Below are 57,671 nucleotides of genomic sequence, written 5' to 3'. Positions count from 1 at the left end.
TACTACAGTTTCTAGAGAAGCATTTTTAAAGAGTATTTTTTTTAGTATCCGTCCTCGTACATCTGTTAGAATTGCTTCGCTTAGTGCTACCTCATTACGATTTTCTATGGTAAATGTATCTGTTGTTGGGTTTGGATATATAGATATTCCCGTGTTAAGTATATTATCTCCTACACTCAGGAATTCTTCAATTGTCAATATAAATGAACGTACATTTACATTACCAGAAGTATCTGTTGCACTTACCACAACCTCAACAGTATCTCCTATATTAAATATTGCACCAGGTTGAGGGTCTTGCGTAATCATATTATCAATAGTACAATTATCAGAAACTGTAATTAAGTCTGTAAAATCTTCTAATATATAGGTCGTTTCCCCTTCTTCCGCATATACAACACTATTGCTTGGTAAGTCAGAAATAACCGGAGCCATAGTATCAACAACAGTAACCGTAGCTTCACAATTCGCTGTTTCACCGTCTTGATTTAGTGTAACTGTAATAATAACTTCTCCTATATCTGAACAGCTAAATTCAGAAATGTCTAAGGATGTCCCTTCTATAGGCTCTCCAAGAAGATCTTCTGGTAATATAGACGCCATACCATTTTCATCAAGTGCAACGGTAATATCTGTACATTGAGCCTCAAAAGGAGCTTCTCGTGTAAATTTGAGAAGAACAACTTCTGGTTCAGCACCACATGCATTTGAATGGTTGTCTAATATGCTTACTATAAACTCAGAATCATCAGTAGGGTCAAACTCACCTCCTATTACGGGTTCAAGAGTGATTTCACCCCCACAGCCAGAAAAACCCAAAGTTATCCCTCTATCTAAAGTAACATTTCCTGTATCTTCATTAAAATCAATGATAAATGTTATTGGATCAATACCAAATAATATTGGCGTATAACTAGCATCAAAAGATCGTTCATTAATACTCAAAGGATTAAAAGGGCTTTCTTGTGAGATATCAGTAATTGTTTCAAAGAATATAAATGGAGAGTTATCAAAATCTACTGCAAAAGTAAAAGTTCCATAGACTCCATCTGTCAACTGTTCCACATAATACTGACCTGTAAACAATCCAGGCTCTATATCATCCTCATCAATAGGGTCATCTACGGTTAGAAAAAAGGAACATTCTTGGCCTATATTACCTGAAACATCTACAGCAGTAATATCTATATAACTCCCTTCATTTGCCTCAAAAACAGTACCCACTGGAGGGTCTTGTAGTAAATAATCAATATCGCAATTATCTGAAAAGATAGCAGATGTAGTAAAATCTTCTAAAGTATACGTATTGTCTTCTGGATCTGCAGTTACTATAATACTATAATAAAAGCATTCTTCAATGACTGGATCTGTATTATCAATAACAGTAACAGTGGCTTGACAACTAATTGTTTCTCCACCTTGCTCTACAGAGGCAGTCACGATAACTTGTCCCAAATCTGAACAACTAAACTCAGAAATATCTAATGATGCACCTTCTATAGGCTCTGTTAGAACATCTTCTATCGATATAGATGCAACTCCTGTTTCATCAAGTAAAACTGTAATATCTGTGCATTGAATTCCTAAAAAGGGTACTATTGTAACTGTAGGTGTACAAATACTCATATTTCCAAAACTATCTGTAGCTGTTATAGTTACCACATTTTCGCCAACGTCATCACAAGTTAATATAGGAGGATCTATTTCATAGGTCAATGGTTCTCCATTACAATTATCTATAGGGAGTCCTTTAATAAAATAAAGCTCTTTTATCCCTGAATAAGTACTCGTTGGATTTAATAGCACTTCTATTTCTTGAGTATTCAAATCAAGTGTATAAATAGTATTACAATTATTTCTATTTGAGGAAACAATTATTTTATTATTTCCTAAGTACTCAAGGGTTTTGGCTCCAATACACTGATGATGTTCTTCAAGAGTATATTCAAATAATTCATTAAATACGTGAGTCCCTATTTGAAATTCAAAAACACGAAGATCAGATGATTGTGTTGTTATAAATAAGAATCTATCATCATCATCATCATACGTAATGTTACCAATATCACTTACAGGTACCTCTACCTCTAATAGAGATAGCGTCATATCATTTAAATCGAGAATATTTATTTCTCCTCCCGAATAAAGGATATATAAATTTCCTTGGCCGTCAAATTCCATACTAAAAGGAAATTCATTTCCAGCAACAGAAACCATATTTGACACAAAAGTTAGTTCGCTATTTTCATTATTAATATCAAAGGTGTATAAATCTATCCCTGATTCATCTCCTCCTAATAAAAATGTTTCGTTAGTAATAGGGTTTTGAGTTAATGCATAATTTCTTTCTAATTCTGATAGATATGAGTATGGACTATCTAAAGATATTTCATCTGTAAAACTATTATAATCATAACGTCTTATGTTATGTGACGGGTCATAAAGAGTAGAAGAATACATTGCATATAATTTCCCATTAACGCCTCCAGAGACCAATAATTCTGGAGTTAAAAGCAATTCACAACTAGAGTCTAATTCTATAGTGATATCTGGACATTCATCAAGCTCAGGAATTTCAGGTAAAACTTCAAAAGTAGCTATTGCCACATCTTCATTATCACAAATTCCTATATATGCATAAGAAATAGCGTGATTCCCAACTCCTGCACTAACAGGGTCGAATGTACATGTAAGACCATTTCCATCATCTGTCACTCCTAAACCACTATAAATACCTCCTTCAGGAATTCCTCCTCCTAACCCAGTTATAACACCACTATCTGTACAAAAAACTGTTTCTGATGGTGTAAATGCTACACCTTCATCAAAAGGTAATACTGTAATAATGAAAGAACATGTTTCTATATTTCCATGTACATCTGTTGCTACAAAGGTCACTTCATTATCTCCTATATCATCACACATAAATAAATTAGGTGTTACTACATAATCTATGGGTTGTCCACTACAATTATCTGTTGGAAGGGGATCTGAACTTGTTAAATGCAAATCCTTAACACTAAAATATGAACTTGAAGATTCTAGTATTACCTCCGCCATTTCTGTAAGAAGATCTACTCTATAAATACTTCTATCACAAGAACTACTCGTTACTACCAATTGATTATCGCCTACATATTCAATATCTTCAACTCCACAAGCAACAGGAACAGGAGAATTAAGACTAAATAAAGTTGTTGTTCCTCCAGTATTAGGATTGACTTCTAATAGATGTACAGGGTTATTCCCATACGCTACAATAAGTCTATCCGTATCTGTGTTTAACGTTAACCCTATAGCAGTATCTCCAGATGTAGGTACCATCATAAAAGGTGTCATTTCTAAAGTACTTAAATTTAAAGTCTCTATTACTCCATTTTCAAAAAGAAAATATAAATTTCCTTCACTATCAAAAATCATATCCTCAGGAGACCGATCGCCTGATGATGATACAATTGTTTTAATTAATATAGGATCTGAAGATGTATCATCTAAATTTATCATGTATAAGTCTCTATCTAGTGAGTCATTACTAGATAATATATAAGTTACTCCTGTCTGTATATTTTGATCTAAAGCTAATTGATTATGAATACCAATAGAGTTTACATAATAAACATCTCGCGAAATAGCTCCAGTAGTAAGATTATAAAAATATCTAAATATATTAGCTGTCGGTCGACATTCAGCGCTAAGTCCATATAAAAACACAGTATCAGGTGTAACGCCTTCAAAATCCAACCCATAAAATAATTGTTCTGGACTTATCGTAGTCTCTCCATTCTCATCTAAGGTAATTTCAACATCTTGACATTGTAAATCAGGAATAGATGATACTATTTCTATAGTGGCAGACACCTCCCTTTCTATCCCACAAGAATCAAATCTTGTGTATGTAATATCCTGCATTCCTTCTCCTGAAACATTAGGATCAAATGAAAATGTTTCGCCATTACCATCATCTGTAACACCTTCTCCACTATACACACCTCCTACCGGAAGTCCACCGGTTAATCCAATCATAATACCTTGACCTGCACAAAAAGTATTATCAATTTCTAAAGTAATAGGATTAGCTATGACTGTTACTATCGCAGTACAAGTACTCATTGTACCTTCACTATTTGTAGCAGTAATTATCACTGTATTTTCTCCTAAATCATCACACGTAAACGTATCTACATCTACACTTACTAAAACTTCATTTCCTTGTTCATCAGGAAACCCTCCTGTATTAGGAATAAAAGCAACATAATCATTATAAGCACTCCAATAACCAGCACTGCGACCGGGTGCGGCATATCCTTCTGTCCCATCCGCATTTTCAATTCCTTGACTATAAGCATCACCTGGAGAACTTATATGTAAACTATGAAATTCTATAAGACTAGAACCTTCATAAAGGTGTATTTGAGTAGTTGCACTACCAGCCATATAACCAAGATCTAGTAGTCCTTTAAACTCTACCACTACGATTCTGTTAGGAGCCATTCCTACAGTATGATATTTAACCCTGCTTTGTGAGCCTAGTGTCCAATTCCACCAAACTGGGGTTATAAAATTATTGATTCTCCCATATGTAGGAATTGGCGGAGTACTAAACGAACTATAACAAACTCCAGGATTCGGATTATCATCAAAGGTTATAAAACCTTTGGAAGATATTCTAAACTCATTTTGTACTTCTCCAAAAAATGTAAAATCAAAACCGATAGGTATAAACTCTGACACTTCATCATTAGATATATCAACCATCGTACCCTGTGCGTTCAAACTTACAGGATTAAATTCTCCTGTCTGATCTATGGTATATCCAGTATCAGGAAGAAAATTAGTGACCACATCTGGAGGTGTGATACTTGCTGTACCATTTTCATCTAGGAATATTGTAATATCTTGACAGTTAACAGTAAGCTCCATAGCTTCACAATCATCTGCAGCAATATTTTTATTTTCTTCTTTAGAAGATTTATTCTCAAAAATTTTATCTTCAGTTTTAAGAATAGAAGGAGAGTCTCTATTTAATCTTAAATAGCTATTTAATGATGTAGCCTGAGATAGCACAGAGATAAGACAACATAAAATCAATAAGTATAGTTTCTTCATATTCTTAAATAGTATATATCATTATATATTTTAATATTCTTGAAGATATTTAATGCCTATGATTCTAAAGTTAGATAGAACCAGATTCTATAAATGCATCCCCTTGCAAAAATTATAAATCTTAAATTAATCATGTAAAAATAGGGCTATTTAAAATAATACATTATTCCCTAAATAATTTAGAAACAACACTAGTTTAAGGTATTTTCACTCCCCTATACGCTTTCTCTTCTTTTTCACTTTAGGCACTTCCTCACTTGGAGTCGGAGTTGATGTTGACGTCAACATTTCATACTTCTCTACCACCCGATCCACACAATTAATTCCGTCTATAGCCGCCGAAATAATACCTCCTGCATACCCAGCTCCTTCTCCACAAGGATATAATCCTTGTATCTCCACATGTTCTAAAGTAATAGGATCACGAGGGATAGACACAGGAGAAGAAGTTCTACTTTCTGGAGCGTGTAATACAGCATCATTTGTTAAATACCCTTTCATCTTTCTACCAAAGGCAAGAAACGCTTTCTTTAAACGCTTTGCGAGTAACGGAGGTAATACTTTATTTAAATCTACAGAGACAATTCCTGGTTGGTAGGATGTCTTTGGAAAGTCTTTTGAAACACGCCCATCTACAAAATCACGCATGCGTTGTGCAGGAACAGCCTGTGTTTTTCCGGCCGCTTCCCAGCAAGCTCGCTCTACCGATTTTTGAAAATCTAAGCATACAAACGGATCCCCTTCTTTATAATTAGGTAAATCTTCTGGAGTCACACTCACTACGATTCCAGAATTAGAATACGGATTATCTCGTTTAGAAGGACTCCAACCATTGGTTACCACTTCCTCCTGTGCCGTAGCACAAGGTGCTATAATCCCCCCTGGACACATACAGAAGGAGTATACACCCATCCCATCGACCTGTTGTACTAAACTATACGAAGCAGGAGGCAAATAGGGATTATCACTATCCCCATGATATTGAATATCATCAATCAACTCCTGTTGATGCTCTATACGTACCCCTATGGCAAAAGGTTTTGCTTCTATTTTTACGTTTCTTTTATGCAATAAGTAAAAGATATCACGGGCACTATGACCTGTTGCTAATATGACATTATCAAATGATAACCAGTCGATATCATTGATCTGGATTTCTTTAATCTGATTGTCTATTATTTTTAGATCGGTAAGCTTACTCTCAAAACGAACTTCGCCACCGGCTTCTAGAATAGCCTCTCGCATGGTTGTAATGATCTTGGGTAATTTATTAGTCCCAATATGCGGATGCGCATCTACCAAAATATCTTCTACAGCGCCAAAATGTACAAACCACTCAATCGCTTTTAATACATTTCCTCGTTTTTTTGATCGGGTATATAATTTCCCATCAGAATAGGTTCCTGCACCACCTTCGCCAAAACAATAATTAGAATCTTCGTTTACAATATGATCTTTATTGATCGCTGCAAGGTCACGACGACGTGCTCTCACATCTTTTCCGCGTTCAAAAATGATAGGTTTTAATCCTCCTTCTACAGCGCGTAAAGCGGCATATAAACCAGCAGGACCAGCACCTATAATGGCTACCTCTGGCGCATTGTGTACTTTTTGAGGTACAAATGCAGGTAGTGATTCTCGTACTTCGTCTTGCTTCCAGAACTCAATCTGTAATGAGATACGTACTGGAGATTTACGGGCATCAATGCTTCGTTTACGGATATCCCATTCTCGCACATCATCTGCTCTTAATCTCGCTTTCGAAAAAGCTTTCTCAGCGATATAGTCATCGTCTTCGGCTTGATGTGGTAATACGTTTATTTGAACGAGCGTACTCATAGATTGGTTTTCAGTCTTTAATAATCTTCTACTATTTCTTAGTACGCTCCTGCCTGCCGTCAAGCAGGTTCGCGAAAGCGATCACAACAGCATTATCTATCAATACAATAATGCTAGTTCATTATATACTATTTCAATCTTTCGATCAATGCATCTAGTGTCACTGTTTCTTGTTCTCCAGCCACCATATCTTTTAATGTAAATGTACCCTGCTCTATTTCTTGCTCTCCCGCAAGAATCACAAACGGAATCTCACGACGATTAGCATAGGTCATTTGTTTTTTCATCTTAGCAGCATCTGGATACAATACCGCTGTGATTCCTTGCCTACGAAGATTTTTTATCGCTTTCATAGCATATAATGCCTCTTTATCTCCAAAATTGATAAAAATGACTTTAACACCTTCAGTAGCTTCTTCTGGAAACAAGTTAAGCTCTTCTATTACATTATAAATACGATCGAGTCCAAAAGAAATTCCTACGCCACTTACATCTTTCAATCCAAAGATTCCAGTAAGATCTGCATAACGGCCACCACCACCTATACTTCCCATAGCAACTCCTTCTGGTGCTGCTACTTCAAAAATGGCGCCTGTATAATAATTAAGACCACGAGCTAGTGTTACATCTAATTGTAATTTTGCAGTTTCTAGTTCTAATGACTCTATAGCTTCATTAATAAACACCAACTCTTCTATTCCTTGTGTTCCTATTTCTGAGGTAGCTAATAAATTTTTTAACGTTCCTAATTGATCTCCAAAACTTCCAGAAATCGTAAATATAGGATCTATTGCTTGTATCGCTTCTTGAGTAATTCCTTTAGAAATCATCTCTTCAACTACCTTTTCCTTCCCTATTTTGTCTAGCTTGTCTAAGGCTACGGTAAAATCAATCAGTTTATCACTCGCTCCAATCACTTCTGCAATACCAGAAAGGATTTTACGATTGTTCATTTTGATGGTAATTCCTTCTAATTTTAAGGCAGTAAATACAGCATCATATAGTTGTACAAACTCTACTTCTTGCCATAAAGAATCACTTCCTACAACATCGGCATCACACTGACAAAATTCTCTATAACGTCCTTTTTGTGGACGATCTGCACGCCATACCAATTGCATTTGAGAACGCTTAAAGGGCAATACAATATCATTTCTGTTTTGTACTACGTATCTCGCAAAAGGGACTGTTAAGTCATAACGTAACGCTTTTTCTGAGATTTGTGACGTAAGTGCGTTTGAGTCTGCTTTCGCGAAAGCGTCATCCTTTACCTTATTTAAATAATCGCCACTATTTAAGATTTTAAAAATCAATCGATCTCCTTCTTCCCCATATTTCCCCATCAAGGTACTACTGTTTTCAAAACTAGGTGTCTCAATAGGTTGAAACCCGTAGTGCTGAAATTGCGTACGAATCGTGTTCATAATATATGAACGTTTTGCTACCTCTATAGGCGAAAAATCACGAGTTCCTTTTGGTATGGATGGTTTTTGAGCCATTATTATGTGCCTTATATTAATTAGTAAGCGCTTATTCCTAAATCATCATGACATATAACCTACTCCTTTTACTAGTAGCTACGTGCAAAGCGCTTGCAAATATCTTAAAATTTGAGGGTTTGAAATGAGTATAAACAAAATTATTTTTTTGAATAACAACCAAATAATTATTTTTTTATGCGAAAGCGAAGCGGTTGATTTAATCAGAAATTTTTTATTTCATTTCTAAAAAATTAAAAATTTCAAGTAAATGAAATAATTAATTCAAAAGTTTGGTAACTTTTTTACAACTCAATAGTCTTATCACAAACAACTACTAAAACCTTTATACATGAATCGATTATTATTTGTTGTTTTTTTAAGCCTAACGAGCCTAGTTTCTTATGGTCAAAACGCTACTGGCGATTGGTATGGAAATCTAGAAGTACGTCCTGGTATGGCATTATCTCTTGTAGTACATATTACAGAGGCAGATGGCACATATAGCGGCACCTTAGATAGTCCAGATCAAAAAGCATTTGGAATTCCTATCACAACAGTAAACTATGCAGATGCAACCTTAAGTTTAGAAATCACAAATATGGGAATCACCTATACAGGTACTGTAAAAAGTGATGCTCTTATTGAAGGAACGTTTAAGCAAGGAGGGCAAACATTCCCACTAGAACTTACGCACGAAGCAAGTAGTATAGAGAAACCCAATAAACCTCAAGAGCCTAAAGTGCCTTTTCCTTATAATACAGAAGAAATTACTTTTGAAAATAAAGCGGCTAATGCCACATTTGCAGGAACGATCACTTTACCCAAAGTAACTTTTAAAGGAAAAAAGAAATTACCCGCTGTTATTTTAATTTCTGGTTCTGGTCCTCAAGATCGTAATGAAGAATTACTAGGACATAAACCTTTCCTTGTCATAGCAGATTACCTAACCCGCCATGGGATTGCTGTATTACGTTATGATGATAGAGGAACCGCAGCGTCTACTGGAACATTTTCTGGTGCTACTAGCGCCGACTTTGCTACCGATGCTCAAGCAGCTTTTGATTTTCTTAAAAATCATCCAGATATAGATGCTTCAAAAATTGGATTTGCTGGACATAGTGAAGGCGGTCTTATCGCTCCTATGGTTGCCTCTCAAAACAAAGAGGTTGCATTTATTGCACTTCTTGCTGGTGTAGGACAACCTGGAGATGAACTTCTTATGGAACAAGGATATCTCATAGGAAAAGCACAAGGTTTTGACGATGAGATGCTACGTAAAAATCGTATTGCACAAGAAGTGATGTTTGGTATTGTAAAGGAATACTACGGTAATACTCCAAAAATAAAAGAGGAACTCACCACATATTTAGAAAATGCATTAGATCAAAATCCAGAAATGATTCCAGAAGGTAACACCAAGGAGGGTCTTATGAAGCAAGAAGTAAATACACTTTCTTCAGATTGGTTTCAATATTTGGTAGTAACAGATCCGCGACCAACACTAGAGAAAGTAATCTGTCCTGTACTTGCTATTAATGGTTCTTTAGATCTTCAAGTGCCGCCTAAGCAAAATCTTGAAAATATAGAAACAGCTGTTAAAAAAGGTGGAAATACAGATGTCACTATCGTAGAATTCCCTAATTTGAACCATCTCTTCCAAACAACGACTACAGGAAATCCTGCTGAGTATGCTCAATTGGAAGAAACATTTTCTCCAGATGCTCTAAAAGTATTGAGTGACTGGATTATACAAAAGACTAAATAAAATAAACAACCATGTTTACACTCTTTAGAGAAAATCTCCGTATTGCATTTGATAGTATTAAAAGTCAGTTACTAAGAACCATATTAACGGTACTTATCATTTCTATAGGTATTTTTGCATTAGTTGGAATACTTACTTTTATAAAAGCATTTGAAAATACACTTAACAGTGATTTTGCTTCTATAGGAAGTAATACGCTTACGATACAACGGTACGAGTTTACAAACCAACGAAGAGGAGATCGTAAAATTATAAATCCAGTCATAGGATATAGAGATGTAAAAGAGTTTGTAGATGCCTATAACTATCCTACAGCACAAACGGCTATTTCATTTACAGGTACAGCAAGAGCCGAAGTAAAATATGATAATGAAAAAACAGACCCAGAAGTACGTGTGGTTGGTGTAAACGAGAACTTCTTGCAAAACTCTGGTCTCAAACTAGACAAAGGACGTAACTTCACTCCTTTTGATATTAGTAATAATACACGTGTTTGTGTACTAGGTAGTGATTTTTATAAAAATTTATTTAAGGATGATAATCCTATTGGTAAAACCATAAGCATCCGTGGGACAAAATTTAATGTCATCGCTATTCTTGAAGAAAAAGGATCCACTTTTGGAAACAATCAAGATTTACGTGTACTCATTCCTATACAAGTAGCTCGTACGATGTTTACACAACCCAACATTAATTATAATGTGAGTGTGATGGTAGATGATCCAGAATTTTTGGATAATGCTGAAGAAGAAGCGATACTTACTTTTAGAAACATCCGTAAGTTATCTCCTATAGAAGAGAATAACTTTGGAATAGGTCGTAGTGATGATCTTGTAAATCAGATTGCAACTATCACAGGCGCTTTAGGAGCAGCAGCTTGGGTGATTAGTTTGATCACCATTTTTGGTTCCTGTATTGCCCTTGTAAATATTATGCTTGTTTCTGTAACCGAACGTACTCGAGAAATAGGAGTACGAAAAGCACTTGGTGCCAAAAAATCTACAATTGCAAGTCAATTTTTATTTGAAGCTATTCTTATAGGTCAGTTTGGAGGATTATTTGGCATTTTTCTAGGAATTAGTATTGGTTATATTATTGCCATCTCTTTTGACTTAGTATTTACAGTCCCTTGGAACGCTATTATTGCAGCTACCTCTATTACTTTTATTATTGCTATACTCTCAGGGCTATTTCCTGCTATTAAAGCAGCAAAACTAGATCCTATTGAGTCATTAAGGTATGAGTAGTTTGTATAAGAATGTACTATTCTTAATTACTACATTATGTTAAGTTATACTTCTCCTAAAGAGGAAATGGGACTTATAGGAATCTTGTGAAGATCATGCAAAAGTAGTAATTACTTTTTATGAAGAATCTGTAATTTCAGAAGCTTTTGATAGAGGTTTTCGGACACATTCAAACTGGACGATAGACAGTTCAATAGTATATTTTAGTAATATTAATTTATCAGACATTATACTACCTGATATTAGCTATGAATATGCCATAAACGAAACAAGAGATAACCTAGTTTAAACTATTTACAAAAAAGCAAGAGTGTCTCTTTAAATACTTAGGAAGGCAACTAAAAATGTATACCAAGACAAGTACTATAAGAGCTTATTCTTTTACATCTACAAAACGAGCAAACCAGTTGTATAAACTTCCTTTTGTAACAACAGCACCCTGTTGGATTAATTTAAATTTATCAAGATTAGGTTTTTCACCATACTCTTTGCTTGCACTCATAAAGACCACATCATCATTCCCTAAATTATCTTGTAACCATTGATATCCTTCTTTTGTAGTAATATCAATCCCTTCTTTATTAATTTTTACAGCAATCAATGCCATTTTATCTTCTTTAAGCTCAAAAAGATGCATTTGATTAGGAGAGATATGTTCTAAGAATTGTGCTTTTGTCAATACATTTTCCCAAACTAGGTCAGAAAAAATATCAATCTCTTCTTCTGCTACTTCTGGTTTATTGGTTTTAATATCTTCCCATTCATCAGCGGTAATAGATTGTGTCGCTAAGAAATTAATAAATTCTGGATGTAATTCTTCCAGTTGTTCTTTGGTTAATCGAGCATAAGTCATAAATAACATGTACTAACTTTGAGAGGGTTTAAGTACGCTTTCGCGAAAGCGTATAAAAGATATTTTATTTTTTCGGTGCAAATATACCTATAAAAAAACCGCCTTCAATAAATGAAAGCGGTTTTTAAAAAATATGTTTTTTCCGTATTATGCTTCTGCAATTACATCAAAAGCAAATGGTACTACAACATCTCTATGAAAACGGATAGAAGCTTCATAGCTACCTAAACGTTTAATGTTGTTACCAGGAATTGTAATAAATTTTTTCTCAATAGAAACACCAGCTTTTTCTAAAGCTCCAGCTAAGTCTGCATTATTTACAGAACCAAAAAGCTTATCTCCATCTCCAGTTTTAGAAGTAATTTTCACTTCTAAATCTTTCAATTTATTTGCTTCTTTCTGAGCATCACCGATGATTTTCTTCTCTTTGTACTCTCTTTGCTTTAAGTTTTCTGCTAATACTTTTCTAGCCGATGGCGTAGCAAGTACAGCTGCTCCTTGAGGAATTAAGAAATTTCTTCCGTATCCATTTTTTACTGATACGATATCGTCTGCAAATCCTAGATTCTCAACGTCTCTCTTTAATATAAGTTCCATGAATGTCTAGTTTTTATTTGTATAAGTCAGTCACATAAGGCATAAGAGCCAAGTGGCGAGCGCGCTTTACAGCAACACTAACTTTACGTTGATATTTTAATGAAGTTCCTGTAAGACGACGTGGTAACAATTTACCTTGTTCGTTTACAAAAGACAATAACCAATCTGCATCTTTATAATCAACGTATTTAATACCTGATTTTTTGAAACGACAGTATTTTTTTGCCTTATTAGTCTCAATGTTTAAAGGCGTAAGATATCTGATATCTCCGTCTTTTTTACCTTTTGCTTGTTGCTCGATAGATGATGCCATAATTACGCTTGTTTTTTGTTTCTAGCTACTCTTTTTTCAGCCCAAGCAATTGCATGCTTGTCTAACTTCACAGTAAGGTAACGCATAATGCGCTCATCACGACGGAACGTAAGCTCATACTCAGAGATTGCCTCTCCTGGTACAGTAAATTCAAATAAGTGATAAAAACCACTCTTTTTGTGTTGGATAGGATATGCAAGCTTCTTAAGCCCCCAATCCTCTTTATTAACCATCTTAGCACCCTTGCCTTTAAGAAAATCTTCGTACTTCTTAACTGTTTCCTTTATCTGTTCATCAGATAAAACGGGATTCAAGATGAAAACAGTTTCATAATGATTCATATAGAATATGTTTAATTTAAAATGAGTGCAAAAATAAGCATAGTTATTGACCTAACAATATTTTTTTAAAACTTTTTACTCTCCTCATTATCCTTATTCTATCTCTCTAATAATTAAACAAATGCCCTTTACAGATCCTTATACAATCTATAATACCATATCAAACTACTACTTGTTAGTTTGTATATGCATTTCTTTTAAGAATACACACAAATAGCATGTATACACATGAAACAGCATTAAACAACTAATTAACAAGCACTAAACCTTGTTACAACATAATTTTCTTACAATTCAAGAATCGACAAAAAACACAAATATCCGACGAAATTCACTTTTTAATTGGTGTTTCCTTTTTTTTTAAGTATTATTGTATCACTTAACCTATATAAAATTAATACTGTGGAAGGAGTAATTCTAGATTGCGCTGTTGTTGACGACTCAAGTCTGCAACGCCTTGCGATTGTAAAAATGATCAGTGATCATCCTAATTTACGACTCGTAGCCGAATACAATAATGCCATAGAGACAAAAAATGGTTTACTTGAAACTAAGGTAGATTTGATCTTCCTCGATATCGAGATGCCTATATTATCTGGCTTTGATCTATTAGACGATCTTATTCATAAGCCTCAAATTATTTTTGTCACAGGTAAAACAAAGTATGCGTACAAAGCATTTAACTATAATGCTATTGATTACTTACGCAAACCTATTACAAAAGATAGATTTACCAATGCAGTATATAAAGCTATAAGCTTATATAAACTTAAAACTGAAGGCGCTGTAGATGATGATGATTATATCTTTGTAAAAAGTAACCTTAAGAAAAAGAAAGTGATCCTTAATGAGTTAAAATATATCACCGCTCTAGGCGATTATGTAAAACTTGTTACTGTACACGATCCTATTGTAGTACTCGCCACGATGAAATCTTTTGTTGCTCAATTGCCTCCAGAACGTTTTATGCGCATCCATAAATCGTATATTATTAATATAGATAAGGTAGACAAGTACAATAGTAGAAATATAGAAATTGATGGAGAAAAAATTCCATTAAGTAGACATAAGAAAACAGAATTAATCGAAGCTTTATCTGCTTAAATTAATTCACCAAATTACAACATATAAGAAATCCGCTACTGAGTAGCGGATTTTTTTATGCATCAAAAATCTTCATAACGCTTTCGCGAAAGCGTATACAACCATCACCACAGTAATCAATAACAATCTACATCAACAATGAGACGTACACCTCGATATTGAGGTACTGCCATAAAACTAGTTCTTACACGAGCAATTGCTCCCTTTACTTGTTTTAAATTTTGTTTTCGATTAATTTTTATCATCACATTACGTCTATATTGATTACGTATACGAGCAATTGCTGGTGTTTCTGGTCCTAAAACAGCATCGGCTCCTAACACTTGTCGCAATGCTTTTGCTAGCCAGATACTAGACTCTTCTATTTTTTGATAATCACGATGACGTAATGTAATACGAACCAATCTATAAAAAGGAGGATATTTAAAATCACGCCGTTCTTGCAATTGTTCTTCATACATCGCATCAAATTTATTGACCGACACTTGCTGTAATATCTGATGATACGGGTTATAAGTTTGCACCAGTACTTTCCCTTGTTTCTCAGTACGTCCTGCCCTACCCGATACCTGAGCAATTAATTGATAGCTACGCTCATGCGCTCTAAAATCAGGAAAATTAAGCATACTGTCTGCATTTAGGATTCCTACGAGAGTTACATTTCTAAAGTCTAATCCTTTAGTAAGCATTTGCGTTCCCACAAGAATATCAATTTCTTCTTGCTCAAAAGCAGTGATGATTTTTTCAAAACCATATTTTCCTCGTGTCGTATCTGAATCCATACGAGCAATTTTATGATCTGGATATAGTTCTTTAAGCTCAACTTCTATTTGTTCCGTTCCAAATCCTTTTGTAGTAAGCTCTGCACTCCCACAAGCCATACACTTTAATTGCATAGCAATATAATGACCACAATAATGACATCGTAATTGATTACGGTATTTATGATAGGTAAGACTCACATCGCAATTAGGACATTGAGGTGCATGTCCACAGGTAGTACACTCTAATACGGGAGAAAATCCTCTTCTATTTTGAAACAAAATGACTTGTTCTCCGAGTTCTAATGCATCCGTAATCGCACGTAAAAGCGTGTCACTAAAATGCCCTGTCATTTCTCTTTTACGTTGTTTCTCCTTAATATCTACAAGATTGATTTCTGGCATCAAAATATCTCCATGTCTTTGCATTAAAGATACATATCCATACTTCCCTTGCCTTGCATTATAAACACTCTCTATACTAGGCGTTGCTGAGCCTAACAATACTTTTGCTTGAAACATATATCCTAGGACAATCGCTGTATCTCTTGCGTGATATCTAGGTGCTGGATCATATTGTTTAAAACTGCTCTCGTGCTCTTCATCTATAATAACATATCCCAAATCCCTAAACGGAAGAAGCATTGCACTACGAGCACCTATGATAATTTGTGCTTTAGGTTCTTTATGAAGCACATTATTCCATACCTCAACACGTTCATGTACAGAATATTTAGAATGAAAAACAGCTACTTTCTCTCCAAAATAAACCTGTAATCGAGAAATCAACTGCGTGGTCAATGCTATTTCGGGTAATAAGTATAAGATCTGTTTTCCCGTACTAAGGAGTTCGTGTATTAAAGAAACATAGATTTCTGTTTTACCAGAAGCAGTTACCCCATGAAGTAAACATACATTTTGGGTTTCAAAACTTTCTTTTATCTGGGTAAGCGCAATTTCTTGATGTGTGTTTAATTGTTTTGTAGTATGCGTTTCTCCTTCAAAGTTAATTCTATCTTTTCGTTTTTGGTAGATTTCAAAAACCCCTTTACTCACAAGAGATTTAAGTTGAGTAGCTGTTGCATTTGCAGCTTTCTGAAGTGCTATTGTTGTAATGGGTTTATTAGTTTTCGCTTTAAGCGAAAAAAAAGTGAGTAACATCTCACGTTGTTTAGGAGCTTTTGATAATTTTTCTAGAAGTTCATTAAAAGCCTCCTCATCTTTATAATCAGGGTGTAATTGTACAAAAGAGACAATTTTGGGTTTATATTGTTCATAAATTTCTTCTTGTACAGAGATCGCTCCTTTATCTAATAACTTTTTGATCGTAGGCAAAACTTTACGTTTCCCAAGAATATCCATGACTTCTTGAATCTTAATCACAGACTGATGTTGTAAAGCCTCATAGATTAAAAACTCGTCATCTGGCAAATCTGTGTCTTGTAAGATTACGTCTGGACGTAAACTAATAATGGTCTCACTTTCTAATAAGAAAGCACTTGGAAGTGATGCCCTCATCACTTCGCCTTCTGTACACATATAGTAATCTGCCATCCAAGCCCACAACTCAAATTGTTTTTGAGTTACTATAGGATGTTCATCAAGGATATGCTCTATTTCTTTGGCTTCATAGATTGTCGGTGCTTGCTCATGAATATGTTTAACCAGTGCTGCATAGACTTTTGATTTCCCAAAAGGAACAGCTACACGCATACCAGGTTTTAAAAAAGCAGCTTCTGCTTGAGTCACACTATATGTGAATGCTTTTTCTACAGGAATAGGAAGTATGACATCTATGTAATAGGACATGGATATATAAAGGCTCGTTTTGCATTACAAAGGTATTACGTTATACCGATGTAAAATAATAAAAACGAAAATACGAAGTATGTAAGATCATACTACAGTGAGAAGCCTACTTTTATAAACATTAATCTATAAAGTAGTATGTATATGTGTAACTAAAAATTAATTAGTATACAATAAAGAAAGGGAAGCTCCCCGAAGGTCACTTCCCCTTAAAATATTCAATTCCCTAAATTGAATTAAAATATTCTTAGTTTCTACTTGGAAATACTCCTTGTAGTGCAATGATATAATTTACAGTATTAAATGGCTGAAGAATACTAAAAGCCTGATTTGACCCTGTATTTAGAGATGCTGCTCCTGCAAGTGTATTGTTACCTGTTTTAGCCGTATTGTATATTGTTGTTCCTGCTCCAAGAAAAGCTCCTTCAGGATCATCTGTATTTGCATCATCTGCAACACTTATTGAAACACCATGATTATGAGATGGTAAATTTGCAACAGTAAGTATTTCTGCTTCTTTTCCTCCTCTTTCTCCTAAACTATAATTAGATAATCCTGGTCCATGACCTGGATGAATTGCAACTCTACCTCTTAAATCTGGTAAAGCAAATGTTGTTCTTCCATCTCCTCCGTAGGTTGTTCCTAAAAGAGAGAATAATGCTGAGTTCTGGTTTATTGGTAATAATTGTCCGTTACAAAATGCCCAACCTCTTGGTGCAAAATTTCCTCCGAACATTGTTATTTCTGCTAAAAATGGATCCATTTTCTATATTTTTTAAAAAAAGTTAATTAATGTTTTGAATAATTGTTTAAATCAGTATGCGTAATTATGCATTAGTTTCTAGATGGATATGTTCCAAATAAAGCAATGATATAATTTACAGCAATATATGGTTGCATCATTTGAAATGGCAATCCGCTTCCTGTATTGGTAGATGCACCTCCAGCTAGTACATTATTCCCTGTTGAACTTGTATTGTATACAGTTGTTCCTGCTCCAAGAAAAGCTCCTTCCGGATCATCAGTATTTGCATCGTCTGCTACACTTAGCATCACTGGGTGATTATGAGCAGGGATATTAGAAGTTCTCAGTGTTTCTGTCTCGGAGCCTCCTTTTTCTCCAAGTCTATAAGGACTTAGTCCAGGCCCTTGACTATTACCAAAGTGCTTAGGTCCTCTACCTCTTAGATCAGGTAGGCCAAAAGTAGTCCTTCCGTCTCCGCCATAGGTAGTCCCTAGTATAGAGAATAAAGCCGTATTTGAAGAGATAGCTAATAGCTGTCCTTCACAAAACGCCCAACCCCTAGGAGCAAAATTTCCGCCAAACAATATTGTTTGTCCAATCATTGGGTTCACCATAATTATTGTGTTTTAGTGTTAGTTAATAATTTCTTCATCAAATAATCTTTTATAATTATATTGACGTTCTTCCAAAACTAAAACTTATGACCAAGAAAAAACCCCGTAGAAATACGGGGTTTTATAATCAAGTGATTATTTTACTAGTATTTATTCAACTCGTATCCATTGTTGTGTTCTATAAAAGAAAAGTATATATCCTCTAAGATTCAGTCTATTTGGGTTATCTGGATCGAGCCATATTTTAGACCGATATACCTTTCCATTTCCTGGATCTGTTATAGTTCCTCCTTGGTATTTTCCATTTTTAAAGGATAGTCCTTTTATAAATTCAAAACCAATTACGGGCTTATCCTTATCTTCACCTTCACAAAGGTCACACACATTGTTACGACTAGATTCTCTGGTAATTTGTATTACTTTTCCATAAACCTTACCGTTACGTTCATAGATCTCTACTGTTGCTTTACGCTCACCTGTTTCATCATCTACCGTAGTCCACGTACCATAAACATCTTGTGTTTGTGCGTAGGTTTGAAACACAAAAAATAAAATACAACTACATACTAAAAAAGAGTTTTTTCTTATCATAATCATAACACTATATAAATACAGCGGACAAATGCCCGCTGTATCTGTACTATTAATAGTGTGATTTTTTTTAGCTTCCTAACATTCCTTCTTTAAGATCATCATCTGCTGGGTCTTCACCAAGCCAGATTCCAAAAAGTGCTTTCTTAAAGTCCATTCCTTCTATAACACCTACTTTCGTTCCGTTTTTGTAAACGACAGATCCTTCTCCTTTGATATATGCTATATCAAATACATTGGTCTTTACAATCTTCTCACTAAAGAAGCTTTTAAATTTTTCTATTCGATCTGCAAGAGGTCCAATATTATCATTTGTAGCTGCTTCAAAACCATCATCTACAGCATTTGCCATTTTTTTACTAGATACTAATCCAGAAACGATATCTAATTTAATCACCATCGTCTCATCTGCATTTATAATACTAGAAGCATCACTACTTTTAGATTGAAGGTATAGTCCTCCTGCATACAGGTCAAATACGACTTTCTCTCTCATTCCTGCTCCATTAAGAACTAGGTCAGTTCCTTCTATTGTCATTTGATTAGGAAGTGTTGCGTCTCCCACTTGTGTTTGTGCATTTGCAAAAGCAATACTAAAAACAGCCATTACGGCTAACATAAAATTTCTCATTGTTTGTTTGTATTAGGGTTTTGGTTCATTCGTAATTTTTGTAAGGCGGCATTTAACTCAAAACCAAGTAATAATAGGTTAGAGTTAAGCCAAATATATAACATCATAATTAAAAGAGCTCCTATCGATCCATACAACTCATTATAATTTGAAAAATTATCTATATAAATTCCAAAAAGATAAGTCGTAAGCATAAATAATATGGTCGTCATTAATGCTCCTGGAGAAAAAAAACGCGTGTTTCGCCCTTCTTTTGTTCCAAAATAATAAAGTGTCGCTATAGATATGTATATCATAATAACAAAAAACATATAACTTCCTATAGATACCAAAGCAACATCTGTACTATTACTCATCATATCTCGATCTCTTAAAGTACGCAATAAGTATTCAAAATATATCAGTACTGATATAGTAGTAACCAACAACAATGCCAAAACAATAGCAACTCCTAAAGCTACAAGATACTGTTTTAAAAAATTCCTGTTAATTGTGACATTAAATGACCCTTCAAAACCGCTAAAAATAGCATTCACTCCGTTTGCCATAAGTAACAATCCTAAGATGGCTACAAAGGAAAGAAGTCCCGTTCTTGGATTTCTCGAGATATCCTGTATCACAGGCTCAAAAAAGACTAAGGACTGTTCTGGTATAAGGTCATATATAAATCCCATAAACTTATTCTGAAAATCAGGGATTGGAATAATAGGAATGAGATTTAATAAAAAAAGTAACGCAGGAAATATCGCCATAAAAAAACTATAAGCTATAGAGCCCGCTCTAGAAGACAATGTCCCTCGTACAATCCCTATCAGGTAGGTTTTTATAAGATGATATAAAGTCATCCCTCCAAAACCTGGAAGTACCACTTTTTTAAGACAGCGCACACAGAATCTAAAACTCGCAAAACGTTCTAGCTTATTTTCTAATGGTGCGCTCATTTATACTGCTTTCAAACTTAAATCAAGATTGTATACTGAATGTGTCAAAGCACCGCTAGAAATATAGTCTACCCCACACAGCGCATACTCACGTATAGTTTTTTCATTAATCCCACCAGAAGATTCTGTTAAACACAAATCACCTATACGACGTACAGCCTCTTTTGTATCTTCATAATTAAAATTATCTATAAGGATACGATATACCTCGGTATGGCTTTTAAGAATCTCATCGATCTCCTCTAGATCGCGTGCCTCTACGATAATCTTAAGATCACGCTTAGTTTCTTTAAGATAGTTTGCTGTTTTCTGTATTGCTTGGGTAATCCCCCCTGCAAAATCAATATGATTGTCTTTAAGCATAATCATATCATACAATGCAAAACGATGATTTTCTCCGCCTCCTATTTTTACAGCCCATTTTTCGAGAGCACGTATTCCTGGTGTTGTTTTACGCGTATCTAGGATTTTTGTCCCTGTATCATCTAGTAGGTTGACAAAAAAGGCAGTTTTTGTTGCAATAGCACTCATACGTTGCATAGCATTAAGCACAAGTCGTTCTGCTTTAAGAATAGATTGTGAAGGTCCAGATACATAAAAAGCAATATCTCCATATTGCACGCGACTCCCATCTGGGATACGCTCTTCTATTTGAAGCAATGGATCTACGTAGGCAAATACCGCTTTCGCGAAAGCTACCCCAGCAAGAATCCCCTCATCTTTCACAAGTAGTTTTGCTTTCCCCGTAGCCGAAGCCGGAATACAAGCTAACGAACTATGATCTCCATCGCCCACATCTTCGCGGATGGCATTTTCTATAATTCCCTCTATCTCTTTCTCAAATTGCACTTCTGTAATCATATATGACTAGTTTATGTAAAAATAAGCAAAGCCTACGAATGATACATATAAAATGATAAGGAGGATTTGTATTTTTACCCCCATGAACATCAAACTACTTTGTATCGGAAAAACAGATGACAAGCATTTACTGGCTCTTATTGAAGAATATAGCAAACGTTTGAATCATTATATCAAGTTTTCTATAGAAATCATTCCAGATATTAAGAATGTAAAAAACCTCAGCGAGGCACAACAAAAAGAAAAAGAAGGAACGCTTATTCTTTCTAAAGTAGGTTCTCAAGATCATTTAATTCTCTTGGACGAAAACGGAAAAGAAATGAATAGCGTAGGATTTTCTCAGTTTTTACAAAAGAAAATGAACGGAGGCTATAAAACATTGGTCCTTGTGATAGGCGGACCTTATGGATTTTCTGACACAGTATATAAAGCCTCTCAAGGTAAAATTGCGTTATCTCAAATGACGTTTAGCCACCAGATGGTACGTCTATTTATCACAGAACAACTCTATCGTGGATACACCATCCTAAAAGGAGAACCCTATCATCATCGATAATTATTGATGCACCTAAAGTCATTCCGAATTCATTTCGGAATCTCATTATATAAATAACAAATTCCTTTTGATGAGAACCTGAAACAAAGCAAACTCTAACGTGAGTTTCATGTGCGATCTCTCCTATCGTCGAGATGACTGTGTTTGTTATTTTGGTAGAACGAGAAACAAATGTTGAGAAATCGCATCGTCTAGACATTTTCATGACAAACACAAAATAGAGCCACTCTCTAAAATAGAGTAGTACTCTAATTCTATGATGTCAATAAATTTCTAAACAAAAGTGATGGAGTGATTTTCTAAAGACAAATTGCACCCAAATTATCTTATTGATCGCAATACACTACTGTCTTATATTTTCCGCGTACATAGATATTCACATGCCTGCGTATCACAAACTCGGACAATCCAATATGTGACGGATTCTCGGGACTCCAATCATAGGTATAGCCTAATTGTGTCCAAGGATATCCATACTCATGAAACTTCGTATCTGTACAATCATTGTATTGCACCGCTCTGGTATGATTAAACCATGTACGATATCCCTCAGTGATATCATCAGGAACATTGAGTTCGCAAACCGTATCAGTAGTTTCATTATCAGGACATGGACGGTATAAATCACTTGGTTTTACCCATACCTCTAAAAAGAAAGTTTCCTGTGTAAAGGGTTGCAACCCTAATAATTGTCGTAGTCGCATAATAGGATCCTTCTGTGTTTTAAAAAAACTACGACAGCTATCTTTTATAATAGGAGCTGCCGTTACCCAGATATCATACCCTTGTGTACTATCAATTCCTTTTTTAGAATAATAACTAGGATGAGATTTCCAAGACACCATTTGCACATAGCGTTCTCCTTGGATGAGGGTATCTATCAAGTTGCTATTTCCTTCTATTGGAAGAAGGTGATCATATATCTTTTGAGGGGATGGGTTCTGAGACTGTTTCATAGCTCGTGTATACAACGAGTCTAGACGCGCCATCTCCACACTATCATATTGACTAGAGACAATTGGTGTTCTCATTTTTGTGGTATCTATAGGAGATGATGGTGGTGCTTTAACTTCTTGTTTACACGTCGCAAAACTGAGTATAAATAAGAATAAAAAAACAGTAATCGCAAATAACTTTAGGGAAGATAGTTGGTTAGTTTTCATGATCGTATATGGTGTGATACCGCAAACGTACAACATGAGATTCATACGCATATAGGTATTTTTACGGGAAAACCACATTCAACATACTGCTTTACTGTGCTTTATTTTGATAGTGTTTATACCAATATCTTAGTAAAAACAGTAGCTTACATCATATCAAAAAAAGAAACCCCGTAAAAGTACCTGTTTTTTAAGAAAATATTTTTTTATCAGTTAATTTTAGCGAAATTAGGAACTTATTAACCAAAATAAACCTCTAAACTTATGAGTAACATTATTAAATTATCAGAAGCAGAAGCCTGGACCCTAAAATGGCAATCTGAAACCAAAGGACAGGATCACTGTAATGCATTTTTAGTACCGGTACAAGATCTTTTAGGAACATTATCAGAAATGGGCGTTATTTCTATGGATGGAGCTGGGAATATTACAGGTCATTATTCTGATACCCAAGAAGAAAAAATTCGTGCTTATATGGCAATAGACGAAACTATCATTACGGATATAGATAACAGATACCCTCCTGGTGCTGGCAGAGATCAAGCGATTAAAAATGCTGGATATGGAGAAAAAATACTAGTTGTAGGTACAGAAAAAACAACAACTGTAAACAGACAAGGAGAGATTATTTACAGAGATATTGTAAAAGATGAAAAAAATAGTGATGGTGGTACGTATAGATACCCAAGTGGTATCACATTAAATGGAAGTGGGGTGTATGATTTTACTGCTCCTTGCCCTAGTAATTGTGACGATGATAGTCCGTTAAATCATTAAAATAAATTGTAAATGACTGAACTAGTAGATGACATTATTAAATATTTAGGTATTCTACTATTATTTATAAATTTTATTTTATTTACTAAAAGCCATAAATATTTTAAAATGTTTATGGCTTTTAGAATCTTTCACCTTTATTTAATTGTTAGCTTAATATTATTAATTATTACAAATATCATGAATGAATATAAGGAGAATAATCTATATTTATCTCACTTCTATTTTATAACTCAATTCATTTTAATTTCATTATTTTATTTCAATCTATTTAAGTTAAAACAAAGAAAATTCATAGTTTCTATATTTATTGCTGTATTATTAATGATTGGCATCCAATACATTATACATCCAAAAATTTTATTTGAATTTAACTTACTTGAGGTATTTATAACATCATTTCCTCTCGTAATTTATTCAGTGATTCATTTATACAATTCATTAACCACCAAAGGAAAATATCTATATATAAACGCGGCCATATTAACATACATTTCAGCAAGTACATTAATATTTTTCTTAGGAAATTATTTGGCCAATTTTGACAATACTGTCGCGGTAAATATTTGGTTTATCCACAAAATATTATACTTAGTCTTTTTAATTTTAATTCTCCTAGAATGGAAGAACACTTTCTCGAAACGCAAGACCAAGACTTAGTCATAGCAGCACTAGCTTATGGAATTATATTCCTGGTCTTATTGACCACGGGACTGCTCTTGTTTTTCCATTACTCAAGACGTAAGATCATTCAAAAAGAATTAGAAAAAGCAGCGCTTAGATTAGAACATCAAAAAACGATTTTACAAGCTACCATCTCTACACAAGAAGAAGAACGCAAACGTATTGCCCAAGATCTACACGATGCCATAAGTGCACGACTTAATGTAGTGAGTCTTACAGCAAACTTATTACTAGACGACGATGATCTAAATGAAGCTCAAAAATTATCTGTAGAACATATACTGGGCATCACCTCTACAACCCTTGAGAGTTCCCGTAAAATAGCCCACGACCTCTTACCTCCTATCCTAGATAAATTTGGACTTAAAGTAGCCTTAGAAGAGCTCTTTGACGATTTTACAAAAAGCAAACAACTACAAATCAAACACAGTATAGACGATCTTGGTTTCTTAAGTAAAACCAATGAACTTCATGTATTTAGAATCGTACAAGAATTAATTAATAATGCGACAAGACATGGAGATGCAAGTCGTATGAAAATAAAATTACAAAAAGAAGAAGGAAACCGTTTTACGCTCACATGTAAAGATAATGGCAACGGTTTTGATGTATCAAAAATCAAGAAAAAATCAGGTATTGGCTTACAGAATATTAAAAGTAGAACATCTATTTTAGAATGTGATCTACACGTAGAAAGTGAAATAGATAAAGGAAGCTTATTTACCATACAATCAAAAAATAATGAGTAATCAAATAAAAATAGTTCTTGCAGATGATGAGTTACTCTTCAGACAAGGATTACGCGCAATATTAAGTAGAGAAAAAGATTTTGACATCCTTTTTGACGCGACAGACGGACAAGACTTAATGGATCAATTACGAGAAAGCGAGGTCTTACCCGATGTGATTCTTACCGATCTTAAAATGCCAGAACTCAATGGTGTCGAAGCCACAAAGCTGATACATAAAGAGTTTCCAGATATCAAGACGATTGCATTAACGAGTTATTTTAGTAAGCCGTTTATTGTCAATATGATTTCTATAGGTGCGGTAGCATATCTTGCCAAAAACAGTACCCCAAAGCTGATGGTTACCACCATTAAAGAAGTGTATGAAAAAGGATTTTACTACGATACGCAAGTATTAAAATTCATTCAAGAAGGCTTATTAAACCCTTCTGAGAAGAAACTCAAATCCAATTTTGACACGACCTATTTTACAAAAAGAGAAAAGGAAGTCTTAGAGCTTATTTGTAAACAACACACCACTAACGAGATTGCAGATGCCTTATTTATAAGCCCTCGTACGGTAGAAGGGCATCGTAATAACTTATTACTTAAAACAGAATCTAAGAACATTGCTGGACTTGTCGTATATGCTATACAACACAAAATAGTCGACCTAGATAGTAAGTTTTAAACCTAGAATAGATCACGCTACTCATAGAGAGAAAAATACATAGCATACCAAAAAGTCTTCTATACCATTACTATAGAAGACTTTTTGATGTAACATCCAGACCCTAAACCCGTCTTACTAAAAAATAGGGTTGTATTTTAGTAATTAATTAATATAAAATACGTCTACTATATAGTATTTTTACATTTTATTAAGAAGTCCTTTTACGCATACTATGAATCCTACAAAGACAAAAAAAAAGAGTCGGTTGCAATTATTGCATCAATACTATAGCTATACAGGTTTTTATAGCTTTATAAAAGACGCCTTAAAAAAAGCGGTTCCTGCAATTGCTATTGTTGTAGGGATTCTATTACTCATTAACTATTTTGTGATAGATGTCAATACGGCACTTACCTACGTTATAGATAATTACTCTGATTTTACGATTATAGGTACTTTTTTCATCTCAGAATCTATTCTTGGGATTATTCCTCCAGAACTATTTATTGCTTGGAGTGGCAAAACAGATACCCCTCTTATAAGTCTTACGTTACTTGCTACAATGTCATACCTAGGTGGGATTCTGTCTTTTTTTATGGGGAAAGGCATCACAAAAATACCTGCTGTACATAACTACCTAGAGGTAAAGATGAAAAAGCATATCAAGAATACCAGAAAATGGGGTGGACTTATTATTGCTGTAGGCGCATTACTTCCTATTCCATTTGCAATGACAAGTATTGCTGCGGGGATGATTAAATATAAATTTACAAATTACTTACTCTTTGGAGCACTACGCTACATACGTTTTTATGCCTATGCAGCGGTGATCTTCAAGTTGGTGTAATTATTCCTAATACATATATCTTTAAGAAATACGCTTTCGCGAACCTGCCTGTCGGTAGGTAGACAGGAGCGTACAAAACAACTTTATCTTTCTTGTTTAAATACTGGTTCTGGGAATAATTGAGAGAATGTATTTAATACCTCAAAAGCAGTTGTACAAATCCCCATCGTTGGATGTCCATTAGGAGCACCTCCCTTACTACGATAACACACAATTTGTTTATAGATTTCTTCAAACGTAACTGTATTCCCTTCTTGAGTAGCATAAAACCTATAGTATATATACAATGCTGTTATAGTCACAGATCGACTACCACCACTATGACAATGAATTAACAAGTTTCCTTTAGGGTAAATATTAGTCATCCCATACTCATATATCTGCTCCTCTTCTGATGGAAAAAATAATAATTGTTCTGCCATATATACTGCAGCAACCAAAGTCATCATAGTATTCCCTGGACCATCTATGAGTCCTACTTTAGCTAATTGTCTAGTATAAATTAAAACTGATTCATTTTTTATCTTACCGTCTTTTTCTGTAATCTCTACAGTTTTTTTTGTTGCATTTAATTCAGGAAGTAATTGTAACAATTCAGAATCATTAACATCATAAGCAACATTTAATATACTCGTAATATTTGCTGTTGTTAACGCTGCAATCTTTATAGGATTTGAAGGGTTTATAGGATTTGTAGGATTTGTGAAACCGTACCCTATACCAACATATATGACTTGTTGTTTATTAGATGTTGTATCATTAGGTACTTCAAAGACTGCTGTTAAAGTCTCCGTAACCATAGGACCACTATCTATTGGCTCTTTAGGAGAAGGCCATAACGGTGTTCCACAGTATTGATTTGCCGTTTGATATGTTATAGCTTGTAGTTTATCACAAAAAGATAATTCTGAGGCAGTTATCTCATTACTCATAGCTGTTTTTTTTTGAAGATTCCTTTATTTTATATAGTATTCTTATATACTACTTATTCTATATTGTACAATCTTTTATATTCATCTAGGAAGTGTTGTCTGTGTTCTAGACCATTAAATCCTCCATTGATTCTTTTGGTGACCATATGAATATCATCTGCATCTGCAAACTGATTGATCTTCCTTTTTTTCCAAAACCAACAAGCAGAAGATAATGCCCATTCTGGTTGTGTTACCAAGTCTGGATTTGCCACAAAATCCTGTCCCGTATCTGCAGAGAAAGCCTTGTAATTATCTTTTCCAGTTAATTGGATTAAACCCCGTCCTCTATATTTCCATCCTTCTCCACTAGCCTCATCACCATTGCCCATACGACTTGAATACACTTTGTTAGCAATTTTTTCTGGCTGTCTAGCACAAAGCTCTGCGGCAGCAAGTGTTGGAAAATATTTTCTAAACACCGCAAATAAGGCTTTTGCTGAGTAATTTAAATTCTCTATTACAAATCGAAAACTTCCGCTTTCATGAGATATCTGAGCTAGAAAATGAGCTTTACGCAAAGGCGTATTAATTTCATATTTTTCTAACACCTCTTCATAAATACCTAAATATGGTTCTATAAACTTCCAACTTACATCGGGTACTATGGTTTGAAATTGTTCTTTTGTGATCATAACGTTATGAATTTGAAGGAGCAAAAATGGACTTAAGACGATCGATTAAGCTCTGTAGTACTGTAAATATAGCATCTGAAGAAAAACCACCTACGAGTGCAAGGACACTTTTGTTGAAAAGATTGATACTATCTGCATCTTTTGTATACAGATTTAAAATTTCAGACATAATAAGCCCTGCGATCACCCCTAATACAATAAGGGCTATATAATAAATGGTATCTTCAGGAACTAGGGTTCCGCTCTTAACAGCACTACTTACATTCTTAAGCAAGTAAAAAACAACACCTAGTCCTGATACAGAAGCCAAATAAGCAAGGTTAAGTAATAAACTTGTTCCCGAATTATTCATAACCCCTAAATCCAGAGATGTATTATTTACGCCCTCAGTAGACCCTGTAAGTACAAAGGTTATTAAGAAGATAATTGCTAGTATAATAAGATTACGTATGATTGGAAGCTTTCTGAAAAGTGATTTATCGACATCTCTATTTCGTAATTTACGTGTAAATTCTATAGATTTTGGCGTTGCCGGTGCTATGTTCTTACACAACATATTATGTGCATTAATCAGATTCTCTACATTGCTATCTTCTATTAAAGAAATCACATCTGTATTAATAATAGTCCCATTATATACTGCAAAAGAAAGCATCTGATTAATTTCTCTACTTAACTCTCCTTTTACTCCTTCCGAAATCCCAAGTGATTCAGGTGTCTCTGCTACAGTTGTGTTATGTGCCACTGTAGCTTTAGCAGTTGTTGTCGTAGTAGTAGTTTTTGCTATTGTACTCTTCTTTGGAGTAGTTTTAGAAGTAGTTTTAGGTTTTGTTTTTGGAATTGCTCCTGACGTATCATCAGAAGGCGCACCTGTGTCTTTTGTCGTATCCATAGGGTTAGTCTTTGGTATTGTTGCTCAAACTTAACGCAATAGTGCCTGAGATTTAAAGGGGTAGTCATCTGTTTTAAAAACCAAGTAATTTTACGTGGTTTTATTTATAAAAAATTGCGTATTGAGTTATTTAAAAATAAATTGATTTTTAGTTTATTTTAAATATTTCTACGATTTTAAAGTAGAATCTTAGGAAGGGTTTATCATTGTGCTGTATCTTAGAAACCTATTTTAATTAGATTCTATAATGACACTTGTTTTTGCTACAAATAACCCAAATAAATTAAAAGAAGTTCAAGGATTACTCCCTTCGTATATTCAACTCAAAAGCCTAGAGGATATAGGCTGTACAGAAGATATTATAGAAGATGCTCCTACGATAGAAGGAAATGCAATTTTAAAAGCGAAATACATTAAAGACACCTATGGATATGATTGTTTTGCAGATGATACAGGACTTGAAGTGATTGCTTTAAATAATGAGCCCGGCGTTTATTCTGCTCGATATGCAGGTCCTCAAAAAAATGCTTCGGATAATATGAACAAACTGTTGATCAATCTTGCAACTCAAACGGATAGAAGTGCGCAGTTTAAAACGGTAATCGCTTTCGCGAAAGCGAACTCCATGTACACATTTGAGGGCATTTGTAAAGGTGAGATTACAAAAGAGCGACAAGGTGATGGAGGTTTTGGGTATGATCCTATCTTTAAACCAGAAGGGTATGAAGCTACATTTGCTCAGATGGCACTTGCCTTAAAAGGGAAAATAGGACATAGAGGAAAAGCAGTTGCAAAGTTTATAGAATATACGGCCACACTACAATAATATATTATTTATATAGCTAGTAATTCTAATTCATTAATTAGTTGTACTTTTGCACCTTCAAAACCCCAGGGTGGGGTTTGTATCAATTATAATTGGTACATCCGTGTTGATCGAAGCAAGTGGTTTTTATACGTCGTTGCGCTTCTTAACAGCACGATAACATATAAAATACATCAAATGACATTTGATCAATTAGGCTTAAACGAGCCTTTACTTCAGGCTATCGCCGATATGGGGTTTGTAACTCCATCAGAAATTCAACAAAAAGCAATTCCTATGCTACTCGATGAAGATCGAGATATGGTAGCACTTGCACAAACCGGAACTGGAAAAACAGCTGCTTTTGGTTTCCCTTTATTACAACAAATAGATGCAACTAGTCGTACAACACAAGGACTTATCATTGCACCTACTCGCGAACTTTGTTTACAAATCACTAACGAAATGAAATTATATGCAAAGCATGTAAAAGGATTACGTGTAGTAGCTGTATATGGAGGCGCAAATATTCAAGAACAAGCACGCGAGATCTCAAAAGGAGCTCAAATAGTTGTAGCGACTCCTGGTCGTATGCAAGATATGATGCGTAGACGCATGGTAGATATTACAAAATTGAGCTACTGTGTACTTGATGAAGCAGATGAAATGCTTAATATGGGATTCTATGAAGATATCACAACGATCCTAGCAGATACTCCAGAAGATAAGCTTACGTGGCTCTTTAGTGCGACCATGCCTAGAGAGGTTGCTCGTATTGCAAAAGAATTTATGATTAATCCATTAGAGATTACTGTAGGTTCAAAAAACGAAGGGGCAAAAAATGTATCTCACGAATTTTACGTAGTTCATACTCGTGATCGTTATCAAGCACTTAAACGCCTTGCTGATGCAAATCCGGCTATCTTTTCTGTCATATTTTGTCGTACCAAACGTGATACTCAAAAAGTAGCAGAACAATTAATAGAAGATGGATATAATGCAGCAGCACTGCACGGAGATTTAAGTCAGAATCAACGTGATCTTGTGATGAAAAGTTTCCGTGGGAGACAAATCCAAATGCTTGTCGCTACAGATGTAGCCGCACGTGGTATTGATGTAGATGATATTACTCACGTTATAAATTACCAACTTCCTGACGAGATAGAAACATACACACACCGTTCTGGTCGTACTGGTCGTGCTGGAAAAAGCGGTACATCTATGGTTGTTGTGACCAAAAGTGAAATGCGCAAAATCAAACAACTAGAAAAAATTCTAGGAAAGAAGTTTGAACAAAAAACCATTCCTGACGGAAAAGAGATTACCCAAGTACAACTTTTCCATCTTGCAAATAAAATACACGGCACTGAAGTTAATCCTGAAATTGAGGCATACCTTCCTGCTATAGAAGAAGTGTTAGAAAGTAATACAAAGGAAGAATTGATCAAGAAAGTATTTTCTGTAGAGTTTACTCGATTCTTTAACTATTATAAAAAAGCAAAAGATCTTAACCAAAATGCAGTTGCTGCTTTTAAAGAAGAATCTGGAGATACGACACGTTACTTCATTAATGTAGGTCGTAAAGATGATTTTGACTGGATGAAGTTAAAAGACTTCTTAAAAGAGATGACAGGATTAGGTCAAGACGGTATATACCGTGTAGACTGCAAAGACAGTTTTTCTTTCTTTAATACAGATACTGAGCATAAAGAAAAAGTAATTGCACTCTTTGAAGATTTTAATCTTGATGGACGTCGTGTAAGTGTAGAAGAAACACAGGGCGGTGGCGGTCGTGATCGCAAACGTGGTGGAAACCGTGACCGTAGAGGTGGCGGCGGAGATCGCAGACGTGATGATCGTCGTAGCAGTGGTGGATTTAGAAGTGGCGGAAACCGTTCTAACAGAAGAAATGATGATGATAGACGCGGTGGTGGAGATCGTGACCGTAGAGGTAGCGGAGATCGTCGTCGCAATAGTGAAGATCGTGATCGCGGTAGCAGAGATCGTTCTTCTTATGGAAGCTCTGAAGGTGGAAATCGTCGTCGCAATGACGGAGATAGACCATCTTATGGAGGCTCAGAAAGCGGAGGAGGACGTCGTCGTTCATCATCAGATGATCGCAAACCAACTCGTGCAGAACGCGGTGAATCAAGATCTCCTCGTAGATCTGACGATAGTAGCTCTTCCAACTCTCCTTTTTCTGGGAAGAGAAGACGTCGTAGCTAATTCCTTAAAATAAACTCCTACTTTATATAGTAGCATTAGATTTCTAATATATAAAGTAGGTTTAATTGTTATATTTATGGTAAAAATGTAGTTTTGGCTAGGTTTTTACGACGGAATGCATAAATTAACACCCATTATGAAACGATTATTATTTATAGTACTTGTATTAAGTGGTCTGAATTCTGTTATTGCTCAGGATAATGATACACCTTTACAAAAAAATGATTCGGTTCCTGCACTAGCAAAGGGACGCATCAATGGTGCTGTTTTAAGCTCATCTACAGATGACCCACTACAAAATGTAAATATTGTAAACCTCACCAATCTAAAAGGGGCAATTACTGATGCCGAAGGAGGATTTGAAATAAAAGCCCAAGTAGATGACACATTATTTTTCTCTTACTTAGGATACAAAACATTACAAGTACGTGTAAGTGCCGATTGGGTAAAATACGGTAATGTAAAAATTAAGATGACAGAAGTAGGGATTGCACTAGAAGAAGTGGTCGTACAAGAAATACAACTTACAGGATACCTAGAGATCGATGCAAAGAGAATTCCAATTTATAATAATTCACGTTTTAGTATTTCTGGTTTAAATACTGGATATGAAGGTGGACAAACGCAACCTGGCGCTGTATCAAGGGTGATTAATGCTATTTTCAATCCTGCCGATTTACTATATAATCTATTTGGAAAAAAACCTGAGCAACTTAAGAAAATGCGTAAAATGAAAGAAGATGACAAAGTTCGTAATCTTCTTGAAAAGAAATTTGATAGAGAAACACTCGTTGCTTTATTACAAATAGATAGAAACGATATAGATGCCATTTTAAATAATTGCAACTATTCAGATAATTTTATTGTTACTGCAAATGATCTTCAAATACTAGATGCTATTAGTGAGTGTTATGAAGAGTATAGAGTATTACAACGGAAGAATTAAATAAAGCCTACATTCTAATTAGAATGCAGGCTTCTCTAAAAAGAACCCCAATTCTTTATTAGCTAAAAAAACAGCTAAGATTATATGCCTTACTTAGGATTAGGACCGTATTGATTATCACCTGGCTCACTATCTGTACAAGCTAGTATTATATTATAAATAGGTATTAAAATATACCACCCACTCTTTCCTACATCATGCATTCTTCGTACAGCTACTGCAATACCAGGAATTAATGTCGCTATTGCATACACCATACTTATTATAGGTAAAATAGAAAGGTCTGCTGCGATACCTCCATACGTAAGTACATTTGTTATAATAATTTGAAATAAAAAGAACATCCAATACTCTTTTCTTCGAGCTCTTCCGTTAAAGTCTGCATACTGTTTAAGCACTTTTACATACCAGTTCATAATGGTTTTTAGTTTTAGTTCCTACTCGTTTGGTTTTTCGGTTACACCCCGTTTTTTAATGTGATAACTAGACTTCACAATACATCATTGGTTATTTCTCTGATCATACTTCCTCTTTTTATCTATTAAAAAAAGGCACTATTCTCCCTCACAACGATATGTTGTGTACAAACCAAATATGATTAATGATGATTATTTACGTTTTATTCAAGCCATACTCTATAGCAATACGTACAAGGCCAGCTGTATTCCTTGCACCGAGTTTAATAAGCATATTACGACGATGTGTCTCTACAGTGCTAAAACTTATATGAAGTTTATCTGCTATTTCTTGCGTTGTGCACTCTTCTAATATTAAATGAAGGACTTCTTTTTCTCTTCGAGATAAACTAGGAAAAGGAGTCGCTTTTCTTTCTGATTGCTGCGCGATACTATTAAGAACAATTTCATTAACATCAGTATCTAGAAACATTTTACCCATACTCACTTTATGGATTGCCTGAATCAGTACTTCTTTACCCGCATTCTTAAGAACATATCCTTTTGCTCCTTTAGATAACATCATTTTGATAAGACTCCCTTCTTTGTGCATAGATAGTGCTATCACTTTTAAAGCTGGATTTATTTTAAGTAATGCTTTACAGGTATCAACCCCATTTATTCCCGACATATTAATATCTAGTAAGATTACAGACGCTTTTGTTGTAGGGATCATTTTTATAGCTTCCTCACCAGAAAGGGCAGTTCCTACAACGGTAATATCATCCTGATCTCTTAACATCAACACAATCCCTTCTATCACTATTTTATGATCATCTACTATAAATACATCTATCATATCACTGGTATGTTTATAGTTACACAAGTTCCCTCCCTTAATTTGCTATCCCAATGGATATCGCCCTTTAATATTTCGACGCGACTATTAATACTTTTTATACCTAATCCCGCTTTCGCGAAAGCGTACTCATATTCAAAACCTATCCCATCGTCTTCTATCATAAGATGCACCTCATCTTGGGTACCAATAAGTTGTAATAATATAGTGTTTGCTTGTGCATGTTTCTTAATATTAGAAAAAATCTCTTGCACCAATCGATAGATCATCACTTCTTTATTCTTTGTAAGATCTGGCACGTTACGTACTTCTAGTGTGGCTTCATATCCTTGCTCATTGAGATATGCTATCATATCTTCTAAAGTTCCTATAAGTCCAGATATAGATAATGAATGTGGCATCATATTATGGGATATCCTACGCACTTCTATACAAGATTCATCTATCAATAATGCCGTCTTATCTCGTATTCCCTTCATATCTTGATCTGGGTCACAATCTTGAAACGCTGTAAAATGAGCCTTTACTGTACTCAACAATCCCCCTAAACCATCGTGCAAATCCTGTGCAATTCTAAAACGTTCTGACTCCTGACCTTCGATCATACTATTCATAGAAGACAATAGGTTTTTTTGCTCTATCTCTTTAAATGCTTTTTCTTGTAATAAAACTTGTTGCGATGCTATTGTTCTTTGATACTTTAACCTTTTTCTAAAAAAGATATATACCCCTATAAATAATACTCCAAAACTAATCAAGGCATATAGTATTCTCCTACGTTGTTTTTCCCTCTTTTCAATAACTAATTCCTGCTGCGCAATGATTCGTTCTTTTTTCTCACTTTCATACTGCTGCATTGCATTATTTAAACGCTTGGCTCGCTCTACACCATTAATCGAATCTTTTAATACATTATACTTCTTAAATATCCCCAATGCTTTATCGGGTTGTCCTTCCATCTCATATGCATCTATAAGATCTGGCATCAAATCATACAAATTCTCTTGAAAGTTACCTTCTGTAAATTTTGAATAGGCTTTTTCTAATTTTGGTAACGCATTTTTGATATCGCCAAGTTCAAGATCTACTTGTCCCAAACCACCATATGCCACATAAAAAAGATTACTATAAGAAACAGAATCTATCGTTTCCAGAAGCAATTCATACGCTTCTTTTGCTTCATCATACTTTTGAGATTTCTTATAAAAATTTGCAATGTTACATTGTGCCATATACTTATAAACCAGATTGTTTTTTCCTGGTTTACGCAACATATAAGTGTCTATATTTTGTATTGCATCATTAAGAAGTTGTATTGCTTTCTCTTCTTCATTTTTATAGTCCCCATAAATACTTGCCGCATTCATTTGTCCTATAGCTTGTCTTCTTAAATCGTCATTTGCTTTACTGAGCTCAATTACCTTATTAAAGTACTCTAGCGCTAAGTCTTCTTCATCTTGTTTTTGATATACACTACCTATAGAACTATACACAGAAGGTAAGCGCGTAACAGCTCCTATCCCTTGAAAATACTCAGAGCTAATCAAATAATTATCCAATGCATCACTGAATTTATTCAATTGAAAATTAGCATTTCCTATATAATAATATGCAATCCCAATATGTATTGAATCTTCTATCTTTTGAGCATACTCTAAATATTTTATAGCATACCCATGCGCCACTTTTTGATCTGAATAATAATACTCCCTACGTAATCTATTGTAGGCTTCCATGACTAAAGAGTCGTTCTTTTCTATGGTTATACTATTCTTTAAACTATCAATAGTCTGTGTATTTTGCCCAGTAATAAACATACTATACAATCCTAAACAGATAAAGAGTATAAAGATTTTCAAAAGAAGATGATTGGTTAAATTAACAATACTAATATAGGATATATCTGGTTATCTGGATTTTGTGGTTACTATAATCTGAAAATCTCCTTGAGTAAGCCCCTCTGCTCCTACTACCGCAATGACCACTCTATAGGGTCTACTTATAGCGATTAAGTTTTGCACGGTACGTGTGTGATCTTGTGGTTCTTTGCCCACATAATAAGCCTCTCTAAACCAATCTGCTTCACAACGTACACAGCGTTGCAAATTAGGGACCATATCCTTTTTAAATACCGACGTCTGAAAAGCATATATACTAAGATCCTTTGAAGGGTCTTTAGGCACCACAGTTACTTCCATATCGCTATTTTTAGGAATTACTCCTTCAAAAAAAACGTGATTTCCATTAAATTTTTCTTTCCTATTTTGCACAAAACAGGCATTATTACTCGCCCAAGCCCAACTTAAATCATGCAATAGCACCCCTTGTGAGAGTGTGCCATTAAATGCAAGCCTACTATTAGGCTTTATGTCTATTTTATTCATGATAATTTGTCCCTGTTGCGCTAGTACTATAGCTGGTAAAAGCACCAGGAGATATAAAAAATTTTTCATTGTTTGAGTTTTTAAAAAAGGAGAGCATTAGTGAGCCTACTCTCCTTTGGGGTTATCTATGAGGTTACTTCTCACCTCTTATATACTAATTATAATATAAGTATAGATTACCCTGTATGTATAGTGTGTATTAATTTCCCCATGATTGTTTTATTAAAATGATTACGTATTGATACAAACTTACTTTGTATGATAACCGCGTATCTATCATATTGTAAGATGTCGATTCTTTACTCAAGAATAAGATGTTATATTCTTGTCAATATTTCCTTTTGCTAATGTATTGCAAATCAATCTTTATTGCATCAAAGAAATCTAGTAGCCAACTCTTTTCAATGAATTCTATGAGTTTTTGAAATTGACTCTATTTCATAAAAAAAGCGCTAGATTACATCTAGCGCTTTTTTTTACTACAATAAGAATATAAGTGTTATGTTATACTGTGTAATGCGATTTTGCTTCCTTCTGTATTAAGAAACGTAATCCTATAACCATGCTCTTAGTTACCTTGTGCTTTTTCTTATAACATCTTAAGCTTCTAGTATTTTCTTTACGTTTTGCAGTCCTTCTTCAAAATCTTTCCCTACTGTTTTATCCATATTAAAAAAGTTCATAAATATCGTTGACGGAAATTTATTAAATCCTTTAAATCCCCATACCAATTTTGTCTGTCCCGGTCCTGCATCTTCAAACGTATAATACCCTTCACTTTCTGATTTCCATGGTTTCAAAAAAACCAAACGATTATCTATACGTTCATTCTCCACAATAGAAGTAATGGTCTGGCTTCCCATTCCCACTTCTTTATTCCCATCCCAGCTTGCTTTAAATCCTACCTCTCCATCTGTTCCTGTGTAGGTTTGTTTCATCTCAGGGTCTTTAAGTTTCCAAGGCGACCAATGATCTTGGTTTTTTATCATTTTAATATATGGAAACACAATCTCTTTAGGTTTATCTATAATAATACTACGACTTACATTGTAGGTTTTAGGACCTATTGCAGCAAGAAGAATAATCACAACAAGTAGTGCTGCAATGATATAAATAAGAGTCATCATAACTATGGAAGGTATTTGTTATCATTCTAAAATTAAACAAATTAGAATTAATCACTAAAAAAAGAAGGTTTTTCCTACTAGAAAAAACCTTCTTTTTACATTTAAATCTACGTATCCTCTAGTTATAAAGCCGCAATAATATCTAATGGATCTGCTCTTAATTTATAATCTTCGGCTAGAAAATGATAGGTTACTTTACCATCTTGCCCTATAATATATGTAGCAGCGATTGGCAATTCATTTGCCTCATTCCCTTGACTCTGAAGAAGATCTATCCCAAATTTAGTATACAATGCTACTAGATCTTCTGGTAATTGATATATAAGTCCCAAAGAACGTGCTAATTCATTATTCTCACTTGTTAATACTTGAAAGTCTAATTCATTTTTCTCCTTAGTTGTTAACGAATTATCTGGTGTTTCTGGTGTAATTGCAATAAGTTGAGCTCCCTTTGCTTTAAATTCTGGTATTGCATTTTGCAATGCTTTTAAAGCTATATTACAATAAGGACACCAACCACCTCTATAAAAAGTAAGTACTACACGACCTTCCTTAAGCAATGCTTCTAAAGTAACCTGTTCTCCTTTTACATTAGGTAATGTAAAATTAGGAAATGAATCACCTGTTTTTGTAGCACCTTCTAAAATATCGGTAGCTTCTAATGCATCGATAGCGCTTTTCATAATATCTTGAGCAGCTCCTGGGTGTCTTTTTACACTGTTCTCTGCATATTCTTTAAGTTGTTCTGTAAGTGTCATAATTATATTTTGAGAGTAAGTCTCTTTATTGTTTTGATAATTACAATTTGTCACAATAATATTCTATGAGTAAATAAAAGATTGGTTTTAGGTTGAGTACGCTTTCGCGAAAGCGTAAAAAGAATGATTCCCTTTAGTCTAAACTATTTACTTCTGACTATCTTTTTCCCAACGAGTAATGATTCGGTCTACATCTTTAATCATTTTCTTGGTCCACTCCATTTTCTTTTCAAAAACCTCTGTATCCGATAATTGCCAAGGAATTGTAGATGCTTTTAACTTGGTCATAATATGCTGTAAAGTAATGGCTGCCGAAACAGAGATGTTAAGACTTTCTGTAAAACCAACCATAGGAATATATATAAAATCATCTGCCGCTTCTATCACAGCATCACTCAATCCCTCTGTCTCTCTACCAAAAAAAATAGCTGCTTTCTCTGTAATATCAAAATCTTCTAAGCGATGTGCTTTTTGATGAGGCGTTGTTGCTACAATACGATATCCTTTATCTTTTAAAGTTTTTAAGCAATCTTTGGTACTCATATGTCTGTGTACATCTACCCACTTTTGAGCTCCCATAGCAATCTCTCTATCAATACGCTTTGCATTTATTTCTTCTATCACATGAAGCTCTTGCACACCAAAAGACTCACAACTGCGTATAACAGCGCTTGTATTATGCAATTGGTATACATCTTCTACCGCGACTGTAACGTGATGTGTGCGCTCAGAGAGTACACGATCAAAAAGTTCTCTACGTCGTTCGGTTAAAAAAGATTGTAAATAATCTAGTAGTTTATGATCCATAATCATTGTTTACAAAGTAAAGATACAGTACTTTTAACAGGTAAAGAATTCTTATGAAAAAACAAAAAGTCGTCATTATTACTGGTGCAGGGATCAGTGCAGAGAGTGGGTTAAAAACATTCAGAGACTCCAATGGTTTGTGGGAAGGTCACGATGTTATGAAAGTAGCGTCTCCTCAAGGTTGGGTAGATGATATGGAACTTGTGCTTAATTTTTACAATGAACGCAGACGTCAATTACTTGAAGTACATCCAAATAATGCACATAAAGCGTTGGTAGACTTAGAAGATCATTTTGATGTAGATATTGTCACTCAAAATGTAGATGATTTGCATGAGAGAGCAGGAAGTTCAAACGTACTTCACTTACATGGCGAATTATTAAAAGTGCGTAGTACGTACGACGAAGATCTTATTTTAGATTGGAGGTCTGATCTTAATGCTGGCGATATGTGTGAGCATAATTTTCAATTACGTCCACATATTGTATGGTTTGGAGAAATGGTTCCTTTATTAGAACCCGCAGCTCGTTTGGTAAGTGAGGCAGATTATATCATGATCGTTGGTACTTCTATGCAAGTATACCCAGCTGCTGGACTTATAGATTATGCAAAATTAACAGCGTCTATACACTTTGTAGATCCAAAACCTGCGATAAGTGCACGAGCAAATCTTACTGTTCATGTAGAAACAGCAACTATAGGTGTTCCTAAGGTTGTTGAATTATTAATTAAAGATCTAGATAGTTAATGAGCTTCGGCTTTGATTCCGTATTGTAGCCTCGCCGCTTTTGCCCATGTCATGATGGCTTTTATTTGCGTATCGGTTAATCGAGCCTCATCATGAGTCCAAGTATAAGAATCTAATGGCATTTCCTTACTCTCTATCATCTCTATAAGCTCTTCTAGTTTATGATCTTTTCGCTTTACAGAATACGAAGACCAATCTGAAAAATTAAGATGCCTCTTCCCGTTTTTTATATGATCAGATAGCCAGTAAGAAACAGGAGCTACCTCAGCATACCAAGGATATCTTGTTTGATTACTATGACAATCAAAGCACGATTCTTTAAGGATTCCTTCTACAGATGCAATAGGCTTGGTCTCATTTAAAAAAGGTTGAACACTTTCATAATTCCCTTCTTGATTTTTATCAGGACGTATAAATTGCATGACTATAAGTACAAGTAATGCTAGCTTTAAAAATAGTTTTAACCACTTCATAAAAATTATCTTGATTGAATTACCAAGATACATGTTATTAAAATACATTTCCTATTTTTAACATATCAAACAAGCAAAGTGACGTATCAAGAATTATATACTAATTTAGACTATGTAAATCATAGTCGAGAAAAACGAGCGTATTACTCACAACTGGTTATCAAGACACCAGAACTAATGCCATTTGTCATAAAGATTTTATTCAAGGTAAACGACCCTATATCAAACAGAGCTGGTTGGCTTTTGGAATTTGTGTGTAAAACTGATATCACGATGCTTTTCCCATATCTAGATGTATTTACTAAAAATATGCATTCCGTACATCAAGATTCTGCACTACGACCTGTAGCCAAGATATGTGAGTATCTTACTTTATCCTATTACAAAAAGAAAGAACCACAAACTAGAGAACATCTAAAGACACTACACAAAGAACGCATCACCGAAGCGGGATTTGACTGGTTAATCACAGATCAAAAAGTAGCTGTAAAAGCCTATACAATGACAACATTGTTTTGGCTAGGAACCGAAATAGATTGGATTCATCCTGAATTGTATCGTATTATGGAAGATGATTACCATAAAGGGAGCGCCGCTTATAAAGCAAGGTGTAGACATATGTTTGAAGCGATAAAGAAGTTTAACAAATAAAGTCTATACAGGTATTTATTATGTTTTCCCGATCAACCAATTTCCCACAGCACATTGTAAACATTTATGCTTTGTACAGTATTCTGTTTTTAATTGAATAAGTGCTTGCGTTTGCATGGCATGTATTGCCTTTGGCTTAAGTGAATCATACTTTTTGATAATCGTATTTTTTTCAGGTTTTATATGTGATATCAAGTCTATTATTTCTTCATGATGATCTTTCCCTTGATACTGACTGTACGCAAACTTGAGAGGAATAATTGTATTAATAAGCAATAAATCAACAAATGATTTGGAGAGCTTTTTTGTGCGTTTTTTCTGTGATGTTGTAAATGAAAAATGAGTATCCCAATAGGTAGACGCTTGTACTTGTAACAAGGTATAAAATCCTTCTATTGTATCTGTACTCATGAGTTTCTGAAACAACCCAGGAATCGTATAATACAACATGGCTAGTTGCGATAACCGAATGGTTGGAAAATTATCTGGTCGTAATTTAAAAAATTGAATAGGAAGTATTCCTTGTGTATCTATTTGAAATTTATGCTGTACAAACTCGTATTCCCCTTGTAATTGCAACACATAGCTATCTACACTATCTTCGGGGAGTAACCCTCCTGCTCCAAGCAATATGGCTTCTAACCGAAAAGGTTCTTGAGCGCATTTTCTTATAATACTAAAATCAATATGCTGTGCTAGTGATTGAAATGATGCTCCATTTATTTTGGTTCCAAAATTACGCATGAACATCACAAACAAAACTCCTTCCCAGTCATTGTTAGATTGCTTTAACAGTTCTTGAATAGCGCCTGTTTTGCGCTCTAATCGCTCTAGATATAATCGTTCTTGCCAATGCTCCCAAATAGGTGTAGGGATATCTAGAAGGCTATCTTCACAATTAATCCACTTCTTGGATTGATTTTTAAATAGTTTTTGATAGTTTTCTAATGATTCTTTAGAGACATAATCCTTCAATTGTAGCGTAGGAAGTGGTGTATTATCTTGTCTATAAATATCGATATCATGTTCCCATACAACATGAAGAATCACAGTATCATATGCTCTATCTGTTTCATGGCCGTGAGCATACCAATCTGATGATTTGAGATGGATTTCTACATTACCAGCCCATTCTTGATTTGCAATTGTAAGTCGTGCGTTAAAAAAGTCTGGCCCTGCTAAGTGATTATGAGTTCCAAGAGAAGTAATATGTACAGAAGCATGTGTTGTTGTTTTTGCTTTCGCGAAAGCAAATTTTTTATACTTCCATAAATAATGTAAAAAATCTTCACTCATCATGTGAAGATACATGAAAATACCAGTTTGAGCTTTTCTTATTTTGCCGAAAAACCCAAACTGGTATATAGGTTATATAGCGCTTATAATATCATGCTTTGTGATGATATGATGCTTCCCATTACCTAGATCTACAAGTACTGCATTATTCTCTTTGGTAATTAGTTTTGAAACTTCTACAATAGGTGCTTTACGATTTACAATAGGATATTGAGCTCCCATAATTTCTCTTACAGGTGTATCTGCTATATTTTGATCTTCCATATATGCTCTAAACAATGCTGCTTCATCTACACTTCCTACAAATCCTGTAGTATCTTCTACTGGGATTTGAGAGATTTTAAAATCTCGCATACGCTCTATTGCATGAGAAACCAATTCTTCTGTCTTAACAGTAATTAATGGTTTGTCTATATGATTTTTTATTAAATCTTCGGCAACAGTAACTTCTTCGTCTAAGAAACCACGCTCACGCATCCACTCATCATTAAACATTTTTCCAACATAACGACTTCCGTGGTCATGAAATAATACCACAACAACATCTTCTGGCTTAAAATGCTCTTTAAGTTGTAAGAGTCCTTTTATAGCAGATCCAGCAGAATTTCCTAGAAACATGCCTTCTTCTTTTGCAAGACGTCTTGTATATACAGCTGCATCCTTATCTGTTACTTTAGTAAATCCATCTATGATAGAGAAGTCTACGTTTTTCGGAAGGATATCTTCTCCAATACCTTCTGTGATATATGGATAAATTTCGTTTTCGTCAAAAACACCTGTTTCGTGGTATTTTTTAAATACAGATCCGTAGGTATCTACTCCCCATATTTTTACATCAGGGTTCTGTTCTTTTAAATATTTTCCAACACCACTTATCGTTCCTCCTGTTCCTACACCTACTACAAAATGTGTTATTTTCCCTTCTGTTTGTTTCCAAATTTCTGGAGCTGTACTCTGATAATGCGCTTTTGCATTACTAGGGTTATCATATTGATTTACATACCAGCTATTTGGTGTTTCTTCAGAAAGTCTTTTTGATGTAGAGTAATATGATCTAGGATCATCTGGCTCTACATTTGTAGGACATACTACAACCTCACTTCCTACGGCGCGTAGGATATCCATTTTTTCTTTGGATTGCTTATCAGAGATCACACACACCATCTTATAACCTTTTATAATAGCTGCAAGGGCAAGCCCCATTCCTGTATTTCCTGAAGTTCCTTCTATAATGGTTCCTCCTGGCTGTAAACGGCCGTCTGCTTCTGCATCTTCAATCATTTGAAGTGCCATACGATCCTTTACCGAGTTTCCTGGATTAAAGGTTTCATATTTTGCAAGAACAAGACAAGGTAATTCTGCGGTAAGTGCATTCATCTTTACCATAGGTGTATTCCCTATAGTTCCTAATATATTTTCTGCGTAGTCCATACTTATTTTTTGAAGTTGCAAAGATACTTAGTACAATCTTGAAATGAGAATGAATCCTAATTTTACTTTGAACTGGTTGAATTAAAAAGTCCTATACCCTTATTTATAAACAAGCATATAGGACCTTATTATGTTATAGTAACAACACGTTACATTTATTTTGCAATATTAACCGCTCTTGTTTCTCGTATTACGGTTACTTTAACTTGACCAGGATAGGTCATATCTGTTTGTATTTTTTGAGAAATCTCAAAAGAAAGCGCTGCTGCTTTTTCGTCATTTACTTTCTCGCTTTCTACAATAACACGAAGTTCACGCCCTGCTTGAATAGCATATGCTTTCTTAACTCCTCCAAATCCAAAAGCAATATCTTCAAGATCTTTAAGTCGTTGTATATATGAGTCTAGTACTTGTCTTCTAGCACCTGGACGAGCTCCGCTTATAGCATCACACACTTGAACTATAGGCGATAATAATGAGGTCATTTCTATCTCATCGTGGTGAGCTCCAATGGCGTTACATACATCTGGTTTCTCTCCATGTTTCTCTGCCCATTGCATCCCTAAGATTGCGTGAGGTGTTTCTGTTTCTGTATCTGGCACCTTTCCTATATCGTGTAACAATCCTGCACGGCGAGCTAGTTTAGGGTTTACTCCAAGCTCGGCTGCCATTACAGAACATAGCTTAGCTACTTCTCTACTGTGTTGTAACAAGTTTTGACCGTATGAAGATCTGTATTTCATACGCCCTACAGCCTTTATTAATTCTGGATGTAGTCCGTGAATACCAAGATCAATAACGGTACGTTTACCAACTTCTACAATTTCCTGTTCTATTTGCTTTGTAGTCTTACGTACTACTTCTTCAATACGTGCTGGATGTATACGTCCGTCTGTTACAAGTTTATGCAGTGATAATCGTGCGATCTCTCTACGTACACTATCAAAACAAGATAATATAATAGCATCTGGAGTATCATCTACAATAATCTCTACACCAGTAGCTGCTTCTATAGCACGTATATTACGGCCTTCTCTTCCTATAATTCTTCCCTTTACATCATCACTCTCCAAATTAAAAACAGAGACACAATTTTCTACAGCTTCTTCGGTTCCTATGCGTTGTATTGTACTAATAACAATTTTTCTAGCTTCTTGTTCTGCAGTCATTTTTGCTTCTTCCATAGCACTTTGGATATGTGCCATAGCGTCTGTCTTTGCTTGATCTTTAAGCGACTCTACCAACTGTTCTTTGGCAACATCGGCAGAAAGTCCAGATATCACTTCAAGTTGTTGTACTTTACTATTATGAATTTTATCTATCTCAGACTGTTTCTTTTCTAAGTAAGCTACACGATTACTATAATCCTTAACTTTATCGTCAAGACCTTGGTTAAGTTTTTTATTTCGCGAAAGCTCGCTACTCACCTGTGATTCTTTATCACGTATTCGTTTTTCTGTTTCGGACATTTTCTTGTCGCGATTCAAAATCACTTTCTCGTGTTCTGATTTAAGTTCTATAAATTTTTCTTTTGCTTGTAATATCTTGTCTTTCTTTGTTGCTTCTGCCTCTATCTTAGCCTCTTTTATGATATTTTGAGCATTCTTATTTGCATTTTTCACTACTTGAGACGAGTTGTTACGTTCAAGTAATTTTGCAATAAGAAAGCCAATGGCTAGGGCAATCACACCTACAATAAACAGGAGTATATTATGTTCCATAAACAATTTTTATAATCGATACTCTTTTGATAAAGAGTAATACAATGGTTAATATTAAAAGATGTTTTTTACACCTTTTGAGTTGGTTAGTACCCTAAAATTAGGATATAAAAAAGCCTGCATTAGTTGGGTTTTTGTATAAACTCCTAAATAAAAGGATTAGAGCTAGAGGACTGATCAAGAATCCGTGACGAAGACGGCGCGCTTTTACAATCCAGATTCACTCTTTACAAAAAAATATCTGTTGAGTTTATCAAAAAAAGACCAATGCAGGCAGTAATATGCTGTATGTAAAGAACGTCTATAGTTGCTCATCTAGAAGTGCACTTAACGCTTGTAGGCGTTTTGTTGCTTCTTCATGATCTGAGTTTTTATCTATATTTTTTTGGGTAGCCTGAGATGCAAATTGCAAGGCACACATTGCCAGTACATCCTGTTTATCTCTAACGGCATAATTTTGCTCAAATTGTTTAATCATAGCCTCTATCTTTTTTGCAGCTTTACGCAAACCTTCCTCTTGTTCCATAGGAATAGTAAGCGGATACACGCGATCAGCTATAGACAATTTAATTTTAAGCTTTTCAGACATAAAATTTTCCCTTTTATTCAGAAAGCGATACCACACAGGCATCTATCTCTCTAATTAAGGCATTTATTTTGAGCTTGGTTTCCCTTTTATAATCGTTACTGCCTAGTAATGCATTTGCCGTTTTGAGCGTATTAAACTCTTGTTGTCTTTCTTCCAAAGCATCTTTGAGTCTTTTATTCTCAGCATCTAATGCTGCTATTGTTCCTTCCAGAAGCTCGTGTCTTTCTTTAACCGCTTGGTAGCGATTTAACAAGGTATTAATTCTATGCTCTAGAGAATCAACAACTTCTGCAAGGTTACTCATCATGACAATACATATACTACGTATCACAAAGTTAACATTAGTGAGATAGAATAGCAACTGGAAACGTTAAAATTTCAAACAGATTATAATTTACTTAAAAACAACTCACTACAAGGCTTTAGAATGTTTTTTATACGCTTTCGCGAAAGCGTATGCCATCTCTTTACACAAAGTCATCCTATAATTCTTATTTTTGGGTCATAAAACAGAACGAGTGTCATTTACCAAAACCACAGAACAAGATTCCCATTACGACCATTTAGAAAACATGTCGGTCACCGAATTATTATCTAATATCAATAATGAAGATAAAACGGTCCCTATTGCTATTGAAAAGGCACTCCCACAAATAAAAACTGTAGTTACACAAGTGGTAACTAGATTAAAAAATGAGGGACGCTTATTTTATATGGGTGCAGGAACGAGTGGGCGTTTAGGCATTGTAGATGCATCAGAATGCCCTCCTACATTTGGAGTATCTCCTGACCTTGTGATAGGACTCATTGCCGGAGGTGACACTGCCATACGCAATGCAGTTGAGTTTGCTGAAGATAGCAAGGATCAAGGATGGAAAGATTTACAAGAATATGAAATCTCAACAAATGATTTTGTAATTGGAATCGCTGCTTCAGGAACAACTCCATATGTTATAGGTGCTTTAGAAGCTTGTAACGCAAAAGGAATTGGCACAGGATGTATTACGTGTAATCATAATAGTCCGCTATCACTTACTGCAGCCTACCCCATAGAAATTATTGTAGGTCCAGAATTTGTGACTGGGAGTTCTCGTATGAAAGCTGGCACTGCTCAAAAACTTGTTCTCAATATGATTTCTACCGCAACCATGATTCAGCTAGGTAAAGTACGAGGAAACAAAATGGTAGATATGCAATTAAGTAATCATAAACTCGTAGGTAGAGGTACTCGAATGATTATGGATGCATTAAAAATAGAAGAATCCGAAGCAAATAAATTACTTCTTAAACACGGTAGTGTACGTAACGCAATAGATCATTATGAGCACAAATAAAGAAACCCTACTTAAAGGGATTAAAATCATGGGTGGGACATTAGTATTACTAATCTTAGCTCCTATTATTCTTAATTCTTCTTTTAAAAATCAAGATCACCCTCTTTTTATACCTGTATTAGGTATTGGGATTATTTGTTTGATTGCTGCTATCTATTTTGGATTCAAAGGAATAAAAACGCTTATGAGGGCACTATTTGATGAGTAAGTCTATATTTCTTTGATTAAAATTATAATAGCATTACAAAATTTTCCATCCATAGTAAAAGAACATGTGCAAACAGACGTTACTGTAAGTAAGGTATTACAATAGAGACTTAATCACCATAAAAACCTATCATTCTTTCTTATAATCACATATTATGAAAACAATACTTACCTGTATAATAAGCTTGACTTGTCTATTTACGTTTGCTCAAAACACCATTGACTACCCATCTAAAGATGGATTACGAATTACTGCAGATTTATATGAAGTGTCTAAAAGTGATACTTTTATTATTCTTTTTCACCAAGCTGGATGGAGTCGTGGAGAATATAAAGAAACTGCTCCTAAATTAAATGCACTTGGATATACCTGCTTAGCGGTAGATCAACGTTCTGGAGGCGGTGTAAATGATATTACAAATCAAACGAATAAACAAGCAAAAAAAGCAGGCAAAAGTACTGGTTTTATAGATGCATTTCAAGATATTGAAGCTACTATAGATTATGTAAAAAAAACATACAAGCCTAAAAAAATTATTATTTGGGGAAGTTCGTATTCATCTTCATTAGTTCTAAAATACGCTGGAGATAACCCTGATAGTATCGATGCTGTTTTATCTTTTTCTCCAGGAGAGTATTTTGGAAAAGACAATTTTATCAAAAACAGTGCTTCAAAAATTAAAGTTCCAACATTTATTACTTCCGCTCAAGGCGAAAAAAAGAGTTGGTCTGCTATAAACGATGCAATTGCAACCAAAACAAAAACAACATACTTACCAAAAACATCAGGGAATCATGGGTCAAGAGCTTTATGGAACAAGTTCAGTGATAGTGAAGGATACTGGACTGCAGTCAAGAGTTTTTTAAATGATCTATAATAGCATATTATACCTACTATAAATAAAAAAGGCTGTCTAGTATTAGACAGCCTTTTTTATTTATTTCTTTGTCAAATTACTTTGATTCTTTCACCATTTCTAAACGGCAATCTATTCTCACTTCTTTTCCTAAAATATAACCTCCAGCTTCCATTGCTGCATTATATTCAAGTCCAAAATCGTATCTATTAACTTCTCCAGTAATACGCAATCCAGCTCTAGTTCCAAAACTAGGATGTGTGATAACTCCCCCAAATGTAGCATCTAATGTCACTTCTTTAGAAACCCCATGCATCGTAAAGAGACCTGTAAGTTTGTATTTTTTTCCTTCTATTTTTTTAAATTCAGTAACTTTAAAATTGATTGTTGGATATTTTTCTACTTCAAAAAAATCAGCACTTCGTAAGTGATTATCCCTTCTTTCATTTTTAGTATCTACACTTGTTGTTTGAATTGTTATTTCAAAAGTAGCATCAGAAAAATCAGCTTCATCTGCTTTAATAACTGCCGAATAGTCATTAAATGTTCCTTCGGTTTGGGAAATTACTAAATGATCAATATCAAATCCTATAGAAGAATGAGATGCATCAATACTCCAAGTAGATTCTTGCCCAAAAGTTATTGTTGTTAATAAGAGTGTTAGAAACGTAATTGTGTTTTTCATGTAGTTCATTATGGTATTTTAATTTTTGAATTAATTACTATCATTATATAAGAAGTCAACTCTTTGTCGTAATGATAAAATAATCCAAACAAATTATAAACTATAAAAAACAGCACACCTCTATACGATGTATGTTCCTTACTATTAAACAACATATACCTACGATAATCTTTGTTTAGGTCTAATGGTATTGATAACAAACTTCTCTATAGGAAAATTGAATTTTTCATTTTCACAACGCCATTGACTTAATTTTCTAAGGGGATAACTAAGTAATTTATGTTTAGGTCCATAAGCTAGTTTAAGATAGAATTTAAAAGCTTCAAAGAACTTTACTTTCTCTTTACTCACCCATGGTCCAGAAGATCCTATATAATCAAACTTAGCCCATTCTTTTGTTGTTTGTGGTAAGACATATCCTTTCTTCACTACATCTTGAGTAATTGCAGAACCAGGATAAGGTTTAAAATAAAAAATGGGAGTATCAAACTTTCTACTTTTACTTCGTAGTTGCTTTACTACTTTAACAGTCTCTGCAACACTTTTATCAGACTCCTCAGGAAAACCTACTATAAAAGGAAAGATAACACCTATATCAAGTTCTTTACATTTTTCTGCACAATAAAATACTTGTGTAAGCTTCACATCTTTCTTCATCCAGTCCATCATTTCTTGAGAACCAGACTCTACGCCTATAAGCAATCTTCGCAATCCAGATTCCTTACAAAGTTTCCAGACTTCATCAGGAAGCCTCTCCCCTTGATCTGCACGCATAGTTGCTGCCCAAGTTATATTCAAGTTTCTGTTAATAAGCTCTTCTGCAAAACCTTTAATTCTCTCAGCATATGTGAAAAACGTTTCATCTTGGAAGTTTAAATCTGTAAACTGATATCTTTCTTTATAATAAGCGAGTTCTTCCCCCATCTTCTCTGAAGAAATTGCAGAAAACTTTCTTTGAAACACGAATGGATCTGCACAAAATGCACATCTAAAAAAACATCCAACAGAAGATATATAATCAAATTGTCTTTTCCCTTTCTTTTCAAAATAGCGTTCAACATCTATCAGATCATAATCAACTCTTTTAAAATTGTTTACCGCAGCAATAGGTCGTGGAGGGTTTTTTACAAATTCTCCTTCATCATTCCTAAAAGATAACCCTTTGACTTCTTTTAAACTTTTCCCTTTATCTATAAATTCAATAAGCTCTTTAAACGTTTCTTCACCTTGACCTTGCACGGTAATATCAATATAACTATGATCTTGCATAGGTTCTAAAGCAAAAAGAGACGTATGCCATCCTCCCCATATAACTGGTAAGTCTGGTCTAAGACTCTTTACTTTCTCTGACATTTCTAATGCATCTTTGATAGGACTTCCTGTAATCACAGTTGTTCCAAAACAAATCGCATCATCTATATGTTCTTTAAGTAAACTATCTACATCTTTTTCAATACGAGCATCTATAATAATAACTTCATACTTTTCTTGATCCAATACAGTGCCTATCGCTAGTAATGCAAGAGGCATATCATAAAATACAGTTAGTGGATTATAGAGTAGTATTTTTTTTCTTGAAATCATTTTGTAGAGATCTTTATATATTTTCTCAAATTAATCATATTAATTTAAAAATAATACTCAAAATTCATAAGATTTTATGCGTTGAGCATTAAAGCAAGACTTCTGTCGAATTAAATCATAACAACATACATGACATTTCCATAAAATAAATTCTAAAGTTAGGAGGTTCTATCCGCTTTCGCGAAAAACATCTCAACCATCTTTCCAGATCAATACATCCACCCTCTGTAAGTCTTTAAACACATACTAAACTAGCTATCAATAGATTAAAACAACACCCTAATAAAGATAGATACTAAACAACGCCCTTACTTTTAATGAGTATATCTCACTTTAGCGCATAAAAAAAGGTCTAACACATTAACTCTATTAAGTCTTAAAAGGTAGCGTCTCTACGCTCCACTCGATGGTAGTATCATCCTCATAAAAGCAATAAACACATTTTAAGGCATAAAAAAAGGTCTAACACATTAACTGTATTAGACCTTAAAAAGGCGGCGACCTACTCTCCCACGATTGTAGTACCATCGGCGCTGGCGGGCTTAACTTCTCTGTTCGGAATGGGAAGAGGTGAGCCCCGTCGCTGTAACCACCTTAGTTTTTGATTAAAGTTATTTTGCAAACTCTAAACTCCTTTGCTATTAAGCAAAAGAAAATATCGTAACATACTAGAAAATAAAAAAGAAGATAAAGACTATTAAAATAATCATCAAACTATAAAAGAGTTCCCTCCCCGCCAATAAAGGCGGGGAAGCGTACATAAGCTTACGGGTTATTAGTACTACTCGGCTATGACATTACTGCCTTTACACCTATAGCCTATCAACGTGGTAGTCTCCCACGACCCTTTAAAGAAATCTCATCTTGTGGTGGGTTTCGCGCTTATATGCTTTCAGCGCTTATCCCTTCCCGACATAGCTACCCTGCGATGCTTCTGGCGAAACAACAGGTACACCAGCGGTCAGTCCAACTCGGTCCTCTCGTACTAGAGTCAGATCCACTCAAATTTCTTACGCCCACTGTAGATAGAGACCGAACTGTCTCACGACGTTCTGAACCCAGCTCGCGTGCCACTTTAATGGGCGAACAGCCCAACCCTTGGGACCTTCTCCAGCCCCAGGATGTGACGAGCCGACATCGAGGTGCCAAACCCCCCCGTCGATATGAGCTCTTGGGGGAGATCAGCCTGTTATCCCCGGAGTACCTTTTATCCTTTGAGCGATGGCCCTTCCATGCGGAACCACCGGATCACTATGCTCTACTTTCGTACCTGATCGACTTGTAGGTCTCTCAGTCAAGCTCCCTTATGCCATTACACTCTACACACGATTGCCAACCGTGTTGAGGGAACCTTTAGAAGCCTCCGTTACTCTTTTGGAGGCGACCACCCCAGTCAAACTACCCACCACGCACTGTTCGTCGTTAGACGTTAGACTTCAAATAAGTAAAGGGTGGTATTTCAACAATGACTCACAAACGCCTGGCGACGCCTGATCGAAGTCTCCCACCTATCCTACACATTACTTATCCAAAGCCAATACGAAGCTATAGTAAAGGTTCACGGGGTCTTTTCGTCCCACAGCGGGTAATCGGCATCTTCACCGATACTACAATTTCACCGAGCTCATGGCCGAGACAGTGTCCAGATCGTTGCACCATTCGTGCAGGTCGGAACTTACCCGACAAGGAATTTCGCTACCTTAGGACCGTTATAGTTACGGCCGCCGTTTACCGGGGCTTCAATTCAAATCTTCGCCGAAGCTAAACTCTCCTCTTAACCTTCCGGCACCGGGCAGGTGTCAGGCCCTATACATCATCTTTCGATTTAGCAGAGCCCTGTGTTTTTGATAAACAGTCGCCTGGACCTCTTCACTGCGGCCCATCCGAAGATGGGCGACCCTTCTCCCGAAGTTACGGGTCGATTTTGCCTAGTTCCTTAGCCATGAATCTCTCGAGCACCTTAGAATTCTCATCCCAACCACCTGTGTCGGTTTACGGTACAGGCTGCTTCACTTGCTTTTCTTGGAACTCGATTCGCTGGATTATCACCGCGGCCGTAGCCTTAGTGTACTATCGGAGTATTACTAGCTCCTTCAACGCACAATTCCGTCTGTGCGCACCAACTATTCGAATCCGTCGCTTTTAATGTGAGCAGGTACGGGAATATTAACCCGTTGTCCATCCACTACCCCATTCGGGTTCGCGTTAGGTCCTGACTAACCCTCAGCTGATTAGCATAGCTGAGGAAACCTTGGTCTTTCGGTGTGCGGGTTTCTCGCCCGCATTATCGTTACTTATGCCTACATTTTCTTTTCTATACGTTCCACCAAGCCTCACAGCTCAACTTCAATACATATAGAATGCTCCCCTACCACTTATCTCTCTTGAGTAAGTCCATAGCTTCGGTAGTATGTTTATGCCCGATTATTATCCATGCCGAACCGCTCGACTAGTGAGCTGTTACGCACTCTTTAAATGAATGGCTGCTTCCAAGCCAACATCCTAGCTGTCTAAGCAGTTCAACCGCGTTTTTACAACTTAACATACATTTGGGGACCTTAGCTGATGGTCTGGGTTGTTTCCCTCTCGGACATGGACCTTAGCACCCATGCCCTCACTGCTGATTATCATTTTATAGCATTCGGAGTTTGTCAGGAATTGGTAGGCGGTGAAGCCCCCGCATCCAATCAGTAGCTCTACCTCTATAAAACTATAAATCAACGCTGCACCTAAATGCATTTCGGGGAGTACGAGCTATTTCCGAGTTTGATTGGCCTTTCACCCCTACCCTCAGGTCATCCCAAGACTTTTCAACGTCAACGGGTTCGGTCCTCCACTTTGGGTTAACAAAGCTTCAACCTGCCCAAGGGTAGATCACACGGTTTCGCGTCTACTCAAACTAACTTAATCGCCCTATTCAGACTCGCTTTCGCTACGGATCCGGCCCTGAAGGCCTTAACCTTGCTAGTTAAAGTAACTCGTAGGCTCATTATGCAAAAGGCACGCCGTCACAGATCAAGTCTGCTCCGACCGCTTGTAAGCGTATGGTTTCAGGTTCTATTTCACTCCCTTATTCAGGGTTCTTTTCACCTTTCCCTCACGGTACTGGTTCACTATCGGTCTCTCAGGAGTATTTAGCCTTAACGGATGGTCCCGCCAAATTCATACAGGGTTTCACGTGCCCCGCACTACTCAGGATACCACTATCTGTAACTGTCTTTACTTATACCGGGCTATCACCGTCTATGGCCACTCTTTCCAAAGTGTTCTAATTCATAAAGCACAGAATATCGTGGTCCTACAACCCCAATATTGCCGTAACAATATTGGTTTGGGCTAATCCGCGTTCGCTCGCCGCTACTTACGGAATCACTTTTGTTTTCTTCTCCTCCGGGTACTTAGATGTTTCAGTTCTCCGGGTTTACCTCCTTGCGGATACTATATCTTCAATATAGTGGGTTGCCCCATTCGGATATTTGCGGATCAATTCTTGTGTGCAGATCCCCGCAACTTTTCGCAGCTTATCACGTCCTTCATCGCCTCTGAGAGCCTAGGCATTCCCCATACGCCCTTAATTAGCTTATTGTACTTTTTGCTCTTTTAATGAGTTTAATTCATATTCTTTTTTGCGTATACATATCATAACAATATATACACGACTTCTCGTATTCTTTTTTATTTCCCAATATGTCAATGAACGTTGTGAATCACAACAGATAATTAAAACCACCTGTAATATTCACGGCAATATGCAAAGTGATAAAATAAATCATCCCTAGGCATCACCTTGTGGAGAATATCGGAGTCGAACCGATGACCTCCTGCGTGCAAGGCAGGCGCTCTAGCCAGCTGAGCTAATCCCCCATTATTTGAAATCCCAAAGTTGAACTCAGAATTTCGAATGACGAAGTAATGATTCTCAACTTCTAAAATTTCCTTCAATATAAAATGAACATCACGATTTATATGCTTTCGCGAAAGCGTAATTATTTAAAATTAATAAATAAAACCTTAAATAAAGTAGTCCCAGGCAGACTCGAACTGCCGACCTCTACATTATCAGTGTAGCGCTCTAACCAGCTGAGCTATGGGACTCTATAAAGTCCCCAGTATTCAGTATGTACTAGTGAGTAAACTCACCCCAAAGCATCATACCTAAGACTATTAATAGTATTAAATCGACAGCTATTGAAAACTAAAAAATTAAACCTTGTAACTAAATTCTCATCTATAACAAGTAAGTTGGTTGTGTGATAATATTGTATAAATACAACAAAATCAGGGACAATCTCTAGAAAGGAGGTGTTCCAGCCGCACCTTCCGGTACGGCTACCTTGTTACGACTTAGCCCCAGTTACCAGTTTTACCCTAGGCCGCTCCTTACGGTGACGGACTTCAGGTACCCCCAGCTTCCATGGCTTGACGGGCGGTGTGTACAAGGCCCGGGAACGTATTCACCGGATCATGGCTGATATCCGATTACTAGCGATTCCAGCTTCACGGAGTCGAGTTGCAGACTCCGATCCGAACTGAGATAGGTTTTATAGATTCGCTCCTCATCGCTGAGTGGCTGCTCTCTGTACCTACCATTGTAGCACGTGTGTGGCCCAGGACGTAAGGGCCGTGATGATTTGACGTCATCCCCACCTTCCTCACGGTTTGCACCGGCAGTCTTGTTAGAGTTCCCGACATTACTCGATGGCAACTAACAACAGGGGTTGCGCTCGTTATAGGACTTAACCTGACACCTCACGGCACGAGCTGACGACAACCATGCAGCACCTTGTAAATTGTCCGAAGAAAAGTCTATCTCTAAACCTGTCAATCTACATTTAAGCCCTGGTAAGGTTCCTCGCGTATCATCGAATTAAACCACATGCTCCACCGCTTGTGCGGGCCCCCGTCAATTCCTTTGAGTTTCATTCTTGCGAACGTACTCCCCAGGTGGGATACTTATCACTTTCGCTTAGTCACTTAGATCGAAATCCAAACAACTAGTATCCATCGTTTACGGCGTAGACTACCAGGGTATCTAATCCTGTTCGCTACCTACGCTTTCGTCCATCAGCGTCAATATATTGTTAGTGATCTGCCTTCGCAATCGGTATTCTATGTAATATCTAAGCATTTCACCGCTACACTACATATTCTAACCACTTCACAATAATTCAAGACATACAGTATCAATGGCAGTGCTATGGTTGAGCCACAGCATTTCACCACTGACTTATATGCCCGCCTACGGACCCTTTAAACCCAATGATTCCGGATAACGCTTGCACCCTCCGTATTACCGCGGCTGCTGGCACGGAGTTAGCCGGTGCTTATTCTTATGGTACCGTCATCAGAGTACACGTACTCCTTATTCTTCCCATATAAAAGCAGTTTACAACCCATAGGGCAGTCTTCCTGCACGCGGCATGGCTGGATCAGAGTTGCCTCCATTGTCCAATATTCCTCACTGCTGCCTCCCGTAGGAGTCTGGTCCGTGTCTCAGTACCAGTGTGGGGGATCTCCCTCTCAGGACCCCTATCTATCGTAGCCATGGTAAGCCGTTACCTTACCATCTAGCTAATAGAACGCATAGTCATCTTGTACCACCGGAGTTTTAATCATTAAATGATGCCATTCAATAATACTATGAGGTATTAATCTTCGTTTCCAAAGGCTATCCCTCTGTACAAGGTAGATTCTATACGCGTTACGCACCCGTGCGCCGGTCGTCAGCAAGTAGCAAGCTACCTCTGTTACCCCTCGACTTGCATGTGTTAAGCCTGCCGCTAGCGTTCATCCTGAGCCAGGATCAAACTCTTCATCGTGTGTCTTTAATATATTTCAACTCACAATAAATAAGAAATTAATCGTCTCAAAATAAAAAATTCTAGTCTTCAATTCTTTTATAGTTCCTAATCCGAAAATTAGAAACTTGCATAATTTAAAACAATCTCTATATAAATAAAAATTGTAATTATACGCGCTGTCAATTCAATATGTCAATGAACTTAGAAGAAATAAATCCCTTCTAATAATAAGTACCTTAATATAAAATCAAAATACTCACTTCTCGATTAGTGCAAAGGAATCGAACCTTTATTTATACCCCTGAAAATTACCTCAGAAATCATTACCAAATCACTACATTATTTCTATGAACTACCGCTCTGTTATTCTCTCTACAAATACTCCCTCTCAAAGCGGGTGCAAATGTACAACTATTTTTTCCTACCAAACAAACAAAAAATAAAAAAAATTAATCTTTTTT

At 35.6% G+C, this 57,671-nt stretch carries 49 protein-coding genes, 2 tRNA genes, 3 rRNA genes and 1 other RNA gene (1 of these 55 running past the window's edge); 16 read left to right on the top strand and 39 right to left on the bottom strand.

The genetic code is table 11. The annotated features are described in order from the left end of the window. From ABJD27_RS10980 to hisS, 3 genes are all read right to left on the bottom strand, one after another. Positions 1-5,106, bottom strand: partial view of a T9SS type A sorting domain-containing protein gene (locus tag ABJD27_RS10980; protein ID WP_348166775.1) — the 5' portion only. It extends 90 nt beyond the left edge of the window; only the first 5,106 of its 5,196 coding nucleotides appear in the window; it begins with the start codon at positions 5,104-5,106; its stop codon lies beyond the left edge, outside the window. 207 nt (positions 5,107-5,313) lie between these two features. Next, the gene (locus ABJD27_RS10975) at positions 5,314-6,945 is read right to left on the bottom strand and encodes an FAD-dependent protein (RefSeq protein ID WP_348166772.1); all 1,632 of its coding nucleotides are present in this window, start codon (positions 6,943-6,945) and stop codon (positions 5,314-5,316) included. 128 nt (positions 6,946-7,073) lie between these two features. Further along, the gene (gene hisS / locus ABJD27_RS10970; protein ID WP_348166769.1) at positions 7,074-8,444 is read right to left on the bottom strand and encodes a histidine--tRNA ligase; all 1,371 of its coding nucleotides are present in this window, start codon (positions 8,442-8,444) and stop codon (positions 7,074-7,076) included. Positions 8,445-8,775: 331 nt separating this feature from the next. Between hisS and ABJD27_RS10965 the strand changes: the two genes are divergently transcribed. Together ABJD27_RS10965 and ABJD27_RS10960 are read left to right on the top strand one after the other, a co-directional pair. Beyond that, positions 8,776-10,191 carry an alpha/beta fold hydrolase gene (locus ABJD27_RS10965; protein WP_348166766.1) on the top strand — a complete coding sequence of 472 codons (1,416 nt, stop codon included), beginning with the start codon at positions 8,776-8,778 and terminating at the stop codon, positions 10,189-10,191. Between the two features lie 11 nt (positions 10,192-10,202). Continuing rightward, positions 10,203-11,438, top strand: a complete 1,236-nt coding sequence (locus ABJD27_RS10960) for an ABC transporter permease (RefSeq protein WP_348166763.1) — start codon at positions 10,203-10,205, stop codon at positions 11,436-11,438. A gap of 373 nt (positions 11,439-11,811) precedes the next feature. Here ABJD27_RS10960 and ABJD27_RS10955 read toward each other — a convergent pair whose 3' ends face one another. The 4 genes from ABJD27_RS10955 to rpsF form a co-directional block, all read right to left on the bottom strand. Continuing rightward, positions 11,812-12,291 carry a DUF6495 family protein gene (locus ABJD27_RS10955; RefSeq protein WP_348166801.1) on the bottom strand — a complete coding sequence of 160 codons (480 nt, stop codon included), beginning with the start codon at positions 12,289-12,291 and terminating at the stop codon, positions 11,812-11,814. A 147-nt stretch (positions 12,292-12,438) separates the two neighbouring features. Beyond that, complete coding sequence (rplI, locus tag ABJD27_RS10950; protein WP_348166760.1) at positions 12,439-12,888, bottom strand: 50S ribosomal protein L9; 450 nt, start codon at positions 12,886-12,888, stop codon at positions 12,439-12,441. A 13-nt stretch (positions 12,889-12,901) separates the two neighbouring features. Continuing rightward, the gene (rpsR, locus tag ABJD27_RS10945; RefSeq protein WP_299679900.1) at positions 12,902-13,201 is read right to left on the bottom strand and encodes a 30S ribosomal protein S18; all 300 of its coding nucleotides are present in this window, start codon (positions 13,199-13,201) and stop codon (positions 12,902-12,904) included. A 2-nt stretch (positions 13,202-13,203) separates the two neighbouring features. Then, complete coding sequence (gene rpsF / locus ABJD27_RS10940) at positions 13,204-13,542, bottom strand: 30S ribosomal protein S6 (protein ID WP_348166756.1); 339 nt, start codon at positions 13,540-13,542, stop codon at positions 13,204-13,206. A gap of 402 nt (positions 13,543-13,944) precedes the next feature. Here rpsF and ABJD27_RS10935 point away from each other — a divergent pair, with 402 nt between their 5' ends. Then, positions 13,945-14,646: a LytTR family DNA-binding domain-containing protein gene (locus ABJD27_RS10935; RefSeq protein WP_348166753.1), complete on the top strand. Its 702-nt coding sequence runs from the start codon at positions 13,945-13,947 to the stop codon at positions 14,644-14,646. Positions 14,647-14,762: 116 nt separating this feature from the next. Here ABJD27_RS10935 and priA read toward each other — a convergent pair whose 3' ends face one another. The 7 genes from priA to nadC all read right to left on the bottom strand — a co-directional run bounded on the left by priA (position 14,763) and on the right by nadC (position 21,599). Then, positions 14,763-17,216, bottom strand: coding sequence for a primosomal protein N' (gene priA / locus ABJD27_RS10930; RefSeq protein WP_348166750.1), 2,454 nt, complete (start codon positions 17,214-17,216; stop codon positions 14,763-14,765). 247 nt (positions 17,217-17,463) lie between these two features. After that, positions 17,464-17,979, bottom strand: a complete 516-nt coding sequence (locus ABJD27_RS10925; protein WP_348166747.1) for a tail fiber protein — start codon at positions 17,977-17,979, stop codon at positions 17,464-17,466. A gap of 71 nt (positions 17,980-18,050) precedes the next feature. Then, positions 18,051-18,575 carry a tail fiber protein gene (locus tag ABJD27_RS10920; RefSeq protein ID WP_348166744.1) on the bottom strand — a complete coding sequence of 175 codons (525 nt, stop codon included), beginning with the start codon at positions 18,573-18,575 and terminating at the stop codon, positions 18,051-18,053. Between the two features lie 150 nt (positions 18,576-18,725). Continuing rightward, a complete protein-coding gene (locus tag ABJD27_RS10915; protein ID WP_348166741.1) occupies positions 18,726-19,118 on the bottom strand; it encodes a DUF2147 domain-containing protein in 393 nt (130 codons plus the stop codon). A 118-nt stretch (positions 19,119-19,236) separates the two neighbouring features. Continuing rightward, on the bottom strand, positions 19,237-19,797 hold the full coding sequence (locus tag ABJD27_RS10910; protein WP_348166738.1) for a chalcone isomerase family protein: 561 nt from the start codon (positions 19,795-19,797) through the stop codon (positions 19,237-19,239). Continuing rightward, positions 19,794-20,738 (bottom strand): YihY/virulence factor BrkB family protein, encoded by a 945-nt coding sequence (locus ABJD27_RS10905; RefSeq protein WP_348166735.1) that lies wholly within the window; start codon positions 20,736-20,738, stop codon positions 19,794-19,796. The genes ABJD27_RS10910 and ABJD27_RS10905 overlap by 4 nt, the downstream gene beginning before the upstream one ends. Then, on the bottom strand, positions 20,739-21,599 hold the full coding sequence (nadC, locus tag ABJD27_RS10900; protein WP_348166732.1) for a carboxylating nicotinate-nucleotide diphosphorylase: 861 nt from the start codon (positions 21,597-21,599) through the stop codon (positions 20,739-20,741). It lies immediately after the preceding gene. Positions 21,600-21,681: 82 nt separating this feature from the next. Here nadC and rlmH point away from each other — a divergent pair, with 82 nt between their 5' ends. Continuing rightward, a complete protein-coding gene (gene rlmH / locus ABJD27_RS10895; RefSeq protein WP_348166729.1) occupies positions 21,682-22,155 on the top strand; it encodes a 23S rRNA (pseudouridine(1915)-N(3))-methyltransferase RlmH in 474 nt (157 codons plus the stop codon). Positions 22,156-22,481: 326 nt separating this feature from the next. On the opposite strand, the gene ABJD27_RS10890 is transcribed toward rlmH, so the two are convergent. Then, a complete protein-coding gene (locus ABJD27_RS10890; protein WP_348166726.1) occupies positions 22,482-23,318 on the bottom strand; it encodes a hypothetical protein in 837 nt (278 codons plus the stop codon). Between the two features lie 264 nt (positions 23,319-23,582). Between ABJD27_RS10890 and ABJD27_RS10885 the strand changes: the two genes are divergently transcribed. From ABJD27_RS10885 to ABJD27_RS10870, 4 genes are all read left to right on the top strand, one after another. Beyond that, positions 23,583-24,095 (top strand): hypothetical protein, encoded by a 513-nt coding sequence (locus tag ABJD27_RS10885; protein ID WP_348166723.1) that lies wholly within the window; start codon positions 23,583-23,585, stop codon positions 24,093-24,095. 620 nt (positions 24,096-24,715) lie between these two features. Continuing rightward, positions 24,716-25,528 carry an ATP-binding protein gene (locus ABJD27_RS10880; protein WP_348166720.1) on the top strand — a complete coding sequence of 271 codons (813 nt, stop codon included), beginning with the start codon at positions 24,716-24,718 and terminating at the stop codon, positions 25,526-25,528. Beyond that, positions 25,521-26,198, top strand: a complete 678-nt coding sequence (locus ABJD27_RS10875) for a response regulator transcription factor (protein WP_348166717.1) — start codon at positions 25,521-25,523, stop codon at positions 26,196-26,198. The genes ABJD27_RS10880 and ABJD27_RS10875 overlap by 8 nt, the downstream gene beginning before the upstream one ends. A gap of 214 nt (positions 26,199-26,412) precedes the next feature. After that, positions 26,413-27,027, top strand: coding sequence for a VTT domain-containing protein (locus ABJD27_RS10870; protein ID WP_348166714.1), 615 nt, complete (start codon positions 26,413-26,415; stop codon positions 27,025-27,027). Between the two features lie 83 nt (positions 27,028-27,110). Here ABJD27_RS10870 and ABJD27_RS10865 read toward each other — a convergent pair whose 3' ends face one another. Genes ABJD27_RS10865 through ABJD27_RS10855 form a run of 3 tightly spaced genes read right to left on the bottom strand, consistent with a single transcriptional unit; the run spans position 27,111 to position 29,525 of the window. Beyond that, positions 27,111-27,959 (bottom strand): hypothetical protein, encoded by an 849-nt coding sequence (locus ABJD27_RS10865; protein ID WP_348166711.1) that lies wholly within the window; start codon positions 27,957-27,959, stop codon positions 27,111-27,113. A gap of 53 nt (positions 27,960-28,012) precedes the next feature. Next, complete coding sequence (locus ABJD27_RS10860; protein WP_348166708.1) at positions 28,013-28,633, bottom strand: glycoside hydrolase family 19 protein; 621 nt, start codon at positions 28,631-28,633, stop codon at positions 28,013-28,015. 4 nt (positions 28,634-28,637) lie between these two features. After that, entirely contained in the window at positions 28,638-29,525 is an 888-nt protein-coding gene (locus ABJD27_RS10855; RefSeq protein ID WP_348166705.1) for a hypothetical protein, read from the bottom strand. 247 nt (positions 29,526-29,772) lie between these two features. Between ABJD27_RS10855 and ABJD27_RS10850 the strand changes: the two genes are divergently transcribed. The 3 genes from ABJD27_RS10850 (at position 29,773) to ABJD27_RS10840 (ending at position 33,502) form a co-directional block, all read left to right on the top strand. Then, positions 29,773-30,351: a non-canonical purine NTP diphosphatase gene (locus tag ABJD27_RS10850; RefSeq protein WP_348166702.1), complete on the top strand. Its 579-nt coding sequence runs from the start codon at positions 29,773-29,775 to the stop codon at positions 30,349-30,351. Positions 30,352-30,528: 177 nt separating this feature from the next. After that, entirely contained in the window at positions 30,529-32,556 is a 2,028-nt protein-coding gene (locus tag ABJD27_RS10845; protein ID WP_348166699.1) for a DEAD/DEAH box helicase, read from the top strand. 136 nt (positions 32,557-32,692) lie between these two features. Continuing rightward, on the top strand, positions 32,693-33,502 hold the full coding sequence (locus tag ABJD27_RS10840) for a carboxypeptidase-like regulatory domain-containing protein (RefSeq protein WP_348166696.1): 810 nt from the start codon (positions 32,693-32,695) through the stop codon (positions 33,500-33,502). An 89-nt stretch (positions 33,503-33,591) separates the two neighbouring features. On the opposite strand, the gene ABJD27_RS10835 is transcribed toward ABJD27_RS10840, so the two are convergent. The 7 genes from ABJD27_RS10835 to ABJD27_RS10805 form a co-directional block, all read right to left on the bottom strand. Continuing rightward, positions 33,592-33,918, bottom strand: a complete 327-nt coding sequence (locus tag ABJD27_RS10835) for a DUF805 domain-containing protein (protein WP_348166693.1) — start codon at positions 33,916-33,918, stop codon at positions 33,592-33,594. Positions 33,919-34,114: 196 nt separating this feature from the next. Next, positions 34,115-34,756, bottom strand: a complete 642-nt coding sequence (locus ABJD27_RS10830) for a response regulator transcription factor (protein WP_348166690.1) — start codon at positions 34,754-34,756, stop codon at positions 34,115-34,117. Further along, the gene (locus tag ABJD27_RS10825; RefSeq protein WP_348166687.1) at positions 34,753-36,615 is read right to left on the bottom strand and encodes an ATP-binding protein; all 1,863 of its coding nucleotides are present in this window, start codon (positions 36,613-36,615) and stop codon (positions 34,753-34,755) included. Before ABJD27_RS10825 ends, ABJD27_RS10830 begins: the two co-directional genes overlap by 4 nt. A 48-nt stretch (positions 36,616-36,663) precedes the next feature. Beyond that, a complete protein-coding gene (locus ABJD27_RS10820; protein WP_348166684.1) occupies positions 36,664-37,209 on the bottom strand; it encodes a hypothetical protein in 546 nt (181 codons plus the stop codon). Positions 37,210-37,739: 530 nt separating this feature from the next. Further along, the gene (locus ABJD27_RS10815) at positions 37,740-38,267 is read right to left on the bottom strand and encodes an SRPBCC family protein (RefSeq protein ID WP_348166681.1); all 528 of its coding nucleotides are present in this window, start codon (positions 38,265-38,267) and stop codon (positions 37,740-37,742) included. A gap of 122 nt (positions 38,268-38,389) precedes the next feature. Continuing rightward, positions 38,390-39,025, bottom strand: a complete 636-nt coding sequence (locus ABJD27_RS10810) for a peroxiredoxin-like family protein (protein ID WP_348166678.1) — start codon at positions 39,023-39,025, stop codon at positions 38,390-38,392. 147 nt (positions 39,026-39,172) lie between these two features. Next, entirely contained in the window at positions 39,173-39,832 is a 660-nt protein-coding gene (locus ABJD27_RS10805) for an RNA methyltransferase (RefSeq protein WP_348166675.1), read from the bottom strand. Positions 39,833-39,885: 53 nt separating this feature from the next. Here ABJD27_RS10805 and ABJD27_RS10800 point away from each other — a divergent pair, with 53 nt between their 5' ends. After that, the gene (locus tag ABJD27_RS10800) at positions 39,886-40,581 is read left to right on the top strand and encodes a Sir2 family NAD-dependent protein deacetylase (protein ID WP_348166672.1); all 696 of its coding nucleotides are present in this window, start codon (positions 39,886-39,888) and stop codon (positions 40,579-40,581) included. Here ABJD27_RS10800 and ABJD27_RS10795 read toward each other — a convergent pair. Further along, complete coding sequence (locus ABJD27_RS10795; protein WP_348166669.1) at positions 40,578-41,054, bottom strand: heme-binding domain-containing protein; 477 nt, start codon at positions 41,052-41,054, stop codon at positions 40,578-40,580. The genes ABJD27_RS10800 and ABJD27_RS10795 overlap by 4 nt on opposite strands. 78 nt (positions 41,055-41,132) lie before the next feature. Here ABJD27_RS10795 and ABJD27_RS10790 point away from each other — a divergent pair, with 78 nt between their 5' ends. Further along, complete coding sequence (locus ABJD27_RS10790; protein ID WP_348166666.1) at positions 41,133-41,705, top strand: adenylosuccinate lyase; 573 nt, start codon at positions 41,133-41,135, stop codon at positions 41,703-41,705. 18 nt (positions 41,706-41,723) lie between these two features. Here the strand turns inward: ABJD27_RS10790 and ABJD27_RS10785 are convergent, their stop codons facing one another. The 6 genes from ABJD27_RS10785 to ABJD27_RS10760 all read right to left on the bottom strand — a co-directional run bounded on the left by ABJD27_RS10785 (position 41,724) and on the right by ABJD27_RS10760 (position 47,049). Then, entirely contained in the window at positions 41,724-43,016 is a 1,293-nt protein-coding gene (locus tag ABJD27_RS10785) for a DUF2851 family protein (protein ID WP_348166663.1), read from the bottom strand. Between the two features lie 57 nt (positions 43,017-43,073). After that, on the bottom strand, positions 43,074-44,432 hold the full coding sequence (locus tag ABJD27_RS10780; protein ID WP_348166660.1) for a pyridoxal-phosphate dependent enzyme: 1,359 nt from the start codon (positions 44,430-44,432) through the stop codon (positions 43,074-43,076). A gap of 155 nt (positions 44,433-44,587) precedes the next feature. Further along, positions 44,588-46,153: a ribonuclease Y gene (rny, locus tag ABJD27_RS10775; protein WP_348166657.1), complete on the bottom strand. Its 1,566-nt coding sequence runs from the start codon at positions 46,151-46,153 to the stop codon at positions 44,588-44,590. Between the two features lie 140 nt (positions 46,154-46,293). After that, positions 46,294-46,403, bottom strand: a non-coding RNA gene (gene ssrS / locus ABJD27_RS10770) — 6S RNA. A 51-nt stretch (positions 46,404-46,454) separates the two neighbouring features. Beyond that, on the bottom strand, positions 46,455-46,742 hold the full coding sequence (locus tag ABJD27_RS10765; protein WP_348166655.1) for a cell division protein ZapA: 288 nt from the start codon (positions 46,740-46,742) through the stop codon (positions 46,455-46,457). A 13-nt stretch (positions 46,743-46,755) separates the two neighbouring features. After that, positions 46,756-47,049, bottom strand: coding sequence for a hypothetical protein (locus tag ABJD27_RS10760; RefSeq protein ID WP_348166652.1), 294 nt, complete (start codon positions 47,047-47,049; stop codon positions 46,756-46,758). Between the two features lie 211 nt (positions 47,050-47,260). On the opposite strand from ABJD27_RS10760, the gene murQ reads away from it, so the two are divergent. The 3 genes from murQ (at position 47,261) to ABJD27_RS10745 (ending at position 49,161) form a co-directional block, all read left to right on the top strand. Next, a complete protein-coding gene (gene murQ / locus ABJD27_RS10755; RefSeq protein ID WP_348166649.1) occupies positions 47,261-48,076 on the top strand; it encodes an N-acetylmuramic acid 6-phosphate etherase in 816 nt (271 codons plus the stop codon). Next, entirely contained in the window at positions 48,063-48,284 is a 222-nt protein-coding gene (locus ABJD27_RS10750) for a DUF6095 family protein (RefSeq protein WP_348166646.1), read from the top strand. Before murQ ends, ABJD27_RS10750 begins: the two co-directional genes overlap by 14 nt. A gap of 154 nt (positions 48,285-48,438) precedes the next feature. Then, positions 48,439-49,161 (top strand): alpha/beta fold hydrolase, encoded by a 723-nt coding sequence (locus tag ABJD27_RS10745; RefSeq protein WP_348166643.1) that lies wholly within the window; start codon positions 48,439-48,441, stop codon positions 49,159-49,161. Positions 49,162-49,237: 76 nt separating this feature from the next. Here ABJD27_RS10745 and ABJD27_RS10740 read toward each other — a convergent pair whose 3' ends face one another. The 7 genes from ABJD27_RS10740 to ABJD27_RS10710 all read right to left on the bottom strand — a co-directional run bounded on the left by ABJD27_RS10740 (position 49,238) and on the right by ABJD27_RS10710 (position 57,228). Further along, a complete protein-coding gene (locus ABJD27_RS10740; RefSeq protein WP_348166640.1) occupies positions 49,238-49,825 on the bottom strand; it encodes a YceI family protein in 588 nt (195 codons plus the stop codon). Between the two features lie 159 nt (positions 49,826-49,984). Then, positions 49,985-51,409 carry a radical SAM protein gene (locus ABJD27_RS10735; RefSeq protein WP_348166637.1) on the bottom strand — a complete coding sequence of 475 codons (1,425 nt, stop codon included), beginning with the start codon at positions 51,407-51,409 and terminating at the stop codon, positions 49,985-49,987. A 489-nt stretch (positions 51,410-51,898) separates the two neighbouring features. Beyond that, positions 51,899-52,006: ribosomal RNA gene (rrf, locus tag ABJD27_RS10730) — 5S ribosomal RNA — on the bottom strand. A 159-nt stretch (positions 52,007-52,165) separates the two neighbouring features. Then, positions 52,166-54,994: ribosomal RNA gene (locus ABJD27_RS10725) — 23S ribosomal RNA — on the bottom strand. A gap of 205 nt (positions 54,995-55,199) precedes the next feature. After that, a tRNA-Ala gene (locus ABJD27_RS10720) sits at positions 55,200-55,273 on the bottom strand. Positions 55,274-55,430: 157 nt separating this feature from the next. Further along, a tRNA-Ile gene (locus ABJD27_RS10715) sits at positions 55,431-55,504 on the bottom strand. A 200-nt stretch (positions 55,505-55,704) separates the two neighbouring features. Continuing rightward, positions 55,705-57,228 (bottom strand): 16S ribosomal RNA (locus ABJD27_RS10710). Together the 16S, 23S and 5S rRNA genes with 2 tRNA genes alongside form the textbook arrangement of a ribosomal RNA operon. Positions 57,229-57,671 lie beyond the last annotated feature (443 nt).

Source organism: Dokdonia sp. (genome assembly GCF_039945015.1).
Classification (GTDB): domain Bacteria; phylum Bacteroidota; class Bacteroidia; order Flavobacteriales; family Flavobacteriaceae; genus Dokdonia.
Note: the sequence above shows the minus strand (reverse complement) of the source record. Positions and strands in the feature narration are given on the sequence as shown.

Excerpts from the sequence above, each read along its gene's own strand:
- ABJD27_RS10975 (WP_348166772.1), bottom strand. The coding sequence starts at position 6,945 with ATGAGTACGCTCGTTCAAATAAACGTATTACCACATCAAGCCGAAGAC.
- hisS (WP_348166769.1), bottom strand. The coding sequence starts at position 8,444 with ATGGCTCAAAAACCATCCATACCAAAAGGAACTCGTGATTTTTCGCCT.
- ABJD27_RS10965 (WP_348166766.1), top strand. The coding sequence starts at position 8,776 with ATGAATCGATTATTATTTGTTGTTTTTTTAAGCCTAACGAGCCTAGTT.
- ABJD27_RS10960 (WP_348166763.1), top strand. The coding sequence starts at position 10,203 with ATGTTTACACTCTTTAGAGAAAATCTCCGTATTGCATTTGATAGTATT.
- ABJD27_RS10955 (WP_348166801.1), bottom strand. The coding sequence starts at position 12,291 with ATGACTTATGCTCGATTAACCAAAGAACAACTGGAAGAATTACATCCA.
- rplI (WP_348166760.1), bottom strand. The coding sequence starts at position 12,888 with ATGGAACTTATATTAAAGAGAGACGTTGAGAATCTAGGATTTGCAGAC.
- rpsR (WP_299679900.1), bottom strand. The coding sequence starts at position 13,201 with ATGGCATCATCTATCGAGCAACAAGCAAAAGGTAAAAAAGACGGAGAT.
- rpsF (WP_348166756.1), bottom strand. The coding sequence starts at position 13,542 with ATGAATCATTATGAAACTGTTTTCATCTTGAATCCCGTTTTATCTGAT.
- priA (WP_348166750.1), bottom strand. The coding sequence starts at position 17,216 with ATGTCCTATTACATAGATGTCATACTTCCTATTCCTGTAGAAAAAGCA.
- ABJD27_RS10925 (WP_348166747.1), bottom strand. The coding sequence starts at position 17,979 with ATGGATCCATTTTTAGCAGAAATAACAATGTTCGGAGGAAATTTTGCA.
- ABJD27_RS10920 (WP_348166744.1), bottom strand. The coding sequence starts at position 18,575 with ATGGTGAACCCAATGATTGGACAAACAATATTGTTTGGCGGAAATTTT.
- ABJD27_RS10910 (WP_348166738.1), bottom strand. The coding sequence starts at position 19,797 with ATGAGAAATTTTATGTTAGCCGTAATGGCTGTTTTTAGTATTGCTTTT.
- ABJD27_RS10905 (WP_348166735.1), bottom strand. The coding sequence starts at position 20,738 with ATGAGCGCACCATTAGAAAATAAGCTAGAACGTTTTGCGAGTTTTAGA.
- nadC (WP_348166732.1), bottom strand. The coding sequence starts at position 21,599 with ATGATTACAGAAGTGCAATTTGAGAAAGAGATAGAGGGAATTATAGAA.
- rlmH (WP_348166729.1), top strand. The coding sequence starts at position 21,682 with ATGAACATCAAACTACTTTGTATCGGAAAAACAGATGACAAGCATTTA.
- ABJD27_RS10890 (WP_348166726.1), bottom strand. The coding sequence starts at position 23,318 with ATGAAAACTAACCAACTATCTTCCCTAAAGTTATTTGCGATTACTGTT.
- ABJD27_RS10885 (WP_348166723.1), top strand. The coding sequence starts at position 23,583 with ATGAGTAACATTATTAAATTATCAGAAGCAGAAGCCTGGACCCTAAAA.
- ABJD27_RS10880 (WP_348166720.1), top strand. The coding sequence starts at position 24,716 with ATGGAAGAACACTTTCTCGAAACGCAAGACCAAGACTTAGTCATAGCA.
- ABJD27_RS10875 (WP_348166717.1), top strand. The coding sequence starts at position 25,521 with ATGAGTAATCAAATAAAAATAGTTCTTGCAGATGATGAGTTACTCTTC.
- ABJD27_RS10870 (WP_348166714.1), top strand. The coding sequence starts at position 26,413 with ATGAATCCTACAAAGACAAAAAAAAAGAGTCGGTTGCAATTATTGCAT.
- ABJD27_RS10865 (WP_348166711.1), bottom strand. The coding sequence starts at position 27,959 with ATGAGTAATGAGATAACTGCCTCAGAATTATCTTTTTGTGATAAACTA.
- ABJD27_RS10860 (WP_348166708.1), bottom strand. The coding sequence starts at position 28,633 with ATGATCACAAAAGAACAATTTCAAACCATAGTACCCGATGTAAGTTGG.
- ABJD27_RS10855 (WP_348166705.1), bottom strand. The coding sequence starts at position 29,525 with ATGGATACGACAAAAGACACAGGTGCGCCTTCTGATGATACGTCAGGA.
- ABJD27_RS10850 (WP_348166702.1), top strand. The coding sequence starts at position 29,773 with ATGACACTTGTTTTTGCTACAAATAACCCAAATAAATTAAAAGAAGTT.
- ABJD27_RS10845 (WP_348166699.1), top strand. The coding sequence starts at position 30,529 with ATGACATTTGATCAATTAGGCTTAAACGAGCCTTTACTTCAGGCTATC.
- ABJD27_RS10840 (WP_348166696.1), top strand. The coding sequence starts at position 32,693 with ATGAAACGATTATTATTTATAGTACTTGTATTAAGTGGTCTGAATTCT.
- ABJD27_RS10835 (WP_348166693.1), bottom strand. The coding sequence starts at position 33,918 with ATGAACTGGTATGTAAAAGTGCTTAAACAGTATGCAGACTTTAACGGA.
- ABJD27_RS10830 (WP_348166690.1), bottom strand. The coding sequence starts at position 34,756 with ATGATAGATGTATTTATAGTAGATGATCATAAAATAGTGATAGAAGGG.
- ABJD27_RS10820 (WP_348166684.1), bottom strand. The coding sequence starts at position 37,209 with ATGAAAAATTTTTTATATCTCCTGGTGCTTTTACCAGCTATAGTACTA.
- ABJD27_RS10815 (WP_348166681.1), bottom strand. The coding sequence starts at position 38,267 with ATGATGACTCTTATTTATATCATTGCAGCACTACTTGTTGTGATTATT.
- ABJD27_RS10810 (WP_348166678.1), bottom strand. The coding sequence starts at position 39,025 with ATGACACTTACAGAACAACTTAAAGAATATGCAGAGAACAGTGTAAAA.
- ABJD27_RS10805 (WP_348166675.1), bottom strand. The coding sequence starts at position 39,832 with ATGGATCATAAACTACTAGATTATTTACAATCTTTTTTAACCGAACGA.
- ABJD27_RS10800 (WP_348166672.1), top strand. The coding sequence starts at position 39,886 with ATGAAAAAACAAAAAGTCGTCATTATTACTGGTGCAGGGATCAGTGCA.
- ABJD27_RS10795 (WP_348166669.1), bottom strand. The coding sequence starts at position 41,054 with ATGAAGTGGTTAAAACTATTTTTAAAGCTAGCATTACTTGTACTTATA.
- ABJD27_RS10785 (WP_348166663.1), bottom strand. The coding sequence starts at position 43,016 with ATGTATCTTCACATGATGAGTGAAGATTTTTTACATTATTTATGGAAG.
- ABJD27_RS10780 (WP_348166660.1), bottom strand. The coding sequence starts at position 44,432 with ATGGACTACGCAGAAAATATATTAGGAACTATAGGGAATACACCTATG.
- rny (WP_348166657.1), bottom strand. The coding sequence starts at position 46,153 with ATGGAACATAATATACTCCTGTTTATTGTAGGTGTGATTGCCCTAGCC.
- ABJD27_RS10765 (WP_348166655.1), bottom strand. The coding sequence starts at position 46,742 with ATGTCTGAAAAGCTTAAAATTAAATTGTCTATAGCTGATCGCGTGTAT.
- ABJD27_RS10760 (WP_348166652.1), bottom strand. The coding sequence starts at position 47,049 with ATGATGAGTAACCTTGCAGAAGTTGTTGATTCTCTAGAGCATAGAATT.
- ABJD27_RS10750 (WP_348166646.1), top strand. The coding sequence starts at position 48,063 with ATGAGCACAAATAAAGAAACCCTACTTAAAGGGATTAAAATCATGGGT.
- ABJD27_RS10745 (WP_348166643.1), top strand. The coding sequence starts at position 48,439 with ATGAAAACAATACTTACCTGTATAATAAGCTTGACTTGTCTATTTACG.
- ABJD27_RS10740 (WP_348166640.1), bottom strand. The coding sequence starts at position 49,825 with ATGAAAAACACAATTACGTTTCTAACACTCTTATTAACAACAATAACT.
- ABJD27_RS10735 (WP_348166637.1), bottom strand. The coding sequence starts at position 51,409 with ATGATTTCAAGAAAAAAAATACTACTCTATAATCCACTAACTGTATTT.